The sequence below is a fragment of the Campylobacter sp. JMF_08 NE1 genome (genome assembly GCF_027737875.1).
GTDB lineage: Bacteria > Campylobacterota > Campylobacteria > Campylobacterales > Campylobacteraceae > Campylobacter_B.
Genome location: NZ_JAOVUC010000009.1, coordinates 1 through 56,171, shown reverse-complemented (window position 1 = coordinate 56,171; position 56,171 = coordinate 1). Strand labels below are relative to the sequence as shown.

Here is a 56,171-nt window from a genome sequence, read left to right as displayed (position 1 = left end):
TTCTACTAAGAATAACAGCGATAACGCAGCCCTAATCCTAACCAAAGATGAAGCAACTGATTTAAGCGGAGTTAGAATAGATATTTCAAATAGCCCATATAAGGTAGAAAACTACGCCACACTAGATAAAGATAGCAAATACTATCTAATCCACAAAAACAACAACAAGCTAGCAAACTACGATAAAATTGAAAATAAACCTATGCCAAATCAAGGCAACACAGTAGGAAATGGCGACAAAGCAGTAGGCGCACTTCAAACAGATCAAGTTTATAAAATTTTAGACAGAGATACCTATACGAGAAATTTAGCAGGTATGTTTGTAAGCAAAGATGAAAAAGATCTTTATATAACAGGTGCAAAAGAATTCAAAGAAACTTGGGAAAACGATAAATTTGATACCGATGAATTTGCCAAATTTGACAAACCTGATAACAAAGACAATCATATCTTTATAGAAGCAAACGCTGGTGATTTAGGTGGAAAAACAATCTATGGCGGATATAGCGATAGCGAAGATGTAAATAACAACAATATCTATATCAATCAAGGTGCAAATTTAAGTAACGCTACAATCATAGGTGGATATTCTATATCAGGTAAAGTTTCAAACAACACTGTTGATTTAAACAATACTAGTGTAATAGCAGATATTACACTAGCTCAGACTGATAGCGGAAGCATAGATATAGCTACAACTAAATTAATTAATGCAGATAATCAAAAAATAACAGGCTCTTTAACAGTAGCTAAATCAGATTCTGCAAATTTAGAAAACGCTACCTATACAATGCCTGAGAACATAACAATAACAGGGGATTTCATCTTAGCTAATAGCAATAGCGGAAATATTTCAAACAATACACTAGATGTAACAAATGTAAAAGCTACAAATATCTATGTAGGAAAAAGCAGTAGCGGCGAAGTTTCAAATAATACTATCAACATAAAAGGCGATAAAGTAGATGGTAATATTTATGTAGGATATAGCCAATCAGGAGATACAAATAACAATATCGCAAACTTTGAAAAAGGTGAAGTTACAGGAACAATCTATGGCGGAAACAATGGCACAGGCAATACTCTAAATGTAAATTCTACTAAGCTAGAAGCTGGAAATGTAGCTAACTTTCAGGTTATGAATTTTACAGGCGATATTACTAAAACGACTTCTGCTGATAATGCAGCTTTAAAATTAACAGCTGATGATAATACTGATTTAAGCAAGGCTGAAATTCAAATCAATGACACCACATATAATCCAGAGAATAGTTATGGATTAAGTGCAAATCAAAAAGCGTATCTCATCGCTCACACTAGTAGTGCAGATAGTGCAGAAAATGTAAATTTCAACGATCTTAAAAACTACGCTTACGGCAAAGAGACTAAAACTATAAAAGACGGCTCAACCGCAATCAATGTCATCCAAACAAATAATGAATATCGTATAATCGATAGCCAAACTTACACTAGAAATTTACAAGGTATGTTTGCCGATAGCGACAAAAACCATATCTATATCACGGCTGAAAACGAGATGGAAGAGGAGTTGAAAAACTCGCTTGGAGATGATGAATTTACAAAATTCGGAAGCACTATCACAAATAATACAATCACAATCGATCCAAAAGACCCGAGCAAACCGCTTGATTTAAGCAATGTCACAATCGGTGGTAGCGACCCAAGCGGAAATACCCTAAACATAGGTAAAGATTCAAGCAATACTATCGAAATGGATAAAATCACAGTAAAAGATGTGCAAAATTTTGAAAAAATCAATTTCTACTTGCCTAAAAATCCGGGCGTCGGCACAACTGCTGTCAAACTAAGTGACGGTTCTAATACGGACTTATCAAATTCAAATGTAATGATATATGTCGATAATTTGGATGATTTGGAGAAACAAGGCGGTAGAGTGCATTTGTTTGACGGTAATAACGAATTGGCAAATAATAAGCCAAAAAGTGCAAACTATCAAATCGGTTCAATTTTAATGATAGATGTAACAAATTCCTTAGATTTATCTGTGGATAAAACGACACCGATTACGCCAACTGACCAAACCAAAATTTTCAACGAAGCAAGGATTGCTGGTATGGCGGCTGTTTGGGAGGGTTCGTATCTCATCTCAAACCACTTAGAGCGCATTATACCTGATGGATACACCGAGCTTTTCCCTTATGTTATCTTTGAGGGATACGACAAACGCTACAACACAGGCTCTCATGTGGATAGTTTGGGCTTTAACGCAAACGCAGGTCTTGCTGGCAAAGCACCAAATAGCAAGGGTGAATTTACAATGGGTATTTTCATCGAATACGGCAATGTAGATTATGATGCCTACCTAGATGACGGCACCAAAGGTAGTGGGGACGCATACTACGCTGGTGTGGGCGCATTTGGCAAACAAGAAAACACCACTGGCTCATACTATGAGGGCTCATTTAGAGTAGGTCAGCTAACTACGAATTTCGACGGCACTCTAAATTTCAACGGCGTTAGCAAATACTATGATTGGGGCATAGACTCTACATACTATGCTGTGCATGTAGGCGGTGGCAAAATCGTCCCGCTAAGCGAAAGCAACGATTTGGATTTTTATGCTAGATATTTCTACACCCATATCGACGCAGCCGATATCAAAATAGATGGCGCGGATACTCACTTCGACGCCCTACAATCACACAAGATTAGGGCTGGCTTGCAAGATAACTTCAAAATAGATGAGCATAATAAATTCTTCGTTGGTCTTGCCGGCGAATATGAGTTTAGCTCAGAAGCAGGCGGACGATTTATCGTGCCAAATGGTAGCACAGGCGAGATGCTAAGCCCAGATCTAAAAGGCCTAACAGGAATTGGCGAAATCGGCTATCAATACAAAACCGAAACGCTTAAATTCGACGCTGGCGTAAAAGGATACGCTGGCAAACAAGAAGGTGTAAGCGCACAAATGGCACTTAGCATTGCGTTTTAGTTAAATTTGATTGCTTCGTGGCAGGGAAACCTGCCGCAACCCCTAAGAATTTAAAATTTCAAACGCTAAATTTGGCAAAATTTTAAATTTTGCCAAATTTGTCATTGCGAGGAGCTGTTTTACAGCGACGAAGCAATCCAGTAAAATTTAGAGAGAATTTAAGAATTGAAATTTATCTGAATTTCCCTGGATTGCTTCGCTTTCTACGAAAGCTCGCAATGACAGCAAATTTAGCACAAGGAATTTTAAACTCGTAGATTGCTCGCTTCGCTCGCAATGACAAATTAAGGGTTAAAAAATTTTCTGGATTGACTTCGCCTACGGCTCGTCCAAACCTGCCGTGCTACGCACGCCACCGTTACGCTTGTAGATTGCTTCGTCGCTGTCGCTCCTCGCAATGACAAATTTGCAAATTTCAAATCTCGGGCGCAGTGTTTAAAAACCCAAAAAGGCTAAATTTGACCCCTTAATTTGTCCATTTTTCGCGCTCGCCACTCTCGTCGATTTCGTTGCCGATTTTTTCATAAAGCGCGTAGTAATACTCCACAAACTCCCTACACACCGCGTCTTTTGGCAGATACACGCCGCTAGTATTTTCGACAAATCCGTCCAAAAAGTCGTAAGCGTCGAGCTTTTTGTAATAAGTGCTCGCTAAAATTTCGTAATTTTTCAGGCAAATTTCCTTAAATCTCTCATACCCCGCCTCGCTGAAATCGACCGCGAGCTTCGCGCCGTCAAATTTCAGCACGCCAGCGCGGAATAGTAGCGTCAGATGAATTAGCCCCTCGCAATAATACGGCTTCACATCATTTACCCTTTGCCACGCGATGAGCCCCACGCTACGGCGGATTAGCTCGTCAAGGACCGGCAGGCGCATTTCTGGTTTTTCGTTGAAAAAGAAGTTGATTAGCCCGCCTGTGGTGGCCTTGTATTCTTCGACGAGCTTGAAAGCGCCTGATTTATTCATCAGCGACTCTGTGTCCTCGTCGATGAAAAATATATGACCAAACTCGTGGCCGATTGTGGAGATTTCATAGACCATACGCCAAATTTTAGGCTGTTTGAATAAAATTTCGCGCCCGAAATTTAGATAATCTAAATCAAAAATTTGCGATGAAATTTTCATAAACGGCTTGGCTTTGGCGCTTTCATAGACAAAATTTACAAATGCGAAAATTTTCTTTCCGCAGTTTGTGCTGACGAATTCGTCATTTGGCACGACCTGCGCCGAAAATAGCCCATTTAAATCCGCGCCGTAATAAATCATCGGCGTGGAGATATAAAGCTGGGTTTTATCAATGTTTGAAAGCACGAGCGAGCGCATTACAGGGCTATTTGCGCCGATTTGTTTGTAAATTTTATCAAAGCTTGCACTTATTTCGGCCTTAAATTTATCCGCGTCAAACCTAGTTGGCTGAGATAGTCTAATGTCCCATTCTAGCGCGACTGCGTGCGTGTAGTTATCCTCGTAGTATTCAAGCGGGTGGCCGATTTGTATCGGGGATTTGGTCTCCATCCACGCCATTTCAGCGTCCCGCCACGCGCCGATTACAAAGACATTGTTGCGCTCGGCAAAGGCTGTGCGAAGCTTGGCTAGATAGTAGATATATGCCCGCTCCTCGGCGTTGCTAGCTAGGTCTTCGAGCTCTAAAATCGCTTTATTAAATGTTCCGATTAACTCCTTGCTATCCTCTTCAAACGCCACGGCATAGGGCGCCATGACAAATTTGCCCTCGCTATCTTGGATAATCGCGCCATAGCAACGATCACAAATTTCATCGTGTGGCGTGCGCTGTAAAAGCTCGTTTTCGAAAAGATACTCTTTGGCGTCCGCGATACTAGCGAAATTCATCTCTAAGCGTTTGTTGTTGGTATCGATGATGAGTTTTTGCCAGCTTTTTTGCATTTGATTGATTACAAGTCCGATTTTATGCACGCTTTTGATAAGTTCTAAATAAAATGGGTTTAAAATTTTTTCCTCTTCAATTTTTGCGATAAGCGCGGCGTGCATGTCAGAGTGTATTTGCCTGACATAATCATACATTTTTTCGCGTAGCAAGCTTTGTTTGTTTGCATCATAGCCTAGCTTGCGAAATTCTTGCATCATTGCTTCTTCTTTTAAATCTACAATGCGCCTTAAAATCGCGATTTTCGCGCTTTGCGTGTCACTAAATTCGCAAATTTGCAGACCTTGTTTTATAATCTCACTATCGGAATTTGCATAAAGTGCGTTTAAATTTGCCTTCGTTTCGCTCACCAATTCGTTTAATCGATCGAAATTATTCATATTTTTCCCTTTAAAATTTTGGCTAATTTTAGCAAAATTTTTTTTAAGAGAGTTTTAGTAACTTTTTATTTAATCTGGCTTTGCTACAATGCCAAGCTTAAATTTACAAATAAGGAGAAAATATGGAACACATGGGCGAAGCAGTTATAAAAATCATCGCTATGCCAACAGATACTAACCCAGCCGGAAATATCTTTGGCGGGTGGATTTTATCACAGATTGATTTGGCTGGAACGGTCGCAGCAAGGGAGTTTGCGCCTGAGCGCGTGGTTACAATATCAATGAAAGAGGTGATTTTCAAACAGCCTGTTTTCGTGGGAGATTTAGTCACTTGCCACGCAACCGTGACCAAAATCGGCAACACTTCGATTACGGTTTTGGTAAATGTTACAGCAGAGAGATATTGCAAAGAGTCGCGCTCTCGCATTTGCCAGCATGTAACAAGCGCAGAAGTAACCTATGTAGCCGTCGATAGCGAGGGCAACAAACTCGTAATCGATCCAGAGCTAAAAAAATTAAAGGGATTTTAGGCTAAATTTGGCAAATTTTAAAATTTGCCAAATTTTTATTTTGTGTGTTTTTTAAACTCTTCGAAAAATTCAGATTCTAGCTCCGCATTACTTTTTACAATCATACCAGAGCCGTGTATTACGCTTGGCATACAGGCGGTGCAAATATGCACGGTTTCGCCGTTTTTGTGGGCTTTGATGAATACAGCGTTTTCGTCATCGCTACTTTTGAGTGAGCAAATATTGCAGATATAGACATTGCCAGTTTTCATGAGAAATCCTTTGAAATAAACTAAACCACTATTTTATACAAATTCGGCATAAATTTCATTGATTTGCATTAATTTTTTTAAATTTTAGTTGCGATAAAAATATTATATGCGATAAGTATATGATAAAAAACAGCTGGAAAAACAGACCCACAAGCGGAATCAAACACGCTAAATAAAACAAAAATACGCTAAGCATAAATTTATACCCACCGCCCTTTTTATAGCACTTCTCAAAGCTTTTTTTATCTAGGGTGTTTGAAGCGACATCAATTAAAATGAGTTTATAATAAATATAAAAAAATGGTATATTTATCACAAAAAGATTTATTAAGGGAACTGCTAAAAGTAGCAAGCAAAGCAGTAAAATTCCAATAAATTTTAAAATTTCAATCGCCATTAGGGTTAGCACTCGCCCCAAATTTGGCTCATCGGCGCGCTCTAAATGGTAGTGTCTTAAATTTATCTCTTTTGTGACAATCGGCGTGAGAAATCCAGCGATAAAAAGCGCGCAAAACACGCTTAGCATAAGCACCAAAAATGTCCCAAAGGTGTAAAAAATCACGCCGATTATCCATTTTGTGGCGCCGTAAGCTAGCAGTTTTGCAATCAGCGGAAATCTCGCCTCGTCCAAAAAGCTAAAATCCCCGCTTTTTGCCCCCTCTTCGAGCAGAGCAAAAATCTCGCTTCCGCCAAAATACATAAAATACCCAAGCACCAAAAGTGCGCAAAAAAACGGCAAAAGCGAAAGGGTGATGAATTTTTTCGTAAAAAAATCTTTGATTGAAAGGCGAAAAATTTTACCCATTAAATTTCTTTAAATTTCGCTGTTTTTATAGGCTTTTTCTAAATTTGCGTAAATTTCGCCCACTTCCAAAACGCCACTATTTAAAATTTCGACCAAAACTACATTATCCTCTTTGCCGTTCCAAATTTTGCGGTAGCTGCCCTCTTTATAGCCGTTGTCTTGGCGGAATTTATTTAGCACATTTTTGCCGATATATTTGGCGAAAAGCACCTCCAAATTTACCCCGCACTTGATCGCCACTCTGAAATAATCCTGCAAAAGCGAACCCACGCTAAAATTAAATCCACTCGTCTCGTGTATCAAAAGCTCGATATCATTTACGATTTCATAAATCGAGTAATCCTCGATATTTGCGCGGTGCGCGCTAAATTCTCTAAACGCGCTTACGCTGATTACTTCGCTAGCAATCTCATCAATGCTCTTTAAATTTTTGTTTTGTTCCAAAACATAGCTCATCACAAAGTGCCAAATATCCACGATTTCGATGACGATATTATCTATATCAGGGGCTGCGGCGATGTTTTTCCAGTGTTTCCATGCAAAGCTGTCGATTAGCTCAGCACACTCCATATAAATGCAACGCTTCCAGTTGATTAGTTTGCCGTTTTTGGTGTATCCGTCCTCCCAGCCCACGCCGTTGGTTTCGTCGTTTAGGCGCTGTTGCATTAAAAACATCTCTTTTATTTTTTTATAATTTTCCATAACTTCTCCTAAATTTAGCGCGAAATTATAGCGCATAAAAGAAAATGTAGGTATAATTACTCAAATTTTTGAAATTTTAAATTTTACAGGGGGATTTATGGATAAATTTGACCTATTTTTAAGCAAAATGAAGCTTATGTCAATCGCCGTGCTAGTCGAAAATCTGCCGTATTGCTCAAACGCATTTTACGCTTACGATAAAGATAATAAAACCTTGATTTTTTCAGGGCATGAAGATTCTACGCACATAAAGGCACTTTTTACCAATCGTTTCGTCTCTGGCACGATTGCTTTGGATACCAAAATCATTTCTAGGATTAAAGGAATTCAGTTTAAGGGCAAAATTCGTAGCGCAGATGAAAACGAGGCTAAAATTTACTTCAAAAGATTTGCCGTTGCCAAGGCGATGAACCCTGAGCTTTTTGCCATTAGGCTTGATTGGATGAAGCTAACCGATAATGTCGTAACCTTCGGTAAAAAGCGCGTTTGGGAGCGCAAAAAAGAGGAGTAAATTTTACTCCTTTTACTTAAATTTAGTTGAATTTGTATCCGTAAAATTCTATTTTTATTTTAATTACTTACAACAAATTAAGCAACTTTTAGCTAGAATTCTCAGGTTTTACACAATCCCGAACAGTAAGGAGAAATTATGGGAAAAGTTATGAAAACTATGGACGGAAACGAAGCCGCGGCTTATGTTTCTTACGCTTTTACCGAGGTTGCAGGAATTTACCCTATCACACCTAGCTCACCAATGGCTGATTATACAGATATGTGGGCTGCAAAAGGCATGAAAAACCTTTTTGGTATGCCAGTTAAAGTCGTAGAAATGCAAAGCGAGGCAGGTGCCGCTGGAACAGTGCATGGTTCATTGCAAGCTGGTGCGCTTACTACAACTTACACAGCTTCACAAGGCTTACTACTTAAAATTCCAAATATGTATAAAATAGCTGGTCAAATGCTACCAGGCGTTATCCATGTAGCAGCCAGAGCCCTTGCAGCGCAAGCTCTTTCTATCTTTGGCGATCACCAAGATGTCTATGCATGTCGTCAAACAGGTTTTGCTATGCTAGCAAGCGACAGCGTGCAAGAAGTAATGGATTTAGGCGGTATCGCTCACCTAGCAGCGATTAAAGGTCGCGTTCCTTTCCTACACTTTTTTGACGGTTTCCGCACAAGTCACGAAATTCAAAAAGTCGAGGTTATGGATTACGCTGAATTTGACAAATTGCTCGATTATGACGCAGTTAAGGCTTTCCGTGATAATGCGCTAAACCCAGAGCGCCCAAAAACTCGCGGAACAGCTCAAAACGATGACATTTACTTCCAAACAAGAGAGCTAACAAACAAATTCTACGACGCTTTGCCAGATATCGTAGCTGATTATATGGAAAAAATTTCAAAAATCACAGGCAGAGAGTATAAGCCTTTCACTTACTATGGCGCAAAAGACGCTACAAGAGTCGTAGTCGCAATGGGTTCAGTAAATCAAACTCTTGAAGAGGTAGTTGATTATCTAAATTCAAAAGGCGAAAAAGTAGGTATTATCAAAGTTCATCTTTACAGACCATTTAGCGTAAAACACCTATTTGCTGTTTTACCAGAATCAGTAGAGAGAATTTGCGTTTTAGATAGAACAAAAGAGCCAGGAAGTATCGGCGAGCCACTATATCTAGATATCAAATCAGCATTTTATGGCAGCAAAAAAGCTCCACTAATCATCGGCGGACGCTATGGCCTAAGCTCAAAAGATGTCGATCCAGCTCAAATGATCGCTGTATTTGACAACCTAAAATCAGACCAACCAAAAAATGGCTTCACTGTGGGTATCGAAGACGATGTAACCTTCCTATCACTAAAAGTCGGCGAGAAAATTTCTCTTGGCGAAGCAGATGAAATCGAGTGTCTTTTCTACGGACTTGGCGCAGACGGCACAGTCGGTGCGAACAAAAACTCAATCAAAATAATCGGCGATAAAACAGATCTTTATGCGCAAGCATATTTTGCTTACGATAGCAAAAAATCAGGCGGTTACACACGCTCACACCTAAGATTTGGTAAAAAACCAATCCGCTCAACTTACCTAGTTTCAAATCCAAATTTCGTAGCCTGTTCAGTAGCAGCGTATCTTGAAATTTACGATGTAATCGACGGTATCAAAGACGGCGGAACCTTCCTTTTGAATTCAATCTGGGACGCAGAGGAAACTATCAAAAAAATACCAAACAAAGTAAAAAGAATCCTAGCGCAAAAAAATGTTAAATTCTACATTTTAAACGCTACTAAACTAGCCCACGAAATCGGACTAGGAAACCGCACAAATACAATTATGCAATCAGCATTTTTCAAACTAGCAAAAATTATTCCGTTTGAAGAAGCTCAAAAATATATGAAGGAATTTGCATACAAATCATACGCTAAAAAAGGCGACGCAATCGTGCAAATGAACTATGACGCGATTGATAAGGGCGCTGACGGCTTAGTCCAAGTCCCAGTCGATCCTGCATGGGCAAATTTAAAAGACGAAGTAAAATCTGATAGCGTAGGATACAAAGGCACAGAATTCGTCGAAAAAATCGTAAAACCTGTAAATGCAGCCAGAGGAAATGATTTACCAGTATCAGCATTTATCGGACACGAAGATGGCTCATTTGAAGCAGGCACTACAAAATACGAAAAACGCGGTGTAGGCGTGCTTGTGCCAAAATGGATCGAGGCAAATTGTATCCAATGTAACCAATGCGCGTTCGTCTGCCCACACGCTGTAATCAGACCGTTCTTGCTAGATGAAAACGATGTAGCAAACGCTCCACAATACACAAAAGAGCACCTACTTGACGCAAAAGGCAAAGATTTTGCAGGTATGAAATATAAAATTCAAGTAAGCCCGCTAGATTGCACCGGTTGTGCATTGTGTGCTGAAAACTGCCCAAGCAAAGAGAAATCTTTGGTTATGGTTCCACTTGGCGAAGAAATGGATAAAGGCGAGCAAACAAGCGCTGATTATTTATTTGAAAATGTTCGCTACAAAGATGATTTGGCACCGAAAAACAATGTCAAAAATGTCGGCTTTGCTAGACCATATTTCGAATTCCACGGCGCATGCCCAGGTTGCGGCGAGACTCCATATATCACACTTATCACAAGATTATTTGGCGATCACATGATTGTAGCAAATGCGACAGGATGTAGCTCAATCTACGGCGGTTCTGCTCCTTCGACTCCATACCGCAAAGACGCAAACGGACGCGGTGTTGCATGGGCAAACTCATTGTTTGAAGACAATGCTGAATTTGGTCTTGGCATGAAAGTCGCGACTGAAACAATCCGCCATAAAATCGAAGATGTTATGCTAAATACAATGGAAGAAGCTCCAAACGCACTAAAAGCTCTATATAATGACTGGATCGAAAATCGCAACGACACTGTAAAATCTCGCGAAGTTACAGATAAACTAATCCCGATTTTAGAGCAAAACAAAGGCGTTAAGGGCGTTAGCGAAATTTTAGAGAGAAAATCTTACCTAAGCAAAAAATCACAATGGATTATCGGTGGCGACGGCTGGGGTTATGATATCGGATACGGCGGACTTGATCATGTTTTAGCTAGTGGCGAAAATGTAAATGTTTTGGTTCTAAACACTGAGGTTTATTCAAACACAGGTGGCCAAAGCTCAAAAGCTAGCCGCCGCGGTTCTATCGCTCAATTCACAGCTGGCGGAAAACCAGTTCAAAAGAAAGATTTAGGACAAATCGCTATGACTTACGGAAATATTTTCGTAGCTCAAATCAACTCAAACGCTAGCCAAGCTGCTACAATCAAAGCGATTTTGGAAGCAGAGGCTTATGATGGTCCATCACTCATCATTTGCTACTGCCCTTGTATCGCTCATGGTATCAAAGGCGGTCTAAACCACTCTGGCACACAAGCTGAGCTTGCGACAAAATGCGGTTACTGGCCAACTTATACCTTCGATCCACGCTTAGCAGACGCTGGTCAAAACCCACTAAAAATCAGCTCAAAAGAGCCTGATTGGGATCTATACGAGAGCTTTTTGATGAACGAAGTTCGCTACAACGCTCTAAGGAAAAACAACCCAGAGCACGCTGACGAGCTTTATGCTAAAAACAAACAAGACTCTCAAAAACGATACAGACAGCTAAAACGCTTAGCAAATTCTGATTATTCAGACGAGATTTAATCTCGCAGGTTGCGGTAAATTTACCGCAACCTTTTTTCTTTATTCTTTCAAAATTCCCTAAATTTAGCCTTTTTAAATTTATAAAAATTCTGAGATTTTTATATCCATTATCAGAAAGTTTTAAATTTTTTATGTTATAATAACCAATATCAAAACAAAAGGGGATAAAATGAGTGTTTTAGTAATAGGCGCAGATGAAATCACTCCGATAAAGGCCGTTTTGCACAATCTTGGCGCGACGCATATCGAGCATTGGGACGCACGCAACGAAAATCGCGTCAATCGCAAACCAATCCCACAAAACACCGATTGCGTGGTAATGCTAACTAGTTTTTTAAACCACAACACGATGAAAAAAATCAAAAGCGAAGTCAAAAAACGCAATATCCCGCTTGTGTGCGCAAAACGAAGCGTGAGCTGTGTATTTTGCGAGTATTGCAAGATTTTCGGGCTGAAAAATACATTTTGTTGTGACAAAGACAAAAACGATTAATCTAAAATTTCACCCAAATTTCTCGCTGAAATTTTGGGTGGAATTTAGCTTTTGCGAAACCCCAAATTTAGCCCTTTTAAAAATTTGCTAAATTTAACCAAAGCACGATTTTATCGCACTTTCTGCGAAATCCAAATTTCGCTTTTTTGCGCGATTTGTATGCGAATTAATCACCAAATTTAAGTATAAATTCATAGCAAAATTAGTAATATAGACCCTCGAAATTTAGCTTATAAAGGATTTTAAATGGTAGGCATTATCTACGGTAGCTCGATGGGAAACACAGAAGCAGCCGCGAAACTCATAAGCGAAAATTTAGGCATAGTAAATGAAATCAAAAATGTAGCAGATATCACGCCAGCGGACCTCGCAAACTACACCGCGCTCATCGTAGGAAGCTCTACTTGGAACGATGGCGAACTCCAAGACGATTGGGCGGCCTTCGATTTTGATTCGCTCGCAATCCACATAGCCGGCAAAACGGTAGCGATTTTTGGCATGGGCGATAGTTCGAGCTATTCTGGCGCATACTGCAACGCAATGGCGGAATTGTATGCCAGATTTAAAACCGCTGGCGCAAAAATCATAGGCGCGGTGCCGACTGAGGGTTATGAATTTAGCGCAAGCAAAGCCATAAAAGACGGAAAATTCGTAGGTCTTGCCCTCGATAACGACAACCAAAGCGCCCTAACAGAAGGTCGCATAAAGGCTTGGTTGGCCCAAATCACCCAAGATCTTCAATGATTTTAAGATACCTTAGGGTATCTTTTTGATTTTCCAAATATAAATTTTAAAATTTACAAATTTTAGCACTTGTAATTCTGGTTGCAAACAAAGTCGAAGTGTTTTATAAATAAAATCAGCTAAATTCTAAGCAAAGCCTTAAATTTAGCTGGGTTATTGCGCGAGCAAAGCGCGCTTTTGATGAGAGGTTTGGCAGATTTACTTCACCAAAGATAAATCAAGTTTGATTTCGTCGTTTTTGATGACGCAAATGCCCTTGTTTAGCACATTTTGCGCGATTTGCTTAGCGCCTTGCAAAGAGTGCATTTCACAGGTGCCACACTGAAATTTATTCAGCTCTGGTATGTCGCTTTGGCATTTTACCGCTAGCACATCGCGCATAGAGCTCTTCCACGCGCGGATTATCTCCTCTTCGCGCGGTTCTCCGATTAAACTCATATAAAATCCAGTCCTGCACCCCATTGGCGAAATGTCGATGATTTCGACATCGGCGCTGTTTAAATGTGCTCTCATAAAGCCCGCAAAAAGGTGTTCGAGCGTGTGTGTGGCGCGCTCGCTCATAATCTCTAAATTTGGCCTGCAAAATCGCAAATCAAAAACGCAAATTTTATCGCCACCCTTTGTGGTCATTTTTTTGGCGAGTCGCACGCCAGGGGCTTTCATCTTGGTATGATCTACTAAAAAACTATCAAGTAGTGGCATTTTTTCTCCTTTAAAGTCGTTTGATTTCTTTTTTTTCAAATAAAATTTCGCTAGGGCTTTTCTCGTCAGAGAAAAAGACATTATAAACAAACATCGAAAACACCGCGGTCGTAACGATAGCCATAAAAATCAAAACCGCGAAAATTATCTTGCGAATTATCAGCATGCGCAAAAAGCCCTTAAAACGCCATTAAACGCGCGTGCGCTAGATTATAAATCATCGCAGAGCCCTGCGTGGCGAGTTTATTTAGCATTTTTTCATACGGGCTTGGTTCTAGCCAGATTGGATTTGATACGCCACTTAGCTTTTCGCACGCTGTTTTGGCGCTTTGCAGTGAGCCGACCTCGTCGATTAGGCCTAGTTTTTTGGCCTGCGCGCTTAAAAATACCCTAGCGTTCGCCCATATCTCGCGCTCGTCGAATTTAAGCTTTCTCGCACTTGCCACTTCGCGCGCAAACAGCTCGTAGCTTTGATTTACTAAGCTTTGCAGACTTTCTCTCTCAGCCTCGCTCCACGGCCTCATCATGGTTCCTGCTTCTTTAAATTCCCCAGCCTTAACGACCTGCTCGCTAATGCCGATTTTTTCGGTTAAATTCGAAACATCAAGCCCTTGCATAATCACGCCGATTGAGCCGATAAACGAGCCCGGGTTTGCGTAAATTTTACTAGCCCACACGCCACTAAGATAGCTTCCGCTCGCCATTGTGCCCTTGGCGTATGCTACGACTGGCTTTTTGGCGTTTAGGGATTTTATCGCTTGTGAGATTTCTACGCTTGGGCTCAGAGCTCCGCCTGGGCTATCAATGATGAGCAAAACGCCCTTGATTGCGCCGTTGTTTTCGATTTCTTTGATGTTTTCTAAAATTTGGCTATCGTCCATAATCGCGCCGGTCAAATTTATCGTGGCTAAATTTGCATTTGGACTTTGCGCACTTTTATCCCCGCTAAAAATCAAAAACACAATGAGTAAAAATATCATTGATTTAAAATATTTATTTATAAAGCCAAGCACCGCTAAAATGGGCGTAAAAAGATTTTTTAGAAATTGCATTTTTTGCCTTTGATATATAGTGATTTTGCGTTTTTGCTTTGTAAAATCAGCTGTAACGCTAGCTGGCTCTCATCACACTCAAATCCCTTAAATACGGCGATATCTGCGATTTTGCCACTGCTTAGTTCGCCTAAGTTTAAATCTAGCGATTTTGCCGCGCGGTTTGTCGCACCTAGCAAAAGTTCGCGCGCAAGCTTGCTAAGCTCCAATCCGTCATGCACAAAGAGGTTTGCTCTAAGCTCGTCGAGGAAATTTAGGCTGATATTCGAGCTTAGCCCGTCTGTGCCGATAGAAAATAAATAGCCGTTTTTGATAACGCTAGTTAGCTTTAATCTATCTCTGCCTAAAAGGCGGTTTGAGACCGCGCAGTGCGTGATAGAGTGGAGTTTTTTATCAAAAAGTTTGAAATCTGCAAAGACGCAGTGCGTAAAGAGCGTGCGCACGCCCTTGAAATACTCGATATAGCTTTTTGGCGAATAAAATGGTTTTGGATTTGGCAAAAACGCCCCAAGCCACTCTTTAAACGCGCCTTTGCCGTGTTTGAGCCAGTCGCGCTCGTGGTTGCTCTCCATGAAATGCGAACTCATCAAAAGCTCGTTATCGCGGGCAAAATCAGTGGCAAATTTTGTGATTTCTGGGTGTGTGGAGTATGGCGCATGCACGGAGACTGCCGGGATAAACAGATCACTTACAAGCTCAGCAGACCTTGTGAAGCGCTCGCTAAATTTATCTATATTTGCGTCGATTGTGTTTTTATCCGCGCCTAAAATTTCGTTGAAAAACACGAAGCGCGCAGGCGATTTGGCGCAAATTTGAGCCTCTGTGCCAAAGCTAGAAATTTCGCCGATTGTAGCTACGCCTGATTTCATCATGGTTAAAATTTCTTTTTCGATTATCGTTTCTAAGGCCTGTTTGGAGAGCTCTTCTCTGGCATTTACGATAGAGGCGACCCATTTTACGAAATCGCCGTAGATTAGGTGCGTGCGGTTCGCGCTAAATTCTAAATGCGTGTGAGTGTTGATAAACGCTGGCATAGCGATATCGCTTCCGCAATCGATAAATTCAGCCTCGGGGTATTTTTCCCTAGCTTCATTTGGTTTTAAAATTTCTTCTATTTTTTCGTCGAAAACTACGGCTTTATCGCGGTGAATTTTAAATTTCTCATCGCAGGTTAAAATCCACTTCGCCTTTAAAATTTTCATAATTAATCCTTGTGATTTGTGATGAAATATTTTACAATAAATTAGTAAAAATTTAAGATAGTCAAAAATAAGCAATATTTGGCTATAATGAGCGATTAAATTTTTTTAAAAAGGACAAAAAATGAAAATTATGGTAATCCAAGGACCAAATATCAACCTTCTAGGACTACGCGAGCCAGGAATTTACGGCCGTATGAAAATGGAAGATATCCACAGACAAATGCAAGTCGTAGCAGAGCAAAGTGGCGTAGAAATCGAGTTTTTCCAAAGCAATTTCGAGGGCGAGCTAGTCGATAAAATCCAAGAGTGCTACGGCACATGCGATGGAATCATCATCAACCCAGCCGCTTACACTCACTCATCAATCGCTATGAGAGACGCGCTTATGGCTGTGGCGTTGCCTACGATCGAGGTGCATATCTCAAACATCAACCGCAGAGAGGAATTCCGCGAAAAATCAATGATAGCCCCTGTTACAGCTGGTCAAATCATCGGCTTTGGCCCTGTGGGATACCATTTGGCGATGATTGGTATGCTTCAAATTTTCGAGCAAATCAAGGCTGCAAAAGAGGCGAAAAAAGAGGCGTAATCAAAGCAGATGAACTATATTTTAAGGGATACTAACGCCGTATTTTGGGAGTGTGGATATGCGTGCGATAACTGCATATTTCTAGCTCTTAATGGCGCGCGTTTTTTTATCACAGACGCTAGATACAGCCTCGAAGCTAGCGAGTTAGCCAAAAATGCGCAAATCGTGCAAAGCTCGGATTTAACCCTTTCTACGCGTAAAATTTTGCGCTCTTACAAGGTGCGGGCTGTGATTTTTGATCCTAATGATTTTAGTTTTGGCGCATTTAACGCATTAAGTAAAAATTTAAAAACGCGCTTTATCCCAAAGCCAAATTTTAGCCAAATTCGTCGCACGATAAAGAGCGAAAATGAGCTTGAAATACTGCGCACTGCGGCTAAAATCGGCGCCAGCAAATTTGATGAATTTGCCAAATTTGTGAGCGAAAATGGGCTTGGTATGAGCGAAAAAGAGCTATTTTATAACGCGACTTTGATTTTCAAAGATAGCGGAAATTTAGCCCTTAGCTTCGAGCCGATTGTAGCGATTAACCAAAACGCCGCCAAGGCTCACGCTCTGCCTAGCGATGAGCGTTTAAAAGACGGCGATTTGCTTTTATTGGACGCTGGGGTGAGATATAAAAACTACTGCTCGGATCGCACAAGAACGGCGAAATTTAGCGCACAAAACGGCATAAATTTTAGCAAAAATCAAAATTTTGGCGATATGAAAAAAGATAAAATTTACGCCATTGTAAAAGAAGCCCAAAAACGCGCCATAAACGCCGTAAAACCCGGTGTCGCTGCGCGCGAAATAGATAAAATCGCGCGAGATTATATCGCAAGTGAGGGCTTTGGGGCGCAGTTTTTGCACTCTACGGGGCACGGCGTGGGCGTGGATATCCACGAACTGCCGATTATTAGCCCGCGCTCGAAGGCCATTTTAGAGGAAGGCATGATTTTTAGCATAGAGCCTGGGATTTATTTGCAAGGCGAGTTTGGCGTGAGGATCGAAGATACCGTAATCGTGACAAAAAATGGTTGCGAGGTCATGAGCGAATAATGCAAATTCTAGCGCAAAAAAACGGGTTTTTAAGGCTAAATGAGGCTGTGAGAGTGATAAAAAGCCGGAATTTCCCGCGTAAATTCGCCAAAAAAGAGAATTTTAAATTTTGCTATATTTTAGGGCTTGGCGGAAACATCGGCGACAGCAGGGCGCGCTTTGAGCGTGTGTATCATCTGCTACAAAAAAATCCGAATTTTTTCGTTTGCGCTTCGTCGCAAATTTTAGAAAACAAGCCATTTGGGTTTTTAGAGCAGAGCAATTTTTTAAACGCTACGCTGTGCGTGCAAAGCTCGCTCGCACCGAATTTAATGCTAAAAACAATGCAAAAAATCGAGCTTAAATTTGGGCGCAAACGAAGCTTCAAAAACGCCCCGCGCACGCTAGACATTGACATTTTGTATTCTAGCGCGAAAATTAGGCGAAACGAGCGCTTAATCGTGCCGCACAGGGGCGCAGCAGAGCGCATAAGCGTGATTTATCCACTTGGAAGTATGATTGAAAAAGGTTTGGTATGAAAAATAAAATTCTAACATTTCTAAGCGCAAAAGGGGGAGTTGGCAAGAGCCAGATTGTGGCGAATTTCGCTCAAATTTTAGCTAACGCAGGATACGCTGTGGCCGTGCTAGAAGTGCCAAATTTCAATAACCAAGAGATAATCTTAAACGCTAAAATCGACAAAAACCAAATTTTTGTTTTCGCAAACTCTCAGGCCAAGGGGCTTAAAATTTTGCCAAATTTGACGCTGATTGCGCCAAATGACGGCGTGTTTTTGAGCGAAGATGGTGCGATAGAGAGCTTTTTGGGCGCAACGCTTGGCGCGGATATGTTTGACTTCATCTTAATCGACGCTTCGCTAGATTATGCGAAAAAATTAGTAGAATTTGATACCGAGCCGATTGTGGTGTGCGCGAACGAACCCTGCGCTATCAGCAATACTTACGCGTTTTTGAAATCGCTAAATTTGCCACAAAAAGAGATTTTGTTTTTGATGAATTTTGCCTCTTGCGAGGACGAGGCTGTGGGAATATTCGAAAACCTAAAATCCGTGGCGCAAAAGAATTTGGGCGAGGTGAAATTTGGGCTAGTTGGCTTCATGCCTTATGATAAATATGTCTTTATAAACGCCCAAAACAGGGAGCTTTTCAGCATTTCGCGCCCGTTTTGCAAGGCTAGTATCGCGCTTCGTGATAGCGTAAGCAGGACGCTGGTGGCACTTGGGCTTGAAGCTTTGCCAAAGCGCGGAGGAATCGGTGGCTTTCTAGGAAAGCTTAGTAATTTAATCTAAATTTTAATCACACAATGCAAATACGAGAAATTTTACAAGATATCAGAACGGCGAAAAATAGCCTAAATTTCATTGAGCCGGGTGTTACGATTTTTGGCTCAGCGAGGCTAAATGCGAGCAATCAATATGTCAAAGACGCAGAAAAACTCTGTGCGGCGCTCGCTGATATGGGATATGCGGTCATCACAGGCGGAGGCGGCGGGATAATGCGCGGGGCAAACAAAGGCGCATTTGCTCGCGCAAAAGCCCCAAGCGTGGGCTTTAACATAAAGCTTCCTTTCGAGCAAAAAAGCAATGCGTTTTTGACTCACGATGTGCATTTTAAAACCTTCGCCCCTAGAAAAGGCGCGCTCATCGCAAATAGCGAAATTTTCGTCATTTTCCCGGGCGGGTTTGGGACGATGGACGAGCTGTTTGAGGTATTAACCCTCAAACAAACAGGCTTTAAAACAGCCCAAATTTACCTATACGACGCCAAATTTTACGCCCCTTTGGTGGAGTTTTTCAAAAGCTCAATGTTGGCTTTGGGGACGATTGATGAGGGCGATTTGGCGGGATTTAGGCTCTGTTCTAGCGTAGAAGAGATAATAGAGCATATCAAAAAGGAGAAAATTTGAAAATCATGGTCGCCCTAAGCGGGGGCGTGGATAGCTCGATGAGCGCGAAGCTTTTAAAGGACGCTGGGCACGAGATCGAGGGCTGCTATATGAAGCTACACGAAAAGCCGGGCTATCACGAGAAAAATATCGAAAAAGTGCGCAAAGTAGGGGAGTTTTTGGGGATAAAAACGCATATTTTGGATTTGCAAGATGAGTTTAGGCGCGAGGTTTATGAGCCATTTGTGCGCACATACCAAAACGGCCTTACGCCCAATCCCTGCGCGCTGTGTAACCGCACAATCAAGCTTGGCAAGCTTTTGGAATTTGCCTTTGCAAACGGCTGCGAACGCCTAGCCACTGGGCATTATGTGCGCGTGGAAAACGGACTTTTAAAAAAGGCGCGCGATGAGAGCAAAGATCAAAGCTATTTTTTGGCAAATGTTAATCCAAGTGCCTTAAAATCTATGATTTTCCCGCTTGGCGAAATGCTTAAAAGCGAGGTCAAAGCCAAGGCTAGCGCGTATCCAGAGCTCATCGAAATTGCTTCGCAAAGCGAAAGTAGCGAGATTTGCTTCGTGGAAAATACCTATATCGAAATTTTACAGCGCCACACAAATACCAAAACCCCGGGCGTGGTAAAAAACGCAAATGGCGAAATCATCGGCACTCACGAGGGTTATATGCATTATACAATCGGCAAAAGGCGCGGGTTTCGCATTGACGGCGCGCATGAGCCACATTTCGTGCTCAAAATCGACGCACAAAATAATGAAATCATCGTCGGCGGGCGCGATGAGCTCGATACTTACGAGTTTTCGACGCGAAATTTAAACGCATTTGTGAGCGTAGATGAAATTTTAAATGCGCCAAATTTGGGCGTGAAACTTAGATACCGAAGCACGAAAATCCCTGTAAAAATTGCGCTAAATGAGCGTGGCGGGGTTAGTGGCACGCTCTCTCAGCCGGCAAATGGCGTAGCTGGGGGACAGCTGGCGGTTTTTTACGACGAAGAGGACCGCGTGCTAGCCAGCGGGTTTATTGAGTAAAATTTTAAATTTGCAACGCTAGCTATTGTCATTGCGAGCAAGTCTTGCTTGCGTGGCAATCTACGATTTAAAAATTCATACCGCCAAATTTGCTGTCATTGCGAGAAAACGAAGTTTTCGAAGCAATCCAGGAAATTTAAATTCGAAATTCAACCTAAATTTAGCATTGAACGATTTTTGAATTTTAGGCTAAATTTTGAAATTCTCCGTAAGGGGGAAGGGGGCTTGAATTACTCTGCTTCGCTTCGCTCGCAAGAAATGCCGGCTGTCGCCGTCGCTACGCTCATTTTGCGAGGTCGCGCCCCTTCCCCCTTACAATCCCCCAACCCTCGACGACGCTTTACAAGGTGGCTAAATTTAGAAAAACTTCGTTTTTCTAAATTTAGCTGATTTTATTTTACTGAAATGCTTCGCATTTCTGTGCAATTGCAAAGTAAAATTCCGGGGCAGTGTTTGTGGAAATTAAAATTTCAAAATTTTATCTATATCAAAGCAAAATAAGGCTAAAATGCTCAGATTAATTTGAAATTTAAAGGAAGCAATAAATGCGTTGTCCCATGGCGACTTGATATTATCGGTGTTTTTCTAGGGCTAATCATTTATTCACGCATATTCATGCCGCGCTAGCGGCGCAAAATTCAGACTTTTTCTCAATACAATTTATAAAATTTTAAAACAAAAAGGATAAAAATGAAAAGTTATATCACAGGTTTTCCGCGCATTGGCGAGCAACGAGAATTAAAAAAAGCATTAGAGAGTTTTTGGGCAGGAAAGTGCGAACTTGGCGCACTAGAAAAGGTAGCAGACGAGTTAAAAGATCGTCACATAAAATACCAGTTAGAGGCATGGACTGGCTTAATTAGCGTAAATGATTTCTCATTTTATGATTTAATGCTCGATAATAGCGTGCTTTTTGGCGCAGTGCCTGAGAGATTTGCGCCTTTGAGTGGAGCGGAGCAGTATTTTGCGATGGCGCGTGGAAACAAAGACGCCGTGGCAATGGAAATGACAAAGTGGTTTAACACAAACTACCACTACATCGTGCCTGAAATCAGCAAAAATACAAAATTTAGCCTAAACGCAGACAAAATTCTAAACGAATACAAAGCAGCTAAAAATAACGATTTTAAGGATAGTTGCGCGTTGAAGATAAATTTAATCGGACCGATAACTTATCTAGCACTTTCAAAAAGCACGGACGGAAGCGAACCACTAGCTAAACTTGATGAGCTAGTAGAAAAATACGCCGAGCTTCTAGGCGAGATTTCAGCCCTTGATAACGAAGTCGTCGTTCAAATAGACGAGCCGATTTTCGTAACCGATAGGGGCGTGGAGCTAACGGGAAAAATCGCACCTGTTTATAACAAGCTAAATTCGGTCGCTTCAAACATTAAAATCGTATTTATGACATATTTCGAACACGCCACAGAAGCGTTAAAAGAAGTCGTTAAAACGGACATTTGGGCTGTGGGGTTAGATTTCGTCTATGCGAGTAAAGAAAATATCAAAGCCGAGCTTGAAATCCTAAAAAATGCGAAAACTACGCTATTTGCAGGGGTTATTGATGGACGAAATATATGGAAAAGCGACATTGATAAAAAACTAGAATTTTTGGAATTCGTCGCGCAGTATGTCAGCAAAGATCGCCTTTATGTGGGAACTTCGTGTTCGCTTTTGCATGTGCCATTTACGCTAAAATATGAAGAAAAACTAAACCCTGAGATTAAATTGTGGCTAAGTTTTGCGTGTGAAAAACTAGAAGAAGTCTGCATTTTAACGCACCTTTTCTTTAAAATTCCAATCTGCGACAGCGGTATCAAAAAATATGAAGAAAATCAAAAATCTGCCAAAACACGCTTAAATTCGCCGTTAATCCACGATATAGCGGTGCAAAATCGCGTGAAAAATTTAACCAAATTTGAGCGAAGTGATAAATTTGAAGACCGCATTAAAATTCAGCGCGAAGCCCTTGCTTACGGCGATTTGCCGACCACGACGATAGGCTCTTTCCCACAAACAACTGAACTTCGCCAAGTCCGCAACGCCTATAAAAAGGGTCTAATTAGCAAGGAAGCCTACGAAAAAGACATAAAAGCCTATATCGATGAGTGTGTGGCGTTTCAAGAAGAGATTGGGCTTGATATTTTAGTCCATGGTGAGCCTGAGCGAAACGACATGGTTGAGTATTTTGGCGAACAGCTCAAAGGCTACGCATTTAGCGCAAACGGCTGGGTGCAAAGCTACGGCAGTCGCTGCGTAAAACCGCCACTTTTATTTGGCGATGTTAGCCGTCCAAAGGCGATGACCGTGGAGTGGATAAAATACGCGCAAGGCAAAACAAGCAAGATTATGAAGGGTATGCTAACTGGACCTGTAACTATTATGAATTGGTCGTTTGTGCGTGATGATAAGCCTAGAAGCGAGGTTGTCAAGCAACTAGCTTTGGCAATTAGTGATGAAATTTCTGATTTACAAGTTGCAGGTATTAAGATAATCCAGGTCGATGAAGCAGCCTTTAAAGAGGGTTATCCACTTCGTAAGGAAAATATCGGCGAGTATGAAAAATTTTCAGTCGGAGCGTTTAAGCTCGCAGTTTCAAGCGCAGACGCTAAGACGCAAATTCACACTCACATGTGCTATTCTGAATTTAACGATATTATCAAAACGATTGAAGCGATGGACGCCGATGTTATCAGCATAGAAACGGCGCGTTCTGGCAACGAATTACTTAAAATTTTTAAATCGGTCGGCTACAAACAAGAAGTAGGACCTGGCGTGTATGATATACACAGCCCTCGCGTGCCAAGCGTAGAGGAAATGGTAGCGCAAATCAACGCACTTTTAGAAGTTTTACCAAAATCTCAGCTTTGGATAAATCCTGATTGTGGGCTTAAAACTCGCAAATGGGAAGAGGTAAAACCAAGCTTAAAAAATATGGTAGAAGCTGTGAAAATCGTAAGAGGATAGGAGTAATGCAGCGCGAGCAGGGCGGTGCAAAGCCCTGCGCGCTTCATAATCAACTAAAATGACATTTTTTTCGCCCGAGTTTATTTTGCTTTTTACGCTGTTTTTTGCCCTGTATTGGTCGCAAAAAGACAGCGTCTTTATCCAAAAAATCCTAATTTTGGCTGCAAGTTACGGCTTCGTCTGCTCTGTAAGCCCAAAATTTGGCGCGATTTTGTTTGCTTACTCGTGCTTTATCTATTTTGCTGGGAAATTTTTGAGGCGAAATTCCAGCAATTCTGCCATTTTATCGGCAGTTTTTGGCTCTATTTGTTTTTTGTGTTTTTTCAAATATTTTAGCCATATTAGAGAATTTTTCGCCATTGTTACAAATTTTTTTGGACTTTCCCCAATCGAGTCAATCGCCCTGCCACTGGGCATTTCATACTACACTTTTATGTCGATAACCTATCTCGTGGCTGTGGGCAAAAAGCAGTGCGAGGGGGCGGATTTTTTGAGTTTGCTTTGCTATCTCGCGTTTTTCCCAAGCGTGGTAATGGGTCCCATAGGCAGGGCAGTCGTGCATAAAAATTCCAAAGGATACATTAAAATTTATCCGGTTTTGCCACAATTTAATCAAAAAAAGAGCTTTAAAAACGGCGATAAAATTCTCGCGTTTTTTATCATCGGCGCTTTTAAAGTTCTTGTCATTTGCGGTCATCTCACGCCGTTTGTGGGTGAGATTTTTAGCAATATTTACGATTTTAGCGAGGTTAGCGCACTAAAAATTGTGTTGGCGATTTTGCTTTATTCTTTTGTGATTTATACGAATTTTAGCGGATTTATCGACATTGCGCGCGCCCTAGCGCTGGCACTTGGATTTGCTTTGCCACGCAACTTTCACATGCCATATACTGCGCGAAATATCGATCAGTTTTGGGATAGGTGGCATATCAGCCTTTCTACCTTTATCCGCGATTACATTTATATTCCGCTTGGCGGGAATTGTGGCTGGGGCAAAAAACTGCCAGTAAAGCTCAAAATCGGCGCAAAGAAAAAGAAAAAGAAAAAAGCCAAAAAAGAGATAATCGAATTTGTCGAAGTGCGCGGTGCGTGGAAGTTTTGGCGTATGAATTTGAATATAATGCTAGCGTTTTTGCTCTCTGGAATTTGGCATGGAGTGGGGCTAAATTTCGCCATTTGGGGGGCGTTGCATGGCTTAGCATGCGTGTGGTTAAAGTGCCTACGCGCCTGCAAAGTAAAGCCGCTAAATTTACACTTTTCTAGGTTGATTACCTTTATCTATGTCAGTTTTGCGTGGGTGTTTTTCGCAAACACTGATTTTAGCGAGATTGGCGCGATTTTCTCGGCTTTAATCACAGCGCCGATTTATCAGAGCAAATTTGAAATTTTGCTAGTTTTGGCTGTTTTGATTTTTGTTTTGATTTATCCTAAATTTTTGGTTACAAACCGCCTAATTGAGGGCTTTTTAAAGAGATTGCCATTTTGGCTAAAAGGGGTAGTTTTGGGCGCGGTTTTTTGCGCGATTTATCTTTTGATGCCAAGTGGAATTCCAAATTTTATTTATGCGAGTTTTTAGATGATTAAATTTTTGTTTTCGTTGGTTGTGGCGTTTTTGATTTTAGCTTTTTTTGCGCAAAATTCCTTGATTTATTACGCGAATTCGCGCTTTGGCTCGAATTTTGGTTTAGAAGAGTATTTGACGAATTCGCCTTTGAGATTTGGGGGCGAATTACAATCAAACATTAGCCAAAAAATCCAAAATTTCACGCCAAATTTAAAGGCGAAATTTGCGAGCTTCTCTCCGCAAACAGCCACTTACACGCTTGCTAGTAACACTGCGCCCGTTATCGCTCCAAGCGATAAAGATGCAATCATCGAGCGCGAGCTCAAAAAAATCGAAGCAGTCAAGCTAACCGATACAACTTTGCCTAAAATTGATAATAACAAAAGCGCGAATTTAAGCGTGCCAAAGCCTAGCGAGGCGAACGAAACCGCGCCAGTTTCCAAGCCAAAAATTGCGAAAAAATCTAATGAAAAAATCGCGCTTAAAGCCGGTCAAACCGTGCTATTTATCGGCGATAGCCTAATGCAGTATGTGGGTATGAGCGCTAAGAAATTTTTCCCAAAATCAGGGCTAAAAGTGCTAGATCTTAGCAAGCAATCAACCGGCCTAGTCGATAAAAAGGGGCACAACTGGCAACAGGTTTTATCCGAAAATTTGGCAAATAACGAAAATATCGGGCTAGTGGTGGTGTTTTTGGGTGCGAACGATACTCACCCGCGCAAGATTAATGGAGCTGTGCGAAGCGTAGGGAGCGAGGTTTGGAGCGAATTTTATGCTAGCAGGGTCAGGGAGATTTACGATACTGCCGAAAAATACGGCGCAAAGGTGCTGTGGCTGGGGCTTCCGTGCATGAACGAAGCGAAATTTGAGCAAAAAACCGAGGCGATTAACAAAGTCTATAAAAGTGTGAATAAAGAATTTGGCGAAATTTACATGCCTACAAGCCCATTTGTGTGTGAAAATGGCGCATACAAGGTCTATCTCAAAAATGGCAAAAGCCAAATTCGCGTCCGCCAAGACGACGGAATCCACATCAGTAAAAAAGGCTGTGAAATCATAACCCAAAAAATCTTAGCAAGGATTAGCGTTGAATAGCCTTGTGCGCGCGCTTTTCGCGGTTTTGCTCTGCATTAGTGGCGCGCTAGCGCAGGGCTTTGGGGTGAAGTTTTTGGGCGATTCACACCTTGGAAGCGACGCGCTAATACAGGCATTTAGAGATGAATTTTTTGGTGGAGGCGACGATAGCGTGGGCTTTATCGCCCCGCTAATGCCTAAATTCCACGCTAGTGAGGCGGTGAAATTTAAAAACGAGGGCTTTGAGATTATCTCATCGCGCAGGGATACAGACCCGGATTTCCCGCTATGTGGGGTCATCGCAAGGGCGAGAAATGGGGCGAGCTTGCAAATCGAGCTTAAAAAGCTAAGTGGCGAATTTGAGGTCGAAGTGCTTCACAGAGTGGGCGGAAATGGCGAAATTTTCGAGATTATCGACGCTAGCGGGCGGAAATTTCGCATAAATCATCTTTTGCGAAATTCTTGGGAATACACTCGCTTTACGCTCGCTTTTCCGGTGCAAATCCGCTCTTTGCGCGAGGGAGCCGAGCTTGGCGGGTATAAAATTTACCGCAAAAATGGCAGTTTCGCTGATAGTTGCGCTAGTAATGGCGCGTATTCGAGTGTGTATCAAAAATGGGGCAAAAACGCCTTTATTAGGGATTTGGCACGACTTGATTACGAGCTTTTTATCATCGCTTATGGCACAAACGACGCCCTTGATAGCAACTTTGATGAGGCGAAATTTTACGCGACTCTACGGGGGTTGGTGCGCTCGCTTCGCAAAGGCTCGCGCAGAGCAAAAATCCTGCTCATTGCCCCGCCTCGCAGCCCCAAAGTGCCAAACGCCGCGCGCGCAGCAGCCGTGATAAGGCACCTAGCCAGCGATATGAGGCTTATGTTTTATGATTTTGATATGGCGATGAGCGAGGATGGAGGCTGGGAGGGCTGGCGCAAAATGGGGCTAATCAGACCCGATGAAATCCACCTAGAAGCTGGGGGTTACGAGAGGCTTGGGCAAAATCTAGCCAGGCTTTTGAAGCGAAATTTGATAGAATTTTAAATTTAGCATAACCCGCTAGCGCAACCTTTTAAACACTGCCCCGGAATTTGTAAATTTTGTATAATCTGTCATTGCGAGCAAAGCGAAGCAATCCAGTAAAATTTTCAGCACACTTCAACTTAAATTTTACTTCCAATTTGTCATTGCGAGAATTTTTTGCGAAGCAAAAATTCGAAGCAATCTACGAATATAAAATTTCAAGGCAGTGTTTTTGCAGAATTTATAAAATTTCGCCTAAAATTTCAGTGTTCGTTCAATGCTAAATTTAAGTAGAATTTTGCTTTAAATTTTACTGGATTGCTTCGGCGTTATCACGCCTCGCAATGACAGTGAATTTACACACTTTAAATTTTATGCTCGTAGATTGCTTCGAGCCTTTCGGCTCTCGCAATGACAAATTAGGCAAAATTCGTGCTAATCTATGAATTTAAAATTTCGGGGCAGTATTTTGCAGAAATTTGAAATTTAAAATTTCACTGCTGTATCAGGCCTGGTGCAGTTCTCTCATGCCTTTTATGCAAATTTCCACTACTTCTTTAATGTCCATATTAAGCATTTCGTAACCCTTTAAAATCACGCTTCTATCGCATTTGGCGGCAAATTTTTTATCTTTAAATTTCTTCATTACACTGCTAGCGCCTAAATCCGCAAAGCCGTTTGGGCGCATTTTGGCGCAGGCATCGATTATGCCTGTTAGCTCATCGACGCAAAATAGGCTTTTTTCTAAATTTGAAATCGGCTTGACATCAGTGCAAATGCCGTATCCGTGGCTGAGTATCGCCCGCACGCTAGCTTCATCTACGCCAGCGCCCAAAAGTGGCCCCTTCGTGTGCGCTAGGTGCTCGTCTGGGAATTTTTCGTAGTCGAAATCGTGCAGATAGCCGATTGCTTGCCAGTATTCTTTATCCTCGCCGAAATGCTCCGCCATAGCCCCCATTGCGGCCATTACATTTTCGCAATGCGCGATTAAATTTGGCTGTGAAATTGCGCCTGAGATTAAATCTTTTGCCATTTTCAAATTTAACATTATTTTTTCTCGCTTTCGTTTCGTGCTTTCATTTTTTCAAATTCGATTGAAATTTCGCTTAAATTTGGCTCGTCCGCCATTTTATCTAGCACAGAGTTGTATTTATTGACTAGCATTATGGCAATCATCGAAAATGTAAATCCGGGCAGTAGCGAATAAATATAGCCCGATAAATCGGCAATTATCCAGATTATGACGGTGATTCCGCCCACTAGCATGCCACACAGCGCGCTTAAAGCGCTCATGTGTTTAGAATACAGGCTAAAAAGCAGCACCGCGCCAAAACTCGCGCCAAAGCCCGCCCAAGCGTGTCCGACGACATTTAAGACGCTATCGTCCCACAAAAACGCCGCAATCGTAGCTAGCACCGCGATGAAAACGACCGCGAGGCGGGAGACTAGGGTTTGCGTGGCTGATGAGACCTCTTTTTTATAAAATGCGAAAATGAAATCTTTTGTAACCGAGCTAGCACTGACCAAAAGCTGGCTAGAAATCGTGCTCATAATCGCAGCTAGCACGGCTGAAATAATCACGCCAAGGATAAATGGGTGGAAGAAAATTTTGCCAAGTTCTAGGAAAATTTTCTCTGGATCACTGATAGATAGGGAGTTTTGGTGAAAATACACTAGGCCGATTAGTCCGCTAGCCATCGCCCCAAGCAGTCCAAAAACCATCCACGAAATGCCAATTCTGCGCGCAGAACTCATCTCGGCTGAATTTCTAATCGCCATAAATCGCACGATGATATGAGGCTGTCCAAAATAGCCAAACCCCCATGACAAAAGCCCCAAAATTCCAAGAAAAGTTTGCCCCTCAAACAGATCCAAATGCGACGGACTGATTTTTGATACCTCGTTCCAAAAGCTCGAACTATCTGGGATTTGTAGCGCATTAAACGAAAATGCTGGAATCATAATTAGCACTATAAACATTAACGCGCCTTGAAAAGCGTCTGTTATCGCCACGGCCTTAAATCCGCCAAAAAATGTATAAAACACAACGATACAAATCGTCGCAATCGCGCCGTAAGCGAAATTTAGTCCGAAAAATGTCTCAAAGCTCTTTCCGCCTGCGATGATTCCGCTAGAAACATATAGCGTGAAAAATACGATAATCAAAAGCCCAGAGATTATGCGAAGAGATTTTGTTTTGTCTTTAAAACGATTTTCCAAAAAATCAGGGATTGTAATGCTATCGCTTGCGACTTCGGTGTAAATTCTAAGCCTTTTTGCGAGAAATTTATACGCACACCACGCACCGATACAAAGTCCGATTGCAATCCAAACTGTGCTAATTCCAGTAGCAAAAAACGCCCCAGGAAGCCCTAGAAGCATCCAACCGCTCATATCGCTTGCACCTGCGCTAAGTGCGGTTACAAAGGGGTTTAATCTGCGATTGTCGATGAGGTATTCGCTCAGGCTTGCGTTTTTGTCGTAGTAGTGTCTGCCGATGATGACGAGGGCTAGGAAATACATAGCGATCGAGGCATAGATCCAATAACTCATTTTCCACTCCTTAAAAGGTGCGATTTTATCAAAATTTACTTGAAATTTATCAAAATTTTAGTATGCTTTTAGGCTAAATTTTAATTTAAAGGCTGGGGATTGAACGAGAGAATTTTAAAGATTGTTTTTTCGTTGATTATCATCTGCGCAGGAATTTATTTTTGCTATCCAGATAACTTAACAGACGCGCGCAAAATGGCGCTTGTAAATGCTTATGGTGTTACGCTGATACTCACAAGTGGCGGTATCGCGCTTGGTATAGTTTTGGGATTTATTTTGGCGTTTTTGAAATTTTTGGATAATAAAATTTTAAATTTTATTATCGACGAGTATGTCGATATCATCCGTGGCACGCCGATAATCATACAGCTTATGATTTTTGTTTTTGTCGTTTTTGCGACTTGGCAAAACAATATTTTCGCCGCAATCGTAGCGTTAGGTCTTAACAGCTCGGCCTATGTGTGCGAGATCGTCCGTAGTGGAATAAACAGCGTCGATCGCGGTCAAATGGAGGCTGCGCGCGCTATGGGTCTGTCGTATTCGACAGCGATGAAAGTCATTGTTTTCCCGCAAGCGATAAAAAATATCTTGCCAGCTTTGGCAAACGAATTTATCAGCCTTTTTAAAGAAACTTCGGTCGTGGGACTTGTAGCGATTACGGATTTGACATTTTATTCAAAAAGCCTGCAAGCCTCGCTATATACGGTTCAGCCGATACTTTTCGCGGGTGTGATTTATTATGCGAGTGTGAAATTTTTCTCGCTTTTGGTTAAAATTTTAGAATCAAGGCTAAATAGACATGATTGAGATTACAAATTTAAGCAAAAATTATGGCGAGCTTTGTGTTTTGAAAAACATTTCAAAAACCATAAATAAAGGCGATATTGTCGCAATCATCGGACCTAGTGGGAGTGGAAAATCGACATTTTTGAGATGTTTAAATTTGCTCGAAACCCCAAGCGAGGGCAGTATCAAAATCGGTGGCGCAGACATTACCGATAAAAAAACCGATATCAATAAAATTCGCCAAAAAGTCAGCATGGTTTTTCAGCATTTTAACCTTTTTGCGAATAAAAATGTTTTGCAAAATTTAACCCTAGCCCCGGTAAAAGCTGGAATTTATACCCCAGAAAAAGCCAAAGAAAAGGCAATGGAGCTTTTGCGAAAAGTGGGTTTGGAAAGCAAGGCGGAGGCTTTCCCGCACAAACTCTCAGGCGGGCAAAAACAGCGCATCGCAATCGCTAGAAGCCTAGCGATGAACCCAGATGTGATACTCTTCGACGAGCCTACGAGCGCGCTAGATCCTGAGATGATAGGTGAGGTTTTAGCTCTTATGAAAGAGGTTGCCAAAGAGGGCATTACAATGCTTGTCGTAACCCATGAAATGGGCTTTGCGCGCAATGTGGCAAATAGAATATTTTTTATGGACGGCGGAAATATTTTAGTCGATGATACGCCTAAAAATGTTTTTGAAAATCCGCAAAATCCGCGCTTAAAAGACTTTTTAAACAAAATTTTAAACCATTAAAAGGAGCAGAAATGAAAAAATTTCTTAAATTTATGTTGGCAGCTAGCTTGGTTGGCTCAATTGCTTGTGCAAAAGATGTCTATGTAATGGGCACAAACGCCGAATATCCGCCATTTGAGTTCGTAGATGAAAACTCAACTATCACTGGATTTGATATTGATTTGGTAAATGAAATTTCAAAAAGAGCCGATTTGAAAATCGAAATTTTAAATATGAGCTTTGACGGCTTAATCCCAGCGCTAAAAAGCGGCAAAATCGATCTAGCAGGATCAGGTATGAGCGCGACAGCAGAGAGAAGAAACGCTGTGGATTTCACAAATTCATACTATGAGGTTGAAAATTTATATATCAAACACAAAGACGACGATAGCCTAAAAACCAAAGACGATCTTAAAGGCAAACGCCTAACAGCGCAACTTGGCACAATCCAAGAAAACGCAATCCGCGAAATTCCTAGCGCAGATGTCAATCCAGCAGAAACCGTGTTTGCTGGCGTGCTACTAGTAAAAAACAAAAAGGTCGATGCGCTTTGCGTGGATTCATCTGTGGGCGTGGAGTATTTGAAGAAAAACGACGATATCGTGGAGTTTATGAGAGAGTCTGACGGAAGCGACGGATTTGCCTTTGCTTTCGATAAGGGCAAATATCCTGAGCTTGTGGAGAAATTCAACAAAGCAATCGATGAGATGAAGAAAGATGGCTCATACGACAAACTTTTAGAAAAATACAACCTAAAATAATCCAAATTTGGCGCAAAATTTAGCCTTTAAATTTTGCGCTTTTTTCTATTTAAAGGGCTTTTATGAAAAAACTGATTTTTATATTTTTATCGCTTTTGGTTACGAGTGCGTGTGCGAGAAATGATGATTTTATCGTGGCGAAATTCCTAGGCTTCGTCCAAGACGAGGATAGATTGCTTTTTAAACGGGGCAAGACAAGGCTAATGTGCAAATTTAGCGAAGTTACGCTAATTAGTGAAAAGCAAGTCGCTAAATGTATCAAAGACAAAAAAGATTTAAAAACTTTCAAAAAAGATCAAAAAAATATGATCGAAAAATTTCTCGTCCCAACCCAGCGATATTTCATAAAAATCAAAGCCGAGGGCAAAAACGAGCTGATTTGCGATATCAGCACCGAAAAGTCAAATTTGGGGCTAGATTTGGTAAGGGCTGGACTTGCTATGCCTAAAAACGACGATAAAGAGGCGTTTGTGAAGGCTAGCGTTTTGGCGATTGAGGGCGAAAAAGGGTTTTTTGGCAAAAAATATTCAAAGGTAAGCAAATGCGCCTTTGGCATAAAAGATGAGCCAAAATCAAAGCCTTCTGAGCCTAAAAAAGAGCCTAGTGCAGAGCAACCTGCGCCTAAAACAGAAGAGCCAACTCCAAACAAACCAACGATAGAAATGTCAATCAATGAGTGAAATTTACGCCATTACCGATGATGTTTTGACGCCAAATTCTAGTGTTTTTTCGCAGGTGCGTGAAATTTTAGATAGTGGCGTCAAACTCGTGCAGTATCGCTCCAAACTCCCGTGCCAAGACGAAACTCTCATCGCCTCGCTAATCTCACTTTGCGAGGATTATGGCGCGAAGCTAATCATCAATGATAATGTCGCTTTGGCGAAAAAACTCCGCGCTCACGGCGTGCATATCGGCAAGGATGACGGCGAGATAAAATCCGTGCGAGAGTATTTGGGGCGAGATAAAATCATCGGCGTAACTTGCTACTCTGATTTAGAGCGAGCGAGAGCGGCGCAAGAGGGTGGTGCGAGTTACGCTGCGTTTGGGGCGATGTTTGCCAGCTCCACCAAAAAAGAGGCCTCGCTTTGTCCGCACGAAATCGTGCAAATGGCAAAGCGTGAGCTTGAAATCCCAGTTGCGATAATTGGCGGGATTAGCGAGCAAAATTTAGCCCAAATTTTGGCGTTAAACCCCGATTATATCGCGCTTGTGAGTGCGATTTACAGACCAAATAGCATTTCGCAAAACATACAAAATTTACAAGGCATAATCAATGGATATAATTAGTGCGATAATTTTAGGCGTTGTCGAGGGGCTGACCGAGTTTTTGCCCGTAAGCTCGACAGGACACATGATTTTGGCGTCGCATTTTTTGGGCTTGGAGCAGACAGACGCGCTTAAATGCTTCGAGGTCGTAATTCAACTAGGCTCGATTTTAGCGGTAGTTTTTATGTTTTTTGAGCGACTTAAACAGGATTTTTCGCTTTGGGTGAAGCTAATGGTCGGATTTTTCCCCACAGCAATCATCGGATTTTTGATGTATAAGACGATAAAATCGCTATTTTCGCCTGCTACGACAGCGTATATGCTTGTCATTTGGGGCGTGATTTTTATCGTGGTCGAGTTACTTCGCAAGAAAAATCCGCCTAAAAGCCAGAGCGAACATTTCAGCGAAATTTCATACAAACAAGCTTTTATAATCGGGCTTTCGCAGTGTTTTGCTATGGTGCCGGGCACTTCTAGATCGGGAGCGACCATTATCGCTGGGCTTCTTTGTGGGCTTAGCCGAAATTTAGCGGCCAGGTTTAGCTTTTTGCTTGCGATTCCTACGATGTTTGCGGCGACTTTGTATGATACTTACAAAAATCTTGACACCTTCGCGCAAAATTCGCAAAATATTTGGATATTTTTAGTCGGTGGCGTTGTGGCGTTTTTCGTCGCACTTCTTGCTATAAAGCTATTTTTGAGCTTTGTTAGCAAATTTGACTTTATCCCGTTTGGAATTTATCGCATTATTGTAGGAATTTTGTTTTTGTTTGTGATTTTGTGATTTAAATTTCGCCAAATTTCGCTTCGCAAATTTTGGGATACTGCACCGAGAATTTTATCATTTTTTATTCTTTATTTATGATTATGGTGGGCAAGGATGCCTACCCTACGATACTAGTTCTTAGAAATACAAAATTATTCGGATAATAAAAAGCGTTTATTTGCATAATATTCCCCATTTTTACAATAGCACTCAACTGTATCGTCAAAAATAAATTCTAAATTTTCATCAAAATCATTTACAAAATCTCTTTTGTCAATTATTTTAAAAATATTTTCTTTTATAAGCTTGGCTTTAACTGGTCGCCAAACCAACAAATCTTCATTTAAAATTTTTACATAAATTTCAGTAATCATATTTAAATCCTATTCCGGTATGAAAAATTCGTTTTCATTTGTTGGTAATTGAATTAATAAACCAGTTTCGTCTAGTTTTACTATATCAATACAATATAAACACTGTTTATTGATATATCCCAATAATATTGCTTCGCATACAATTTCATCGACATCATAAAAACGAATTTCCGAAATTATTGATGAACGATTGCTTTTTGGATCAATTTCTTGTTCATAAACAAAATCAAAGCTACCACTACAATCGCCCCATTCAACTACCTTATTTGAGTATTTGAAATAAATATCCTTATAATCATCTAGTTTATTTTTAAGCAATACTTTAATTAATAGTTGCTCTTTTTTTGTCATATTTCTAATAATGCTATTATTCAACGGTTATCCTTCCTATATTGCAGCACCGTAGGGTGGGTATCCTTGCCCACCGAATTTTATATTTTTATCAATTTTCATTATATTCCTTTAAATTTTTATTATCATACTCACTTCATTAATTCTAATGTATAGCAGAAATCCCCATATTACGCTAACAATCATAAACCATATTAAAGCTACGCCACCGTTTTTACTAGGGTCGATACTTAATATATTAATTAGTTTTATATCAGATTTATTTATGCCATTTTTAAATATACAATATCCAAAGTATGTAAGTATTAAAATACATAAGATATCAAAAAAATTATTACTACCTAAAAAATCTATTGAAATTTTCATTAGTAGTATAATACAGCTTATTGGCACTAATGCGAATATAAATTTTTTAAAACTATTCATTGTTTTTACCATTTGTTATATTTGGAACAACTGCTCTACCGATACCCGCACCAGCTTCAAATTTGTTTTTAAATGTTTTCATTTATTTATGCCTTATGTAAATCATTGCTGCCCAAACGAAAATCCAACAAATAAGATAGAATAAAGCAACACCGCCATATTTTACTATCTCCATGTCTTTTATTTTTTGCCATTTAAAATCATCTTTTTTTACTCCATTTTTTAGCACAAAAAAGACATTTATCGAAATTAATATAATACAAAATATATCAAATACTCTATTTATTCCAAAAAGTTTAAATAAAACAAATAGTATTGCAAACCAAAAACATAACATAATTATAAGAAACATAGCTTTTTCCTGTTTATTCATCATTTTCGGCTATACTCTTTGTAACAGTACCGTAGATGGGTATCCTTGCCCACCGAATTTTATATTTTTGTCAAATTTCATCGTTTTTTTATCCTTTATTTATCATTATTTCAAATTTGGCGCAGTATTTTCGCCTTGCGGGGGCGATTAGCAACGATATTTTCCGCTTACGAAATTTATCTTTGTGCGGATTTTGACGATTTCTTTGAGCGCGTGGGCGAGGTAGGCGATATCGTCCTCGTCATTGACCCATGAGAAGCTTGCCCGCACCCAGCTTGGTTTGGTCTGATTTACGGGATCTGGCGCAAGTCCTGTCAGATCAAATCCATACGGTGCCGCGCAGTCGCACCCAGAGCGCGTTTGGATTTCGAATTTCGAGCTAAGCACGGAGGCTAGGGCGTCAGAGGCTAAATTTTGCATATTAAACGCAAAAATCGGCACCCTTGGCGCGCTTAAATTTCCGTAAATTTTAATCTCTTTAATTTTTGAAATTTCATCGATAAATTTCGCATTTAGCGCGCTCTCTCGCTCTTTTATCGCCGTAAATCCCACCTTACGGCGCAAATCCAGCGCCAAATACGCCCTAATGAGCGCCGTAATCCCCGGCGTGCCTGGCTCTTCTAGCCTCTCTTTGTCGATGACGAAGCTTTGCGTGCTAAAATCAGCGTATTTTACCGCGCCACCGCCCGCAAATGTGGGCTCCGCGCCTTCTAAAAACTCTTTTTTCAGTGCCAAAATCCCGCACGCGCCCACTCCGCCGATTAGTTTGTGTGCGCCAAAAAACAGCCCGTCGCAAAAGCCCAAATCCACATTATCATGCGCCACAAGCGCGCTAGCGTCGATGAAAAGTTTCGCGCCGTGCATTTTCAGCGCCAAAAATACCCGCTTATAATCGACTAAAATCCCAGTGGCGTTAGAACACGCGCTAAATACGCCATAAATTTCGCGCCCTTTATTTGCGCCTAAAATTTCATTTAATTTGCCAAAATCCATAAGCCCGTCTGCGCCCAGTGGCACGCGCACGAGTTCGCACAGAGCCTGGCGCAGGCTGATTTCGACCGAGTGGTGCTCGTATGGTGAAATCACGATTAGTGGAAATTTCGCGCGCTCATTTGTGGCGAAATTTGTCAAATTTAGCCGTTTTTTGGTGTTTGGCGGCAGGTAAATGCCTAAAATTTCCCATAGCTTCTTAATCGCGGCTGTCGCGCCAAATCCGCACGAGATGAGGTAGTATCTGCCAGCGCACCCTAGCATTTCTTTGATTTTGGCGCGCGCGTTTTCGTAGTATTCGCTCGTGGTGTGGGCGTTTTCGCCACCAAGAGAGTGCGTGTTGGCATAAGTGCGCAAAACCCGCTCGATTTCGCGCTCGACGCTATTGCACGCTAGCCCAGACGCGGCGAAATCGAAGTATTTGAGTCCCTCTTTTAGTATTAAATCATTTTTTATTTTTTCGATTTGCATTTTTTGCTCCAAAATTTTGTAAATTATACCTAAACTTGCTAAAATTAGCCGTTTTAGGAGGGGTGAAATTCTAGGGTTAAAACACACGGCTAGCAAATTTGGCCATTTGGAACTGAGTGAAATTTTGAAATTTCACTTCGTATTCGATGCTTTTGATATTTGCGCGAAATATGACGATGTATTTAGCGCGATAGAGGCTGAAATTTTGCCGAATTTTAGGGAGATTGGCGAGAGGTTTAGTTTCGGCGGCGAGTATGAAAAAGAGCTAAAACAAGCGTTGATGAAATTCGCCAAATCAGATCGCAAAAAAATCGGTGTCGCAAAGATACTGCCCCGCTTCACCGCCCAAAAAATCACGCAAATTTTGCTAGAAGCTGGGTTTTTAAATTTAGAAAAATCGCACGAAAAACGCCCCGTAAAACTGCATAAAAATGATAAATTACCACGAATTTTAAGACGCTATCAAATCACAGATAAAGTCCATTTTAACGATAATTTCTCGCGGTTTTGGTTCAGGTTTATCGAGCCAAATTTGCAAATTTTGGCGCAGGGCGAATACGAAAAAGTCATCGGCGAGATTAGAGAGGATTTCGATAATTACGCGAGTTTTGGCTATGAGATACTCTGCCGTGAACTGCTCGCAAACTACCTAAATATCGACATTTCGCAAATTTCGAGTTATTGGGATAAAAATAGCGAGATTGATATTTTCGCGAAATTTGAGGGGTTTTTAATCGTGGGCGAGTGTAAATACAAAGAGCGCAAAATCTCAAAAAATGTCCTAAACGAACTGCTCGCAAAGTGCGAAAATTCCGCACTTGCGCCCGATATGGTGGCGCTGTTTTCAAAATCTGGGTTCTCAGGCGAGCTAGAAAAAATCAAAAATGATAGAATTTTGCTTTTTGATATAGAGGATTTTAAAATTTTACTTTGATTAAATTTGGCTAAATTTAAAGCTAAATTTAGTATAATCGCAGTTTTTATGCAACCAAACTAAGGAGAAAAAATGGCTTATTCAATGGGCGATTTGAAAAAAGGTCTTAAAATCGAAGTTGATGGAATTCCGTTTAAAATCGTAGAATATCAACATGTAAAACCGGGCAAGGGTGCGGCTTTCGTGCGCGCGAAACTAAAATCCTTCATCGACGGTAAGGTTTTGGAAAAAACTTTCCACGCAGGCGATAAATGCGAGGAGCCAAATTTAGAGCAAAAAGATATGCAATACCTTTATGATGACGGCGAGTATTGCCAATTCATGGACACAGAGAGCTACGAGCAAGTAGCAATCGCTGACGAGGATGTGGGCGAGGCGAAAAAATGGATGCTCGATGGTATGATGGTTAGCATTATGTTTTACAACGGCAAAGCGATTGGCGTGGAAGTTCCGCAAGTAGTCGAGCTAAAAATCGTCGAAACTGCGCCAAATTTCCGTGGTGATACACAAGGAAGCAACAAAAAACCAGCGACCCTTGAAACTGGTGCGGTCGTGCAAATCCCATTTCATGTGCTTGAAGGCGAGGTTATCCGCGTAGATACCGTGCGTGGCGAATATATCGAAAAAGCAAACAAATAATTCTTCCTTCCCTGATTAAATTTGGCGAATTTGCGAAATTTGCCAAATTTAGCGGGGAATTTTAAATTTAATCCTTAAAATTTGTTGTTAAATTTTGTCAAATACTCTTGCGCTTTTAAACACTGCGCCGAAATTTGGTTTGGGCTTGAATTTGGTTTGGGCTTGATTTTGGTTTGGGCTAATACTGCGCCGAAATTTGGGCGATATTTTTAAGCGCGTTCGCGTGGATTGTGTGGATTGTGTGGATTGTGTGGATTGTGTGGATTGTGTGGATTGTGTGGATTGTGTGGATTGTGTGGATTGTGTGGATTGCGTGGATTGCGTGGATTGCGTGGATTGCGTGGATTGCGTGGATTGCGTGGTTTGCGTGGTTTGCGTGGTTTGCGTGGTTTGCGTGGTTTGCGTGGTTTGCGTGGTTTGCGTGGTTTGCGTGGTTTGCGTGGTTTGCGTGGTTTGCGTGGATTATACTGCGCCGAAATGCGCGCGGTTCTTGCGTCATAATGTGTCGTGATTTGGCGCTAAAATTTGCGTGTGCAGGTTGGATTGCGTATCGCATGTAAGAAATTTGGCGTTTGGCGAAATTTTGCGCTTTAACTAAAATTTAAGAAATTTTTTGTAAAATTACAGCTTATCCAATTTATTCAATCGGGCTCATAGCTCAGTTGGTTAGAGCATCCGGCTCATAACCGGATGGTCCCAGGTTCGAGTCCTGGTGAGCCCACCACCACACAATTTCAGCCTTTTTCACAACCTTTCACAAACCACGATTTTAAGAGAGTTTTAAAGCATTTTCGATTACAATCAATTTCAGAGAAAATCAGCGATTTTCAGATAAAAATATAAGTAAATGTATAAGTAAAAATCCACAGAAAAAATTTACTTATACTTTTTACCTAACCACGATTTAAAGGGACTAAATGCAATGAGTGATAAAAAACACATTACCACAGACAGCCAACTAAAAAATTATAAAATCCCAAACGACATAAAGCCAAAGGCAAACGGAACAAAGAGCCAAATTTTAAAAGACATTACGCCGAATTTATATATCGAAATAACGCAAGGCAAAACAACCACGACCAAGACTTTTTATTACAAATACAAAACGCACGGCGCAAAAAATCTAATAAGCATAAAAATAGGCAAATATCCAAGCACCACGCTAAACGAAGCGAGACAAAGAGCCTTAGAGATTACAAACCAAAGAGCCAAAGGCGAAAGCATAAAGAGCCAAGCCACAAAAGCCCTAAAATTTAGCGATATTATAAGCGATTTTATAGCGCATAGCCAAAGCAAAGGACTAGCGCAAAGCACAATCAAAAAAGAGCTATCACGGATAAATATGCACCTTTTACCGCGCCTAAAAGAGCGCAAACTTTCAGAGCTTAAAAGGCGTGAATTAATCGAAGTTATAGAACAAATCCAAGATTACGAAACTAAGAATAATCTAACCTTTGAAACTTCACGGCGCACATTTAACATTTTAAAGCAAATACTAAAATTCGCCGTGAGTAAAGGCTTTATTGAAACTTCACCACTAAGCGATATCGACTTTAAAGACAGCTTTAAAACAGCTAAGCAAGAAAGGCATTTTAAAGCCATTACAGACCTTAACAGACTAAGCGATTTTATCACAGAGCTAAACACAAATACAACCATAAACCTAATTACCAAAAACGCCTTAAAATTTGCACTCCATACAGCACTAAGGACAGCTAATATCCGTTTTTTGAAATGGGATTATATAGACTTTGAAAAAAGCCTAATCACCATACCAAGCCAAAAAATGAAAATGAATAAGAGCGCAAACGATTTTTTACTTCCGATTTCTAAGCAAGTAAGGGCGATTTTGCACGAAATGCAAACGATAAAAAGGGGCGAATTTGTATTTTATAGCGATATAGCCAAAAGCAAGGCAATCAACGAGAACGCAATCAACCAAGCCATTAAGCGGTTAGGTTTTGGCGATGAAATGCACGGACACGGCGCACGAAGCACATTTAGCACGATATGCAACGAATACACCAAACTTCACGGTGCAAACTCCGAAATAATCGAACTATGCTTAGACCACGCACCACAAAACAGAATAAAAGCTATTTACGACCGAAGCGAAAGGCTAAACGAAAGAGCGCATTTAATGCAATGGTATAGCGATTTTTTAGAAAATTTAGACAAAGAGCAAAAAGGTTAGGTTATATTGTGTAACCTTTTTAAATAAAAATAACACGCAAGGGGCGAAAAAATGGCGAGAAGTAGCATAAATATAGACGATACATTAGGTAAAAGAGAACAAAAAGAGCAAAACAAAATAAAAAAAATTAAAGCTTTTTTTGACGAAGCATTAGACACTAACAAAGAAAAAGAACAATATCAAAAGAAAAATTATTCTATGTTAGAATTTTATTTGAATAAAATCTTTAATGATTTAGAAAAAGAATATAACGAAAATTTATCAATTTTAGATTTTGAATTTATGTTAAAATTTGAAAAATTTAGCAAATCAAAACACGAAGCATTAGAGATATTAAACGGATTATTTTCTTATCATTTTCATTTGAGATACCAAGATATACCTTTTGAAATTACAGAATACGAAATTTACTTAAAAGCTTTATCGTATTTAAAACAAGCTTTTAGATTTGATAGCGAAAACAACATTAAACCAGTTATGAATTTCGAAAATATGGAATATAATAATCGTATGGATACAATTTATAAAGCTTTTTTATTAGAGTGTGAAAGATATTTTCAGCCACATAAGCGTTATAAGGAAATATTTGAGAAAAAAGACAGGGAAATAGAATATAACTTTAATCAAAAAATGCTAGATTTATGCGAAATTTATGATATTGAAACAAAAAATATTTTTTCAAAAGCTGAATTTACAAACAAACTCAAAAAATTTTTAACGCTTGAACGAGTAAATAACTACAAAAAACAACCAAATTTTTAACCTTTCAAATTTGCGTGGAAAAAATTTTTCCACGATACACAAAGCCGAAAATAAGGCATTTTAAAGAAAATTTTCCATTTTTTAAAAAATCGTTTAAAACGCCAAAAAGCGCATTTTAAAAATTTAGTGGAAAATAAATTTTCCTTTTTTATACGCAACCAAACTTTTAAAATACGCCTAATTTTTCAATAACTAGCTAGAAAGAAAAAGAAAATCAATGAAAGGCAAAAATATGGAAGTAAAAAAAGACTATATAAACACGGCGCAAATTTGCGAGTATTTAGGCGGTATTTCAAAAACCACATTTTGGCGGTTACTACAAAAAGGCATTTTGCCACCGCCAAAATTACGCATAAGCAAAACGCTTATTTTATGGGATTTTAACGAAGTTAAAAAGAGTTTAGCCCTTATAAGTCAAAACGGCGCAAACGCAACAGAGAGCGCAACAGATAGCGAAACAGACAGCGCAAAGGGGGCTTAAATGAATAGCGCATTTTATAAAGCCATAAATAAATACCAATTAAAACGCCCTGTAAGCTTGAACCAAGTAAGCACAGAGTATTTAGAGAGCTTAGAACATTTTGTAAATGTATTCAAGCAAACACACGACACCACGCTAACCTTTGAAAGCTTTGTTTTACAATGCTACACAAAGGGCTATAAATTAGCAAATTTCGCAACGACTTTTATTTTATGGAGCGCAAAAAATCCAAAAGATAAAAGCAAAGGCGAAACGCTAAGGGAGCGCAAAGAGCGATTTATGAGAGATTATAAGTCAAGTTTAATCAACAACCAAAACGGCGCAATCGACGCTAAAATTTAAGACATAGAAAGGTTAAAAAATGAATTTTGAAAAATATTTAGAGATAATGCTAGTTTTATACGCAAATTATGACAAAGAGCCAAACAGCGAACTTTTAAAAGCGCATTATGAAATCTTAAAAAAATACGACCTAGACAGCTTTAAAAGAGCGATTTACAAGCTAATCACCACAGCCAAATTTTTGCCACGATTAAGCGAAATTATCGACATTTTAGAACAGCGTTTAAGTGATAGCGAACTTGAAAGCGAAGCCATAAGGGCGTATTTAATCGCCGATATAGCACGAAACAGACAAGGCGCATATAAGAGCGTATCTTTTTTAAACGACTATATCACCGAAACGCTAGGGGTTTTATATAAAAACTGGTATAACTTTTGCAACGAGTTAGAGAGTAAAAGAGATATCGAACGCCTAAATTTCGTTAATACTTACAAAGCATTAAGGCGCAAAGGCGATTTTACAGAACTAACAACGCCGTATTTAATAGGGCTAGAAATGCAAAACGCATTAAACAAATATGAGATAAATATTTATCTTATAGACAATCAAGGCGAAACAATGGATAAACAGCCTTTAATTCCATTTATGCAAAATTCAGCGCATAGTAACAGGCTGAAATTTGACCCACAAAAAGACAATGAGCCAAACAAAGAGCCAAAGAAATTAAGTGATATTTTTGGCGATAGTGAATTCAAATGAAAGAAAAAAGGGGCTAAAAAATAGCCCCTTATAGAACTAAATGCAAGGCGCATTATACCACAATAAACGACAATCGCAAACCACGCTTTTAAACGCCGTATTATCCACGCTAAACACCACACACGCAAGGCAAATCAAAGCGCAAATATCGCAATTCAAAACGCCTAATTTCAGCGGTATTGATAGCTTACGATTTATTACCACAAAAGCATTTTTAAAGCGATTTACGACAAAATTTTGTCTGAATTTAGAAAGCAAAAAGCTAAACACGCAAAGGGAAATTTACGCAAATTTAGGCGAACGATGCGAAGTCAGCACCACAAAAGCCCTAAAACTAACCAAGCAAATCACAATTATGGCATTTTACACGCACGACACAATCACAAAGAGCCGTAAAAGCAAAGATAGGCTAGATAATTACGCAATTTTATCAATTCACGGCTTACAGCAATACGACAACCAAACCAAAGAGCCATTAAAGCACGACAAACAAACAGCGCAAATTTTAAAATATTTGCTAAGGTATTGTAACCAAAGCAAAGAGCGCAAACAAATCAGCCTTAAAAGCTTTGATTATGCACTTGACTATTTAGAGAGCGCAACCATAAGCAAACAATACGCCCTAAGCAAAAACGAGCATTTAGGCGCAATAAAAGGCGTAAAATTTAGACAATGCAAAACCACGCTATACATACAAAACCAAGACAGCCAAAAACCACTTTTAAACACCTTACGAAAAATTAAAATTTACGATAAAACACACAAAAACGACTTAAAATTTCCACTAATTAGAGCAGAATTACTCTATAAAATCGACTAACCAAAAAACCCTAAAAAATAGGCTTTTTGAAATTGTGTGAAATTAATTGATAATATCTGAAAGACTTTGCAAAAAATCCCGCCTTAAATGGCGTTTTTTAGTTTTTTTTAAGAAATGGAGTAAAGCACGATAATAGCGATATTTGCAAAGAGTGAAAATACAGAAAAAATCGCCCCCTATAATTATATTAATACTTTAAATAAAGAGAAAAAATCTAAAATTTACACTCAATTTAAAAAAAAAGAAAATTTATATTTTTAGGGGGGATAAAAAATAAAAAAATTCTCTCTTTTTTTTGCTACTTTTTTTTCTCTCTTAAAAATCAACCGCGCACGACCGCGCGCCCCTAACCCCCTTTAAACCAAAACGCCCTAAACCTCAACCAAACGCCCTAAACCACGCTATTACTCACAAATTAATCACACCACGCAACCGCGCCGCCAAGCCCTAGCAATCACGCTAAACGCCCCTAAAATCGCAATCTATGCACTAATTTATCACAGATTTATCACACAAAAACCCAAAACGCATTTTAAAGCGATTTAAGCCCCTTTAACCCCTTACGAATACAAACACACCACCCAAACCCTTACAAATCAAATTAGACCCCTTTAAACGCTTTTAAACCACATAAACACAAATCACCAAAAACCACAACCAAACCAAAGAGCCAAAACAAAACCGAACACAAACCAAGCACGACCGCGCACACACCACCCAAAAGCGAACGCATAGACAATCAAGCCTTTAAGTAGCTATTTAGCAACAAAGCATTATAATTAATCTATGGAAGTGATTAAAGGGGCTAGAAAATGAGCGTTAAATTTAGCAAATTTACCGATAACGATATGACCGAACTATTAAACGACCAAGAAACACGCCAACACTACCTTAACGAAGTTATAAAGGGGGGCGATTTGGAAGAGTTTAAAAGAGCCCTTTTTTACCTTGCAAAGGCTGAGGGCGTAGAGAAAATAGCCAAAAAAGCAGAATTAAACAGAGAGAGTTTTTATAAGATTTTCAGACCAAATTCAAAGCCACGATTTGAAAGCATTTTTAAAATTTTAAAGGCTTTGGACTTAAATACCACTTTTGCATACAGCAAAGCTTAAATAAGTTTTGACCTAAAATTTAAGCCAAATTTGCAAAAACTTAAACAAAAAAGCCGTGAAACATATTTTTTAAGCTTACGAAACTTAAAGTCAAAATTTCGCAATCGTTAAAAGTCCTAAAATAGGGGCTTTTTAAAATTTAGTATTGAAAATTAAACTTTTCAAAATTATTTTTTTTCTTTGCAAACCTTAAAGAAAAAGTATAAGTAAATGTATAAGTAAAATGCTAAATTTTAAGAAGCAATAATCCCTTAAAATCGTCGTTATATCTCAATTTTAGAAAAATGGTGAGCCCACCATTACACAATTTCAGCCTTTTTTTAAAACTTTTTAAAAACGATTATATAAAATTAAAAAATAAAATTCAAAGCCCTGAATTTGGGCTTAGTGGTTATAAATTTATCGAAAATGTAAAATTTCCGTGCAGGTTACAGCGAGAGATTGCTTTGAGGGTTTTGATATCTTTTAGATTTAGTCTTGCGCTTAAAAATCCCCTGCTTGCGACTGGTTCTAACGAAGCCTTGGCTACGAGTTTATCATCTGCGTAAAGCTCAATCGCATAAATCCAGTGATCAGCGTCGCTTGGGTGGATTATTCCGCCTTGTCCGATTTTAAATTCGCCAAATTTATGGTGCAAAATTTAGAAAACAAATGAAATTTTAACCTTTCGTTATAAATTCAGCCCTAATTAAATTTGTTCTATGCAAATTTATTGTAAAATCATAAGAACATTATATTTTAAAGGGGAAAAAATGTCGCAAAGTGACGCTAATGCGCCTAAAAAGCGCGGTATATTTGCATGGTATTTTGAGTCAAGCCTACTTTGGCGCATAATGATTGCGCTTGTTTTGGGTTCGGTTTTGGGTATAATTTTACCGCAAAATGCCACCGTTGGCGATACCACTTGGGTATCGATTTTAACGCCGTTTGGTGATCTTTTTGTGCGAATGCTCAAAATGATTATGGTGCCTGTAATCGTCTGCTCGCTGATAATTGGCACAAGTTCGATTGATCCAGCTCACCTTGGTAAAGTTGGCGTCAAAACGATAATTTTCTACGCGATTACTACGCTGTTTGCGATCGCGATAGGTTTGGCGTGCGGATTGATTTTCAGCCCTGGTAGTGGGTTGGAGCTAGATGCTGCCAAAGCTGTGGAAAAGAGCGCAAACGCTCCTGCGATGAGCCAAATTCTACTAAATATTATCCCTACAAATCCGTTTGAGGCTATCGTTAAGGGCGAAATTTTGCCTATTATCGCGTTTTGTATTTTTGTGGGAATTGGCCTAGCGTATTGCAAAAGTAGCGACGATGAGCGCATTGCGCGTAGTGCAGAGACTGTGTATGCGTTTTTTGATGGTATGAGCGAGATTATGTTTAAGGTTATCCGCTGGGTTATGCAATATGCACCAATCGGTGTTTTCGCGCTAATGTTCGTTGTGTTTAACAAAGCTGGAATTGGCGCGATTAGCTCGCTTTTGACCGTTACGATTGCGCTATATGTGGGACTTGCGGTGCAGGTTTTTGCAATATATTGCGTGGTTTGTATGCTAATTGGCATAAATCCTGCGAAATTCCTCAAAAAAGTCCGTGCGCCTATGCTTACGGCGTTTGTTACCAGAAGCTCGAACGGCACGCTTCCTATTACAATGAGGACAGCTGATGAGGAAATGGGAATTCCAAAATCAATCTACGGCTTTGTTTTGCCTGTGGGTGCGACTGTGAATATGAACGGAACGACCGTATATTTGGGCGTTTGCACGCTTTTTATCGCTAATGCGTGCGGTATCGACCTAACCGCTCAAAACTACTTTACGATTATCATCACATCTATGCTAGCAGCTATCGGAACAGCTGGTGTGCCTGGTGCTGGCGCGTTAATGCTACTTTTGATACTAGAATCAGTAGGTATCAGCGTAACTGGAACCGTGGCAGTGGCTTATGGTATGATACTAGGCATTGACGCGATACTAGATATGGGGCGCACATCTATGAATGTTACAGGCGATGTCGTGGCTTCACTATATGTGGCTAAAACAGAGGGCAAACTAGATGCCTCAAAATGGGAGAATTAAATGCGTAGAGTCGGAGTAATCGGCGGTATGGGACCGCTAGCAAGTGCTGATTTGTATCTAAAAACGATAGAATTAACGGGGGCTAGAAGCGATCAAGAAAATATCCCGCTTCTAATCGATAGTTATCCGCAAATCGAGGATAGGACGGCGTGCATTTTCGGCGAGGGCGAGGATCCTACGCCAAAGCTAATCGAAAGCGCAACTCGCCTTAAAAATGCAGGTTGCGAGGCGTTTGTCATGGTTTGCAATACAGCGCATTATTTCGCACCAAGGGTTTTGGAGGCTGTGGATTTGCCACTAATCCATATCGCAAAAAACGCAGTTAGCACGATACAGACCCGCTATCCAAATGCCAAAAAAATCGCAGTTTTGGCTACTTCTGGCACGAAAAAGGCTAGGGTGTATGATGAGCACTTAGAGAATGCTGGATTAATCAGCGTAGAGCTTGGCGAGGAAAATCAAGCTAAGTTAATGGATTGCATTTACAAAGGTGTGAAAGCTGGCAAAACAGCAGAATATGTGGAGCTTTTTAAAAGCGTGTTAGATAGTATTGACGCGGATGTTTATATCGCTGGCTGCACGGAGATCCCGCTGTTTTTGCCACTCATTGAGACGGATAAGGTTTTCCTTGACGCTACGCTCGAACTTGCGCGCGCGATTGTGGAATTTGCCCGTTCATAGCCAAATTTAATAAATTTAGCCCAAATTTTGGGCTAAATTTTAAAATTTCAAATTTCTAAAATTCTTAAAATTCGTAAATTTCAGAAATTTCACGCAGCTAAAATTTCGCCCACTTTCTCGCCAAAATCGTCGCCGACGATGTATTCGGTAGGATAGATCAAAACCTCGTTTTCAAACCTCACGCGCAAAATTAGCCGTTTGGAGTTTTTCAAATCCCTGTCGTTGAAGGCTAGAGAGTAAATTTTTTGAATTTTGTCGCGGTTTAGCTCGCTAGCACTTATTTCAAACTCGAAATCCACGGCCTTTTTGCGCTGTTCTTCGCGCTCCTTTTTGCTTTGTTGCAAGGCCACAAGTGCGGCGTTTTCGCCCTTTTCAAAGCCGTTATCGCCAAAATTTCGCCTCTCTTTGCGCGCAGAGCCGCCATAAGCCTTCGCTTCGCTAGGGGCGTAGTTTTCGATATTTCGCGCCTCATCGAGCGATAAAATTTCATCTAGGTAAATTTGATATTTTCCGCCGTAAGTTCCTGTGTTTTTCGCAAGCCTTACCCAAAATGCCAGCGGGCGTTCTAGGTCGCTATCGCTTAGGGCTAGCACGCTTTCGCACACATCGCCAAATGCCGCGACTTCGAAGCTTCCTGATAAATCGAGTATGGTTAAATTTGCCATTTGCGAGCCAGATTTTGTGGTGCGAGAATTCACGCTTTCTATTTTGCCGACACACAAAAGCTTCATTGATGAGCCATCATTTTGCAAAATTTCATCAAATTCGCTCGATTTGCTGTGTGCGATAGGCGAAATTTCGCTCTCGAAAACTTTGAGCGGATTTCCTTGCAAAAATACGCCAGAGCGTGGTCTAAACCCAGCGTCTTTGGCGTTTTCTAGGCTTAGCATTGAAAGGAAGGAAACTTGATACGCTCCCTCACTAGCGGCACTTTTGCTGATTTTTATCATAAAAGCGTATGGTTTTTCAAGCTCAGCAGGGCTTAAATTTTCGATAGTTTTTAGCGTGTTGTCAAATACGGCTAGTTCATACGAGCCGTGCAAATCCAAAATGGTTAAAATTCCCATTTTTTTGCCGGTTTTTGTGATACGAGTAGTGATATCCTTGATCCGCCCAACGCTTAAAATTTCGGCATTATCGCCCGTAATCTCGCCAAATTGCGATGAGAGCAGGTAATCTATACCGCTCATTTGCTCTTTATAATCATCGAGCGGGTGGCCAGAGAGATACACCCCCACGGTTTGTTGCTCGAATTTTAAAATTTCACTTTGCGCAAATTCCTCAGCATTTTCCACGAAGCTTACTTTTATCCCCTCGGTCATCTCCTCATCTTCGCCAAATAGCGAGCTTTGAGCGTCTTTTTTGATTTCTGTGATTTTTTTCATCACATCTAGGATATTTTCCATGTTTTGGATAATCGCAAGCCTAGTTTTACCCAAACAATCCATTGCCCCACCGTAAGTTAGGGACTCGATGACCTTTTTATTGACCTTGAAATTATCCACTCTGGTGGCAAAATCATCGATATTTTCAAAAAGCCTTTCGTTTTGAAGCTCCAAGATATTTTCAATCGCAGCCGAACCCACGCCCTTAATCGCGCCAAGTCCGTAGATGATAGACTGGCCCGATTCACTTGCTTCATCGTCAATTACGCTAAATCCGCGCAAACTTTGGTTGATAGAGGGCTGTTTAAGGCCGATTCCTAGGCGCTTGGCTTCGTCTATGTATTTGGCGACTTTCTCTGTGTTTCCCTCCTCAGATGTGAGCAAACCAGCCATAAATTCGGCTGGATAGTAGGTTTTGAGATAGGCTGTTTGAAATGTAATCATCGAATAAGCCGCCGCGTGGGATTTGTTAAATCCATAAGAGGCAAATTTCATAATCATATCAAATAGCTCGTTTGCCTTGGCGACATCAAAGCCGTTTGTCTTAGCACCCTCCAAATACTGCTCTCTCATGTGAGCTAGCTTTTTTTCGTCCTTTTTACCCATGGCTCTACGCACCAAATCAGCTTCGCCAAGCGAAAATCCGCCGATAGTTTGCACTAGCTGCATGACCTGCTCTTGATAGACGATGATTCCATAAGTCGGCTCTAAAATTTCCTTGATTTGCGGGAACATATATGAGGCTTCCTCGCGTCCGTGTTTGATATCGATAAAGCGCGGGATTAGATCCATTGGACCTGGGCGATATAGCGAAATCATCGCGATGATATCCTCAAATCTATCTGGCTTTAAATTTACGGCTAAATCTTGCATGCCAGCGCCCTCGATTTGGAAAATTCCAAGCGTGTTGCCTGATTGGATTGTTTTATAAGTCGCAGGGTCGTTAAAATCTATTTTTTCCCAGATTATGTCTTTATCATATCGCCTTTTTATGAGTTTTAGCGCGCTGTCGATGACATCGAGAGTTTTAAGCCCCAAAAAGTCAAATTTGATGAGATCCACATCTTCTAGATAGTTTTTCATATACTGCGTGACGATACGCGCGTCATCGCCTTTATCCTGCTTGAAAAGCGGGGCCTTGTGCCATAACTCCTCGTTTGAGATAACCACGCCTGCTGCGTGCATGCCAGCGTTGCGGTTTAAGCCCTCTAATTGAAGCGCGAACTCCCATACTTGCGCGGCTGTGGGATCGCTTTGCAAAAGCTCGGCGATTTTTGGCTCTTGCTCGTAAGCGCCCGGTTTGTATTTATCACTAGCGGGATCTCCGACGCCAGTTAGGGTTACGCCAGGGCCTTCTGGGATAAGTTTTGCCATTTTGTCAGCTTGTGAGAGAGGCATATCGCAGACTCTGGCGACATCGCGGATTACGCCACGAGCTAGCAATTTACCAAAGGTCGCTACTTGGGCGACATTGTATTTGCCATACTGCTTTATGACATAATCAATTACTTCGCCACGCCTTGCTTGACAAAAATCCACATCAATATCTGGCATAGAGATACGAGCAGGGTTTAAGAATCGCTCGAAAAGCAGGTTATAAGGTATCGGATCTAGGTCGGTGATACGAAGCGCATACGCACAAATCGAGCCAGCCGCAGAGCCTCTGCCGGGTCCTACTGGGATATCGTGGTCTTTGGCCCAGTTGATGAAGTCTTGCACGATAATCATATAGCCTGAAAAGTGCATGTTTTTTATGATTTCAAGCTCTTTGTTTAATCTTTCTTCGTAAATTTGGTGTTTTGCCTCATCGATAAATTTTAATCTCTCTTTCAAACCCTCACGGCATAGATAATCAAACAAAAAATCATCATTGGCAAAGCTATATCTAGCCTCTGGCTCAGGCAGGCTTAGTCCGTGTTTGCTAGCGTATTCGAGGGTAAATTTGAAATTTGGCGGTGTGGGCGCGTAGCCTTTTTCTTCGAAAGCAAAGTGCAAATCGCACTTTTCGACTATTTCTTGCGTATTTGTGATGACCTCTGGCATATCGGCAAAGAGCCTTTGCATTTCCTCATCTGATTTGACATAAAATTCGCTTACGACATGTTTTAGGCGATCTCCGTCGTTTATGGTTTTGCCCATGGCTATGCACTGATACACATCGTGTGCTGTGGCGCGCTCTTTGTAGGCGTAGTGGGCGTCGTTGGTGGCGATGAGTTTGATATCAAGCTCGCGCGCTATGCGGATTAAATCTTTTTCGACATTTAGTTGCTCGCCGATACCGTGTCGCATGATTTCTAGGTAAAAATCATCGCCAAAAATCTCTTTGTATTCTGCGGCAGCCTTTTTGGCAGCTTCGTATCCGCCTGCACCTCGTTTTAGGTTTCGTTCGCTTAAATTTAGGTGAAACTCAACCTCGCCCGCAAGGCAGGCAGATGAGCAAACAAGCCCCTCGCTATGCTCGCGAAGTAGTTTTTTGTTTATGCGTGGGTAGTAGTAAAATCCGTTTAAAAAGGCTTGCGAGCTAAGATACATTAGGTTTTTGTAACCGATTTCGTTTTTGGCTAGCAAAATTAGGTGGAAGCGATTTTTGTCGCTTTTATCGCCGATATCATCGTGGTTGTGGATATAGGCTTCGATACCGATTATCGGCTTTATGCCGTTTTTGCGCATGGTTTGGTAAAAATCGATCGCCCCAAACATATTGCCGTGATCTGTGATTGCGCAGGCTTTGGCGCCACGCTCGGCTAGGATTTTGGCTAGTTCGCTGACTTTGTTGGCCCCGTCAAGCAATGAGTATTCTGTATGCAGGTGTAAATGTGTGAATTCGCTCATAAAATGTCCTTTGATTTTGCGCTCATTTTAGCAAAAAGGGGTTAAATTTTGGCTTTTTGAAATTTGGAGAATTTGCTTTGTGTTATCGCTGTGTTTTGGCAGACACTGCGCCGAATTTGTTATGCAAGCAAGCAATTGATTTGCTTTTAATTTGTCATTGCGAGCGAGTGTAACGAGCGAAGCAATCTACGAGTATAAAATTTAAAGTGCGCAAATTTGCTGTCATTGCGAGAAAACGAAGTTTTCGAAGCAATCCAGAAAAATTTAAATTTAAAATTCAACCTAAATTTTGCATTGAACGATTTTTTAAATTTTAGGCGAAATTTTGATTTTCTTGTAAGGGGGAGGGCGCGCTTTTTAGGAGACGCTACCCTCCCTCTTACCAACCCTCACCCCTGTAAAACCTTAGAAGTGGCTAAATTTAGAAAAACGAAGTTTTTCTAAATTTAGCTGGTTTTATTTAATTGAAATGCTTCGCATTTCTTGCAATGACAGATTATGCAAAATTTGCTCGCTGTTGTCATTGCGAGGCGATTTATCGCCGAAGCAATCTACGAGCGCAAAATTTAGGGCATGTAAATTTGCTGTCATTGCGAGTTTTCGCAGAAAGCGAAACAATCCAGGGGAATTTAGATAAATTCCAATTCAATTTTCTAACACTCTCTAAATTTTACTGGATTGCTTCGTCGCTTTGCTCCTCGCAATGACACGGAATTCGCATGCTCTAAATTTAAAGTCGTAGATTGCCATGAATTTTGCTAACGCAAAATTCTCGCAATGACAGATTTATGATTAGGGAATTTTACTGGATTGCCACGGCGACTGCGTCGCCTCGCAATGACAGATTAAACAGCAATTGCGAGCGAGTGAAATTAGTTAAAAAGTAGCTCGGATTTTAGTGTGCTAAAAGCCTGTTCGCCTTTTAGTTCGCGCACGATTGTGAGTGCGAACTCCATTGCGGTGGCTGGACCACGAGAGGTAATGATATTTTTATCTATTATGACATTTGCGCTAGCGGTGTAGCCAGCGTGCGCGACCGTGCCCTCGAAGCCCGGGTAGCAGGTGTAGCTATCCTTTAAAACACCGGCTGTGCCCAGAGCCCAAGGTGCAGCGCAGATTGCGCCAATTTTTTTGCCGGCTTTGTCAAATTTGCGTAAAATTTCGCCTAGTTTTTCGCTTTTTGCCAAATGCTCGGCACCTGGCAAACCGCCCGGCAAGACTATCATTTCGTATTCGTTAATGTCTAAATTTACGAGTAAATCATCGGCGATGATTTCCACGCCGTGAGAGCCTGTAACGCATTTTTTCTCTAAACCGAGAAATTTAGCGTCGATTCCAGCTCGTCTTAGCAAATCAACCACGCTTATTGCCTCGATTTCCTCGAAGCCATTGGCTAAAATAACGGCTACTTTCATTTTTTCCCTTTATTTTAGATATGAGCCTTGCTCGCTCGGAGTGGTCGAAATATCTGTATTGCCACCACGCGCAGAGCTTGAACCGCCAGGCAAAAATGAAGTGTCGCCCTTCAAAAATGCTATGATATAGCCTATCTCTGTCGAGGTCGTAGATAGTGCGATAGAGTTCATCAAATACGCTTTTTTACCGCCAAATTCATGGTCTGTGCCATAGTTGCTCACAGCCATAGCAATCTCCCCTGCGGATAGATTTTTGATTTTTTTAGAGACGCTGTGAGCGCGCTTTTCGCCATTTGCGCCGTGGCATGAGGCACATTTAGCTGCGAAAATCTTAGCTCCCTCTTCTTTGGCAGCGGCAGGGTTATGCTTAATAGTATTTAGCACGCCACCTTTTGAGCCGTCGTTTTTATAGACATTGACTGTGATATTTTCGTCTTTGGAATGCTTTTCGATTAGAGATTTTAGCTCTTTGGCAAACTCGCCTTTTGCCTCAAATACATAGCTTTCTTCTGGCTCATTAGCCACCAAAAGCGCACCCGCGCAAAAACATGCTAAAAACGAAAGTTTTAAAATCTTCATTTGATACCTTGTCGATAGAATTTAAAAAGGGCGAGGTTTTGCCCTCGCCCTAGGATTATAACTAATCAGAGTAAATGATTAGAAAGCGTATCTAGCTTGGAATCTGATGTGATCTTCTTCGCTATCTTTTACGCCAGCTTTGCCGTCATATTTAACATGTGACCAGAAAGTTGTGAAGCTAAGTTTTTTGTTGTATTTGTAATTAACTCTAACAACATTTTCCCAAGCGTCTTCATCGTTGAATTCACCGCTAACGAAGTCATCGCCGATTGTTAGACCAGTGTCTGCGATAGCATAAGCAGCTGTGATGAACCAAGCGTGGTTGTCGCCTCTGAAATCTCTGTAATTAAGTAGGTCTTCACCTGGGCTGATGAAAGAGCCTTGGTCTTCAAAAGACACTCTTGAATGAACTTGTGAATCTGTATCGTATTGAACATAACCAGCTGTTAAATCAAATCCAAATAGGCTTGTGCTAGCTTCTACACCGAAGAAATCAGCATCGTCTGCACCGATTGCAACATACTCATCGCTAAAATTTGAGTAAGCATATTGAGCTGTTAAGCCTAGGTTGATATCCTCTGTAACATCGAAGCTTAGACCAGCCTCAACTGCGAATAAGTCAACAACATCTTCTAGGCCAGCATACCATAGTTGGAAAGATACTGGATCATAAGAACCGATAGCAGCTACGCCCCATAGGTCGTGTTGATCTAGTCTTTTGCCATCTGCTGCAAGAGTTGCTGCTGCCGCATTTAAATCGATATCGCCATCGCTCTCTAATGTATCCATATATAGAGCTGCAAGAGTTAAGCCCTCGATATCTTGATTAACGACTTTCAAACCATCACCAAACATATCATCTGTGAAGAATGTGCCTAGTTTTTGGCGACCTAGTTGGAATGTAGTGCCACCGATTTTATATCCTAGGTATCCTTGGTATAAATCAAATTTTGTTGTAACCGCATCAGCTGTTCTGCCTTCTGCCCAGTCATTGTCGTGAGCATAGCGAATACCAGCTACGAAGAAGAAGTTGTCATCGATTTTTACATTTGTATTAACAACGCTTTTGAATCTCCATCTGTGATCGTTTTCTGTTTTTAGACCATCATCTGTTTTTGTAGAATCAATACGCATCCAAGCGAAACCGCTTACATCTACATCTTTGATTGCATCTTCTAATGCAACAGCACTTGCTGATGTAGCAAATGCACCTGCTGCTAATGCAGCTGCTAAACTAAGTTTGAATAATTTCATTTGAACTCCTTGTAAAAGTTATGGTCGTAATAGTAGCACAAAATACTAAATTATTTGCTTAAAACAATCTTAATTTTACTGAAATATAACCATTTTGTTACCGAGTATTAACCAAAATCGCTGAATTTTGCATAAAAAAAGCGAGACGCTCTTGCGCCTCGCAAATATTGAAAGGAGTTTGATTTCGATAGGGTGATTGTAGCTAAATTTGAGTAAATATATGGCAACAAATGAGAATTATTTTTAATAGTGAAAAATTTGCAGTTAAGCTAAATTTGGCTGATAAAATTCATAAAATTTATGCAAAATTTATAATTTTTGGCGCGAAATTTGCCCTTTTTGTTAATTTTGCGTTAAATTTAAAGGGCGAAATTCGGGCGTAAGTTATCAAAAACTGATTTTTTCTTCGGTTGGGGCTTTGATATTTTCGTTTTTGCGGAGCTGTTTTTTGATGATTTTGGTCGGTGTGTAGCTCTCTTTCTCGCCCGGGGTGATTTTGCGAGAGAGTATTTGCGCGCTCGAAACGGTGCCGTTTGTAACGCTGATAAGTGCGACATCACCTGGGTTGGCGAAGTATTTATTTGATTTGGCGGTGCATTGCTCGCTACCATTTATAAATTTATATGTATATGCGACTTTGCTCTGTCTTGTGTAGCTAGAAATCTGCATTTTGCTAGCGGTGGTGTCTGGGCAAAGTGGCGTGGTGCGTGGCGCGAAAAAGGCGCAACCTGTGAAGCTTAGCGCGATTAGGCAGGGTAGGATTAGGTTTTTCATTTTTTTCCTTTTTTAAATTTTGGTTTTTAATTTTAAAATTTTTTCGGAAAAATTGCAAATTTTGTCTAATTTGTCATTGCAAGGAGCTGTTTTGTAGCACCGAAGCAATCCAGGGAAATTTAAATTCAAAATTCAATCCAAATTTAGCATTGAATTATTTTCTAAATTTTAGACTAAATTTTCTTTTCTCGTAAGGGGGAAGGGGGCTTGAATTGCGAGGTCGCG

General features: G+C 40.6%; 56 protein-coding genes and 1 tRNA gene. 35 read left to right on the top strand and 22 right to left on the bottom strand.

What is annotated here, in order from left to right:
* Positions 1-2,974 (top strand): hypothetical protein (locus tag OFN91_RS07600; RefSeq protein ID WP_270873818.1); only part of this gene is annotated, 2,974 nt, incomplete at its 5' end.
* A 466-nt stretch (positions 2,975-3,440) separates the two neighbouring features.
* Here OFN91_RS07600 and ciaB read toward each other — a convergent pair.
* Complete coding sequence (ciaB, locus tag OFN91_RS07595) at positions 3,441-5,261, bottom strand: invasion protein CiaB (protein ID WP_270873817.1); 1,821 nt, start codon at positions 5,259-5,261, stop codon at positions 3,441-3,443.
* Between the two features lie 122 nt (positions 5,262-5,383).
* Between ciaB and OFN91_RS07590 the strand changes: the two genes are divergently transcribed.
* A complete protein-coding gene (locus tag OFN91_RS07590; RefSeq protein ID WP_270862798.1) occupies positions 5,384-5,791 on the top strand; it encodes an acyl-CoA thioesterase in 408 nt (135 codons plus the stop codon).
* 35 nt (positions 5,792-5,826) lie between these two features.
* Here OFN91_RS07590 and OFN91_RS07585 read toward each other — a convergent pair whose 3' ends face one another.
* Genes OFN91_RS07585 through dut form a run of 3 tightly spaced genes read right to left on the bottom strand, consistent with a single transcriptional unit; the run spans position 5,827 to position 7,549 of the window.
* Positions 5,827-6,042, bottom strand: a complete 216-nt coding sequence (locus OFN91_RS07585) for a hypothetical protein (protein ID WP_270859918.1) — start codon at positions 6,040-6,042, stop codon at positions 5,827-5,829.
* 55 nt (positions 6,043-6,097) lie between these two features.
* Entirely contained in the window at positions 6,098-6,847 is a 750-nt protein-coding gene (locus tag OFN91_RS07580) for an EI24 domain-containing protein (protein WP_270871547.1), read from the bottom strand.
* A 9-nt stretch (positions 6,848-6,856) separates the two neighbouring features.
* The gene (gene dut / locus OFN91_RS07575; protein ID WP_270859920.1) at positions 6,857-7,549 is read right to left on the bottom strand and encodes a dUTPase; all 693 of its coding nucleotides are present in this window, start codon (positions 7,547-7,549) and stop codon (positions 6,857-6,859) included.
* Between the two features lie 97 nt (positions 7,550-7,646).
* On the opposite strand from dut, the gene OFN91_RS07570 reads away from it, so the two are divergent.
* The 4 genes from OFN91_RS07570 to fldA all read left to right on the top strand — a co-directional run bounded on the left by OFN91_RS07570 (position 7,647) and on the right by fldA (position 12,987).
* Complete coding sequence (locus tag OFN91_RS07570; RefSeq protein WP_270862801.1) at positions 7,647-8,060, top strand: hypothetical protein; 414 nt, start codon at positions 7,647-7,649, stop codon at positions 8,058-8,060.
* Between the two features lie 138 nt (positions 8,061-8,198).
* Positions 8,199-11,750 carry a pyruvate:ferredoxin (flavodoxin) oxidoreductase gene (gene nifJ, locus OFN91_RS07565; protein ID WP_270873816.1) on the top strand — a complete coding sequence of 1,184 codons (3,552 nt, stop codon included), beginning with the start codon at positions 8,199-8,201 and terminating at the stop codon, positions 11,748-11,750.
* Between the two features lie 169 nt (positions 11,751-11,919).
* A complete protein-coding gene (locus OFN91_RS07560) occupies positions 11,920-12,243 on the top strand; it encodes a DUF2325 domain-containing protein (protein WP_270865353.1) in 324 nt (107 codons plus the stop codon).
* A 246-nt stretch (positions 12,244-12,489) separates the two neighbouring features.
* Positions 12,490-12,987: a flavodoxin FldA gene (gene fldA, locus OFN91_RS07555; protein ID WP_270873815.1), complete on the top strand. Its 498-nt coding sequence runs from the start codon at positions 12,490-12,492 to the stop codon at positions 12,985-12,987.
* Positions 12,988-13,185: 198 nt separating this feature from the next.
* Here fldA and luxS read toward each other — a convergent pair whose 3' ends face one another.
* From luxS to mqnF, 4 genes are read right to left on the bottom strand one after another with little or no spacing between them, the layout of a single operon-like run.
* Positions 13,186-13,689 carry an S-ribosylhomocysteine lyase gene (gene luxS, locus OFN91_RS07550; RefSeq protein ID WP_270873814.1) on the bottom strand — a complete coding sequence of 168 codons (504 nt, stop codon included), beginning with the start codon at positions 13,687-13,689 and terminating at the stop codon, positions 13,186-13,188.
* A gap of 10 nt (positions 13,690-13,699) precedes the next feature.
* Positions 13,700-13,855, bottom strand: coding sequence for a hypothetical protein (locus OFN91_RS07545; RefSeq protein WP_270859783.1), 156 nt, complete (start codon positions 13,853-13,855; stop codon positions 13,700-13,702).
* Positions 13,856-13,868: 13 nt separating this feature from the next.
* Entirely contained in the window at positions 13,869-14,741 is an 873-nt protein-coding gene (gene sppA, locus OFN91_RS07540) for a signal peptide peptidase SppA (RefSeq protein ID WP_270873813.1), read from the bottom strand.
* Entirely contained in the window at positions 14,729-15,943 is a 1,215-nt protein-coding gene (mqnF, locus tag OFN91_RS07535; protein ID WP_270873812.1) for an aminofutalosine deaminase family hydrolase, read from the bottom strand. The genes sppA and mqnF overlap by 13 nt, the downstream gene beginning before the upstream one ends.
* A gap of 121 nt (positions 15,944-16,064) precedes the next feature.
* Between mqnF and aroQ the strand changes: the two genes are divergently transcribed.
* The 10 genes from aroQ (at position 16,065) to OFN91_RS07485 (ending at position 27,153) form a co-directional block, all read left to right on the top strand.
* Entirely contained in the window at positions 16,065-16,532 is a 468-nt protein-coding gene (aroQ, locus tag OFN91_RS07530) for a type II 3-dehydroquinate dehydratase (protein ID WP_270859780.1), read from the top strand.
* A gap of 9 nt (positions 16,533-16,541) precedes the next feature.
* On the top strand, positions 16,542-17,573 hold the full coding sequence (locus tag OFN91_RS07525) for a M24 family metallopeptidase (RefSeq protein WP_270873811.1): 1,032 nt from the start codon (positions 16,542-16,544) through the stop codon (positions 17,571-17,573).
* Positions 17,573-18,091, top strand: a complete 519-nt coding sequence (gene folK / locus OFN91_RS07520) for a 2-amino-4-hydroxy-6-hydroxymethyldihydropteridine diphosphokinase (protein WP_270873810.1) — start codon at positions 17,573-17,575, stop codon at positions 18,089-18,091. Before OFN91_RS07525 ends, folK begins: the two co-directional genes overlap by 1 nt.
* Complete coding sequence (locus OFN91_RS07515; RefSeq protein ID WP_270873809.1) at positions 18,088-18,861, top strand: nucleotide-binding protein; 774 nt, start codon at positions 18,088-18,090, stop codon at positions 18,859-18,861. The genes folK and OFN91_RS07515 overlap by 4 nt, the downstream gene beginning before the upstream one ends.
* A 14-nt stretch (positions 18,862-18,875) precedes the next feature.
* Positions 18,876-19,478 carry a TIGR00730 family Rossman fold protein gene (locus OFN91_RS07510; RefSeq protein ID WP_270870043.1) on the top strand — a complete coding sequence of 201 codons (603 nt, stop codon included), beginning with the start codon at positions 18,876-18,878 and terminating at the stop codon, positions 19,476-19,478.
* A complete protein-coding gene (gene mnmA, locus OFN91_RS07505) occupies positions 19,475-20,506 on the top strand; it encodes a tRNA 2-thiouridine(34) synthase MnmA (RefSeq protein ID WP_270871477.1) in 1,032 nt (343 codons plus the stop codon). The genes OFN91_RS07510 and mnmA overlap by 4 nt, the downstream gene beginning before the upstream one ends.
* A gap of 690 nt (positions 20,507-21,196) precedes the next feature.
* A complete protein-coding gene (metE, locus tag OFN91_RS07500; RefSeq protein WP_270873808.1) occupies positions 21,197-23,473 on the top strand; it encodes a 5-methyltetrahydropteroyltriglutamate--homocysteine S-methyltransferase in 2,277 nt (758 codons plus the stop codon).
* A gap of 58 nt (positions 23,474-23,531) precedes the next feature.
* Positions 23,532-25,049 carry an MBOAT family O-acyltransferase gene (locus OFN91_RS07495; protein ID WP_270873807.1) on the top strand — a complete coding sequence of 506 codons (1,518 nt, stop codon included), beginning with the start codon at positions 23,532-23,534 and terminating at the stop codon, positions 25,047-25,049.
* On the top strand, positions 25,050-26,132 hold the full coding sequence (locus tag OFN91_RS07490) for an SGNH/GDSL hydrolase family protein (RefSeq protein ID WP_270873806.1): 1,083 nt from the start codon (positions 25,050-25,052) through the stop codon (positions 26,130-26,132).
* Complete coding sequence (locus OFN91_RS07485; RefSeq protein WP_270873805.1) at positions 26,125-27,153, top strand: GDSL-type esterase/lipase family protein; 1,029 nt, start codon at positions 26,125-26,127, stop codon at positions 27,151-27,153. The genes OFN91_RS07490 and OFN91_RS07485 overlap by 8 nt, the downstream gene beginning before the upstream one ends.
* Positions 27,154-27,637: 484 nt before the next feature.
* Here OFN91_RS07485 and OFN91_RS07480 read toward each other — a convergent pair whose 3' ends face one another.
* Together OFN91_RS07480 and putP are read right to left on the bottom strand one after the other, a co-directional pair.
* The gene (locus tag OFN91_RS07480) at positions 27,638-28,180 is read right to left on the bottom strand and encodes an HD domain-containing protein (protein ID WP_270873804.1); all 543 of its coding nucleotides are present in this window, start codon (positions 28,178-28,180) and stop codon (positions 27,638-27,640) included.
* Positions 28,180-29,685, bottom strand: a complete 1,506-nt coding sequence (gene putP / locus OFN91_RS07475; RefSeq protein ID WP_270873803.1) for a sodium/proline symporter PutP — start codon at positions 29,683-29,685, stop codon at positions 28,180-28,182. Before putP ends, OFN91_RS07480 begins: the two co-directional genes overlap by 1 nt.
* 99 nt (positions 29,686-29,784) lie before the next feature.
* On the opposite strand from putP, the gene OFN91_RS07470 reads away from it, so the two are divergent.
* The 6 genes from OFN91_RS07470 to OFN91_RS07445 all read left to right on the top strand — a co-directional run bounded on the left by OFN91_RS07470 (position 29,785) and on the right by OFN91_RS07445 (position 34,003).
* Entirely contained in the window at positions 29,785-30,492 is a 708-nt protein-coding gene (locus OFN91_RS07470; RefSeq protein ID WP_270859767.1) for an amino acid ABC transporter permease, read from the top strand.
* The gene (locus OFN91_RS07465) at positions 30,485-31,213 is read left to right on the top strand and encodes an amino acid ABC transporter ATP-binding protein (RefSeq protein WP_270873802.1); all 729 of its coding nucleotides are present in this window, start codon (positions 30,485-30,487) and stop codon (positions 31,211-31,213) included. The genes OFN91_RS07470 and OFN91_RS07465 overlap by 8 nt, the downstream gene beginning before the upstream one ends.
* A gap of 11 nt (positions 31,214-31,224) precedes the next feature.
* Positions 31,225-31,953 (top strand): basic amino acid ABC transporter substrate-binding protein, encoded by a 729-nt coding sequence (locus tag OFN91_RS07460; RefSeq protein ID WP_270862778.1) that lies wholly within the window; start codon positions 31,225-31,227, stop codon positions 31,951-31,953.
* Positions 31,954-32,015: 62 nt separating this feature from the next.
* Positions 32,016-32,633: a hypothetical protein gene (locus OFN91_RS07455; RefSeq protein ID WP_270873801.1), complete on the top strand. Its 618-nt coding sequence runs from the start codon at positions 32,016-32,018 to the stop codon at positions 32,631-32,633.
* A complete protein-coding gene (gene thiE, locus OFN91_RS07450) occupies positions 32,626-33,240 on the top strand; it encodes a thiamine phosphate synthase (RefSeq protein WP_270873800.1) in 615 nt (204 codons plus the stop codon). Before OFN91_RS07455 ends, thiE begins: the two co-directional genes overlap by 8 nt.
* Complete coding sequence (locus OFN91_RS07445) at positions 33,227-34,003, top strand: undecaprenyl-diphosphate phosphatase (RefSeq protein WP_270873799.1); 777 nt, start codon at positions 33,227-33,229, stop codon at positions 34,001-34,003. The genes thiE and OFN91_RS07445 overlap by 14 nt, the downstream gene beginning before the upstream one ends.
* A 134-nt stretch (positions 34,004-34,137) precedes the next feature.
* Here the strand turns inward: OFN91_RS07445 and OFN91_RS07440 are convergent, their stop codons facing one another.
* The 4 genes from OFN91_RS07440 to OFN91_RS07425 form a co-directional block, all read right to left on the bottom strand.
* Positions 34,138-34,359 carry a hypothetical protein gene (locus OFN91_RS07440; protein ID WP_270873798.1) on the bottom strand — a complete coding sequence of 74 codons (222 nt, stop codon included), beginning with the start codon at positions 34,357-34,359 and terminating at the stop codon, positions 34,138-34,140.
* A 9-nt stretch (positions 34,360-34,368) separates the two neighbouring features.
* Positions 34,369-34,734: a DUF6984 family protein gene (locus OFN91_RS07435; protein ID WP_270871492.1), complete on the bottom strand. Its 366-nt coding sequence runs from the start codon at positions 34,732-34,734 to the stop codon at positions 34,369-34,371.
* Positions 34,735-35,218: 484 nt separating this feature from the next.
* Positions 35,219-35,512, bottom strand: a complete 294-nt coding sequence (locus OFN91_RS07430) for a hypothetical protein (protein ID WP_270873797.1) — start codon at positions 35,510-35,512, stop codon at positions 35,219-35,221.
* A gap of 144 nt (positions 35,513-35,656) precedes the next feature.
* The gene (locus OFN91_RS07425; RefSeq protein ID WP_270873796.1) at positions 35,657-36,970 is read right to left on the bottom strand and encodes an aminotransferase class V-fold PLP-dependent enzyme; all 1,314 of its coding nucleotides are present in this window, start codon (positions 36,968-36,970) and stop codon (positions 35,657-35,659) included.
* A gap of 106 nt (positions 36,971-37,076) precedes the next feature.
* Here OFN91_RS07425 and OFN91_RS07420 point away from each other — a divergent pair, with 106 nt between their 5' ends.
* Both OFN91_RS07420 and efp read left to right on the top strand, forming a co-directional pair.
* The gene (locus tag OFN91_RS07420; RefSeq protein ID WP_442868053.1) at positions 37,077-37,904 is read left to right on the top strand and encodes a DUF234 domain-containing protein; all 828 of its coding nucleotides are present in this window, start codon (positions 37,077-37,079) and stop codon (positions 37,902-37,904) included.
* 72 nt (positions 37,905-37,976) lie between these two features.
* Positions 37,977-38,543, top strand: a complete 567-nt coding sequence (gene efp, locus OFN91_RS07415) for an elongation factor P (RefSeq protein WP_270859759.1) — start codon at positions 37,977-37,979, stop codon at positions 38,541-38,543.
* A 178-nt stretch (positions 38,544-38,721) separates the two neighbouring features.
* Here efp and OFN91_RS07410 read toward each other — a convergent pair whose 3' ends face one another.
* Complete coding sequence (locus OFN91_RS07410) at positions 38,722-39,099, bottom strand: hypothetical protein (protein ID WP_270873795.1); 378 nt, start codon at positions 39,097-39,099, stop codon at positions 38,722-38,724.
* Positions 39,100-39,190: 91 nt separating this feature from the next.
* Between OFN91_RS07410 and OFN91_RS07405 the strand changes: the two genes are divergently transcribed.
* The 7 genes from OFN91_RS07405 (at position 39,191) to OFN91_RS07375 (ending at position 43,842) form a co-directional block, all read left to right on the top strand.
* Positions 39,191-39,267, top strand: a tRNA-Ile gene (locus OFN91_RS07405).
* A 198-nt stretch (positions 39,268-39,465) separates the two neighbouring features.
* Positions 39,466-40,737: a tyrosine-type recombinase/integrase gene (locus OFN91_RS07400; RefSeq protein ID WP_270873794.1), complete on the top strand. Its 1,272-nt coding sequence runs from the start codon at positions 39,466-39,468 to the stop codon at positions 40,735-40,737.
* A gap of 51 nt (positions 40,738-40,788) precedes the next feature.
* Complete coding sequence (locus tag OFN91_RS07395) at positions 40,789-41,499, top strand: hypothetical protein (RefSeq protein WP_270873793.1); 711 nt, start codon at positions 40,789-40,791, stop codon at positions 41,497-41,499.
* 217 nt (positions 41,500-41,716) lie between these two features.
* Positions 41,717-41,980 (top strand): helix-turn-helix transcriptional regulator, encoded by a 264-nt coding sequence (locus OFN91_RS07390; protein WP_270873792.1) that lies wholly within the window; start codon positions 41,717-41,719, stop codon positions 41,978-41,980.
* Positions 41,981-42,322, top strand: a complete 342-nt coding sequence (locus tag OFN91_RS07385; RefSeq protein WP_270873791.1) for a hypothetical protein — start codon at positions 41,981-41,983, stop codon at positions 42,320-42,322.
* Positions 42,323-42,341: 19 nt separating this feature from the next.
* Positions 42,342-43,022, top strand: coding sequence for a replicative helicase loader/inhibitor (locus tag OFN91_RS07380; RefSeq protein ID WP_270873790.1), 681 nt, complete (start codon positions 42,342-42,344; stop codon positions 43,020-43,022).
* A gap of 40 nt (positions 43,023-43,062) precedes the next feature.
* On the top strand, positions 43,063-43,842 hold the full coding sequence (locus tag OFN91_RS07375; RefSeq protein ID WP_270873789.1) for a hypothetical protein: 780 nt from the start codon (positions 43,063-43,065) through the stop codon (positions 43,840-43,842).
* A 601-nt stretch (positions 43,843-44,443) separates the two neighbouring features.
* Here OFN91_RS07375 and OFN91_RS07370 read toward each other — a convergent pair.
* Complete coding sequence (locus OFN91_RS07370; RefSeq protein WP_270873788.1) at positions 44,444-44,575, bottom strand: hypothetical protein; 132 nt, start codon at positions 44,573-44,575, stop codon at positions 44,444-44,446.
* Between the two features lie 79 nt (positions 44,576-44,654).
* On the opposite strand from OFN91_RS07370, the gene OFN91_RS07365 reads away from it, so the two are divergent.
* Positions 44,655-44,954 carry an addiction module antidote protein gene (locus OFN91_RS07365; RefSeq protein ID WP_270873787.1) on the top strand — a complete coding sequence of 100 codons (300 nt, stop codon included), beginning with the start codon at positions 44,655-44,657 and terminating at the stop codon, positions 44,952-44,954.
* 391 nt (positions 44,955-45,345) lie between these two features.
* On the opposite strand, the gene OFN91_RS07360 is transcribed toward OFN91_RS07365, so the two are convergent.
* Positions 45,346-45,591, bottom strand: coding sequence for a desulfoferrodoxin family protein (locus tag OFN91_RS07360; RefSeq protein ID WP_270873786.1), 246 nt, complete (start codon positions 45,589-45,591; stop codon positions 45,346-45,348).
* 115 nt (positions 45,592-45,706) lie between these two features.
* On the opposite strand from OFN91_RS07360, the gene OFN91_RS07355 reads away from it, so the two are divergent.
* Positions 45,707-47,026 carry a dicarboxylate/amino acid:cation symporter gene (locus OFN91_RS07355; RefSeq protein WP_270873785.1) on the top strand — a complete coding sequence of 440 codons (1,320 nt, stop codon included), beginning with the start codon at positions 45,707-45,709 and terminating at the stop codon, positions 47,024-47,026.
* Positions 47,027-47,707 (top strand): aspartate/glutamate racemase family protein, encoded by a 681-nt coding sequence (locus tag OFN91_RS07350; RefSeq protein ID WP_270859755.1) that lies wholly within the window; start codon positions 47,027-47,029, stop codon positions 47,705-47,707.
* Between the two features lie 89 nt (positions 47,708-47,796).
* Here OFN91_RS07350 and dnaE read toward each other — a convergent pair whose 3' ends face one another.
* The 4 genes from dnaE to OFN91_RS07330 form a co-directional block, all read right to left on the bottom strand.
* Entirely contained in the window at positions 47,797-51,924 is a 4,128-nt protein-coding gene (gene dnaE, locus OFN91_RS07345) for a DNA polymerase III subunit alpha (RefSeq protein ID WP_270873784.1), read from the bottom strand.
* An 872-nt stretch (positions 51,925-52,796) separates the two neighbouring features.
* A complete protein-coding gene (locus tag OFN91_RS07340; protein ID WP_270873783.1) occupies positions 52,797-53,339 on the bottom strand; it encodes a DJ-1 family glyoxalase III in 543 nt (180 codons plus the stop codon).
* A 9-nt stretch (positions 53,340-53,348) separates the two neighbouring features.
* Entirely contained in the window at positions 53,349-53,918 is a 570-nt protein-coding gene (locus tag OFN91_RS07335; protein WP_270873782.1) for a cytochrome c, read from the bottom strand.
* Between the two features lie 78 nt (positions 53,919-53,996).
* The gene (locus OFN91_RS07330; RefSeq protein ID WP_270865382.1) at positions 53,997-55,172 is read right to left on the bottom strand and encodes an OprD family outer membrane porin; all 1,176 of its coding nucleotides are present in this window, start codon (positions 55,170-55,172) and stop codon (positions 53,997-53,999) included.
* A gap of 230 nt (positions 55,173-55,402) precedes the next feature.
* On the opposite strand from OFN91_RS07330, the gene OFN91_RS07325 reads away from it, so the two are divergent.
* Positions 55,403-55,555, top strand: a complete 153-nt coding sequence (locus tag OFN91_RS07325; RefSeq protein ID WP_270866570.1) for a hypothetical protein — start codon at positions 55,403-55,405, stop codon at positions 55,553-55,555.
* Between the two features lie 4 nt (positions 55,556-55,559).
* On the opposite strand, the gene OFN91_RS07320 is transcribed toward OFN91_RS07325, so the two are convergent.
* Positions 55,560-55,946 carry a hypothetical protein gene (locus tag OFN91_RS07320; protein ID WP_270873781.1) on the bottom strand — a complete coding sequence of 129 codons (387 nt, stop codon included), beginning with the start codon at positions 55,944-55,946 and terminating at the stop codon, positions 55,560-55,562.
* Positions 55,947-56,171 lie beyond the last annotated feature (225 nt).

Coding starts and splice junctions, on each gene's coding strand:
- OFN91_RS07410 (WP_270873795.1), bottom strand. CDS start 39,099: ATGCGATACGCAATCCAACCTGCACACGCAAATTTTAGCGCCAAATCA.
- OFN91_RS07580 (WP_270871547.1), bottom strand. CDS start 6,847: ATGGGTAAAATTTTTCGCCTTTCAATCAAAGATTTTTTTACGAAAAAA.
- OFN91_RS07390 (WP_270873792.1), top strand. CDS start 41,717: ATGAAAGGCAAAAATATGGAAGTAAAAAAAGACTATATAAACACGGCG.
- mqnF (WP_270873812.1), bottom strand. CDS start 15,943: ATGAAAATTTTAAAGGCGAAGTGGATTTTAACCTGCGATGAGAAATTT.
- luxS (WP_270873814.1), bottom strand. CDS start 13,689: ATGCCACTACTTGATAGTTTTTTAGTAGATCATACCAAGATGAAAGCC.
- OFN91_RS07370 (WP_270873788.1), bottom strand. CDS start 44,575: ATGCGTTCGCTTTTGGGTGGTGTGTGCGCGGTCGTGCTTGGTTTGTGT.
- OFN91_RS07320 (WP_270873781.1), bottom strand. CDS start 55,946: ATGAAAAACCTAATCCTACCCTGCCTAATCGCGCTAAGCTTCACAGGT.
- OFN91_RS07455 (WP_270873801.1), top strand. CDS start 32,016: ATGAAAAAACTGATTTTTATATTTTTATCGCTTTTGGTTACGAGTGCG.
- OFN91_RS07525 (WP_270873811.1), top strand. CDS start 16,542: ATGAACTATATTTTAAGGGATACTAACGCCGTATTTTGGGAGTGTGGA.
- OFN91_RS07545 (WP_270859783.1), bottom strand. CDS start 13,855: ATGCTGATAATTCGCAAGATAATTTTCGCGGTTTTGATTTTTATGGCT.
- aroQ (WP_270859780.1), top strand. CDS start 16,065: ATGAAAATTATGGTAATCCAAGGACCAAATATCAACCTTCTAGGACTA.
- OFN91_RS07590 (WP_270862798.1), top strand. CDS start 5,384: ATGGAACACATGGGCGAAGCAGTTATAAAAATCATCGCTATGCCAACA.
- OFN91_RS07335 (WP_270873782.1), bottom strand. CDS start 53,918: ATGAAGATTTTAAAACTTTCGTTTTTAGCATGTTTTTGCGCGGGTGCG.
- OFN91_RS07395 (WP_270873793.1), top strand. CDS start 40,789: ATGGCGAGAAGTAGCATAAATATAGACGATACATTAGGTAAAAGAGAA.
- OFN91_RS07340 (WP_270873783.1), bottom strand. CDS start 53,339: ATGAAAGTAGCCGTTATTTTAGCCAATGGCTTCGAGGAAATCGAGGCA.
- OFN91_RS07440 (WP_270873798.1), bottom strand. CDS start 34,359: ATGATTACTGAAATTTATGTAAAAATTTTAAATGAAGATTTGTTGGTT.
- OFN91_RS07570 (WP_270862801.1), top strand. CDS start 7,647: ATGGATAAATTTGACCTATTTTTAAGCAAAATGAAGCTTATGTCAATC.
- OFN91_RS07510 (WP_270870043.1), top strand. CDS start 18,876: ATGCAAATACGAGAAATTTTACAAGATATCAGAACGGCGAAAAATAGC.
- metE (WP_270873808.1), top strand. CDS start 21,197: ATGAAAAGTTATATCACAGGTTTTCCGCGCATTGGCGAGCAACGAGAA.
- ciaB (WP_270873817.1), bottom strand. CDS start 5,261: ATGAATAATTTCGATCGATTAAACGAATTGGTGAGCGAAACGAAGGCA.
- OFN91_RS07380 (WP_270873790.1), top strand. CDS start 42,342: ATGAATTTTGAAAAATATTTAGAGATAATGCTAGTTTTATACGCAAAT.
- OFN91_RS07495 (WP_270873807.1), top strand. CDS start 23,532: ATGACATTTTTTTCGCCCGAGTTTATTTTGCTTTTTACGCTGTTTTTT.
- efp (WP_270859759.1), top strand. CDS start 37,977: ATGGCTTATTCAATGGGCGATTTGAAAAAAGGTCTTAAAATCGAAGTT.
- OFN91_RS07460 (WP_270862778.1), top strand. CDS start 31,225: ATGAAAAAATTTCTTAAATTTATGTTGGCAGCTAGCTTGGTTGGCTCA.
- OFN91_RS07350 (WP_270859755.1), top strand. CDS start 47,027: ATGCGTAGAGTCGGAGTAATCGGCGGTATGGGACCGCTAGCAAGTGCT.
- putP (WP_270873803.1), bottom strand. CDS start 29,685: ATGAGTTATTGGATCTATGCCTCGATCGCTATGTATTTCCTAGCCCTC.
- fldA (WP_270873815.1), top strand. CDS start 12,490: ATGGTAGGCATTATCTACGGTAGCTCGATGGGAAACACAGAAGCAGCC.
- OFN91_RS07480 (WP_270873804.1), bottom strand. CDS start 28,180: ATGTTAAATTTGAAAATGGCAAAAGATTTAATCTCAGGCGCAATTTCA.
- thiE (WP_270873800.1), top strand. CDS start 32,626: ATGAGTGAAATTTACGCCATTACCGATGATGTTTTGACGCCAAATTCT.
- OFN91_RS07325 (WP_270866570.1), top strand. CDS start 55,403: ATGAGAATTATTTTTAATAGTGAAAAATTTGCAGTTAAGCTAAATTTG.
- OFN91_RS07585 (WP_270859918.1), bottom strand. CDS start 6,042: ATGAAAACTGGCAATGTCTATATCTGCAATATTTGCTCACTCAAAAGT.
- dnaE (WP_270873784.1), bottom strand. CDS start 51,924: ATGAGCGAATTCACACATTTACACCTGCATACAGAATACTCATTGCTT.
- folK (WP_270873810.1), top strand. CDS start 17,573: ATGCAAATTCTAGCGCAAAAAAACGGGTTTTTAAGGCTAAATGAGGCT.
- OFN91_RS07515 (WP_270873809.1), top strand. CDS start 18,088: ATGAAAAATAAAATTCTAACATTTCTAAGCGCAAAAGGGGGAGTTGGC.
- OFN91_RS07385 (WP_270873791.1), top strand. CDS start 41,981: ATGAATAGCGCATTTTATAAAGCCATAAATAAATACCAATTAAAACGC.
- OFN91_RS07365 (WP_270873787.1), top strand. CDS start 44,655: ATGAGCGTTAAATTTAGCAAATTTACCGATAACGATATGACCGAACTA.
- nifJ (WP_270873816.1), top strand. CDS start 8,199: ATGGGAAAAGTTATGAAAACTATGGACGGAAACGAAGCCGCGGCTTAT.
- OFN91_RS07560 (WP_270865353.1), top strand. CDS start 11,920: ATGAGTGTTTTAGTAATAGGCGCAGATGAAATCACTCCGATAAAGGCC.
- OFN91_RS07490 (WP_270873806.1), top strand. CDS start 25,050: ATGATTAAATTTTTGTTTTCGTTGGTTGTGGCGTTTTTGATTTTAGCT.
- dut (WP_270859920.1), bottom strand. CDS start 7,549: ATGGAAAATTATAAAAAAATAAAAGAGATGTTTTTAATGCAACAGCGC.
- OFN91_RS07400 (WP_270873794.1), top strand. CDS start 39,466: ATGAGTGATAAAAAACACATTACCACAGACAGCCAACTAAAAAATTAT.
- OFN91_RS07445 (WP_270873799.1), top strand. CDS start 33,227: ATGGATATAATTAGTGCGATAATTTTAGGCGTTGTCGAGGGGCTGACC.
- OFN91_RS07330 (WP_270865382.1), bottom strand. CDS start 55,172: ATGAAATTATTCAAACTTAGTTTAGCAGCTGCATTAGCAGCAGGTGCA.
- OFN91_RS07425 (WP_270873796.1), bottom strand. CDS start 36,970: ATGCAAATCGAAAAAATAAAAAATGATTTAATACTAAAAGAGGGACTC.
- sppA (WP_270873813.1), bottom strand. CDS start 14,741: ATGCAATTTCTAAAAAATCTTTTTACGCCCATTTTAGCGGTGCTTGGC.
- OFN91_RS07355 (WP_270873785.1), top strand. CDS start 45,707: ATGTCGCAAAGTGACGCTAATGCGCCTAAAAAGCGCGGTATATTTGCA.
- OFN91_RS07375 (WP_270873789.1), top strand. CDS start 43,063: ATGCAAGGCGCATTATACCACAATAAACGACAATCGCAAACCACGCTT.
- OFN91_RS07465 (WP_270873802.1), top strand. CDS start 30,485: ATGATTGAGATTACAAATTTAAGCAAAAATTATGGCGAGCTTTGTGTT.
- OFN91_RS07430 (WP_270873797.1), bottom strand. CDS start 35,512: ATGATGAATAAACAGGAAAAAGCTATGTTTCTTATAATTATGTTATGT.